This window comes from Micromonospora sp. ATLC16 (genome assembly GCF_057196645.1).
Map to the genome: position 1 here is coordinate 1 of NZ_JBXUOW010000047.1, position 41,086 is coordinate 41,086.

General features: G+C 66.6%; 26 protein-coding genes and 1 pseudogene. 23 read left to right on the forward strand and 4 right to left on the reverse strand.

The annotated features are described in order from the left end of the window. The 7 genes and pseudogenes from AC2CHE_RS19000 to AC2CHE_RS19030 all read left to right on the forward strand — a co-directional run. Positions 1-165 (forward strand): annotated as a pseudogene (locus AC2CHE_RS19000) (IS5/IS1182 family transposase); the annotation flags it as partial. Between the two features lie 51 nt (positions 166-216). Beyond that, positions 217-474, forward strand: a complete 258-nt coding sequence (locus AC2CHE_RS19005; protein WP_484506265.1) for a group II intron maturase-specific domain-containing protein — start codon at positions 217-219, stop codon at positions 472-474. A gap of 231 nt (positions 475-705) precedes the next feature. Continuing rightward, complete coding sequence (locus AC2CHE_RS19010; RefSeq protein WP_484506240.1) at positions 706-1,530, forward strand: transposase family protein; 825 nt, start codon at positions 706-708, stop codon at positions 1,528-1,530. Positions 1,531-1,995: 465 nt separating this feature from the next. After that, positions 1,996-2,868, forward strand: coding sequence for a hypothetical protein (locus tag AC2CHE_RS19015; protein ID WP_484506241.1), 873 nt, complete (start codon positions 1,996-1,998; stop codon positions 2,866-2,868). Between the two features lie 191 nt (positions 2,869-3,059). After that, the gene (locus tag AC2CHE_RS19020) at positions 3,060-4,091 is read left to right on the forward strand and encodes an Inducer of phenazine A (protein WP_484506242.1); all 1,032 of its coding nucleotides are present in this window, start codon (positions 3,060-3,062) and stop codon (positions 4,089-4,091) included. 197 nt (positions 4,092-4,288) lie between these two features. Further along, positions 4,289-6,532 (forward strand): iron-containing redox enzyme family protein, encoded by a 2,244-nt coding sequence (locus tag AC2CHE_RS19025; RefSeq protein ID WP_484506243.1) that lies wholly within the window; start codon positions 4,289-4,291, stop codon positions 6,530-6,532. Continuing rightward, positions 6,525-8,363, forward strand: a complete 1,839-nt coding sequence (locus AC2CHE_RS19030) for a carbamoyltransferase family protein (protein WP_484506244.1) — start codon at positions 6,525-6,527, stop codon at positions 8,361-8,363. The genes AC2CHE_RS19025 and AC2CHE_RS19030 overlap by 8 nt, the downstream gene beginning before the upstream one ends. Positions 8,364-8,670: 307 nt before the next feature. Here the strand turns inward: AC2CHE_RS19030 and AC2CHE_RS19035 are convergent, their stop codons facing one another. Beyond that, positions 8,671-9,993, reverse strand: a complete 1,323-nt coding sequence (locus AC2CHE_RS19035) for an inositol-3-phosphate synthase (protein ID WP_484506245.1) — start codon at positions 9,991-9,993, stop codon at positions 8,671-8,673. Between the two features lie 912 nt (positions 9,994-10,905). On the opposite strand from AC2CHE_RS19035, the gene AC2CHE_RS19040 reads away from it, so the two are divergent. Then, complete coding sequence (locus tag AC2CHE_RS19040; protein ID WP_484506246.1) at positions 10,906-11,238, forward strand: hypothetical protein; 333 nt, start codon at positions 10,906-10,908, stop codon at positions 11,236-11,238. Between the two features lie 263 nt (positions 11,239-11,501). Here the strand turns inward: AC2CHE_RS19040 and AC2CHE_RS19045 are convergent, their stop codons facing one another. Next, on the reverse strand, positions 11,502-12,281 hold the full coding sequence (locus tag AC2CHE_RS19045) for a hypothetical protein (protein WP_484506247.1): 780 nt from the start codon (positions 12,279-12,281) through the stop codon (positions 11,502-11,504). 161 nt (positions 12,282-12,442) lie between these two features. On the opposite strand from AC2CHE_RS19045, the gene AC2CHE_RS19050 reads away from it, so the two are divergent. From AC2CHE_RS19050 to AC2CHE_RS19095, 10 genes are all read left to right on the forward strand, one after another. Next, positions 12,443-13,432, forward strand: coding sequence for a helix-turn-helix domain-containing protein (locus tag AC2CHE_RS19050; RefSeq protein ID WP_484506248.1), 990 nt, complete (start codon positions 12,443-12,445; stop codon positions 13,430-13,432). A gap of 205 nt (positions 13,433-13,637) precedes the next feature. Beyond that, positions 13,638-13,892, forward strand: coding sequence for a thiamine pyrophosphate-dependent enzyme (locus AC2CHE_RS19055; protein ID WP_484506249.1), 255 nt, complete (start codon positions 13,638-13,640; stop codon positions 13,890-13,892). Next, positions 13,889-15,412, forward strand: a complete 1,524-nt coding sequence (locus AC2CHE_RS19060; protein WP_484506250.1) for a class I adenylate-forming enzyme family protein — start codon at positions 13,889-13,891, stop codon at positions 15,410-15,412. The genes AC2CHE_RS19055 and AC2CHE_RS19060 overlap by 4 nt, the downstream gene beginning before the upstream one ends. Further along, positions 15,409-16,758, forward strand: coding sequence for an alanine racemase (locus AC2CHE_RS19065; protein ID WP_484506251.1), 1,350 nt, complete (start codon positions 15,409-15,411; stop codon positions 16,756-16,758). The genes AC2CHE_RS19060 and AC2CHE_RS19065 overlap by 4 nt, the downstream gene beginning before the upstream one ends. Next, the gene (locus tag AC2CHE_RS19070; RefSeq protein WP_484506252.1) at positions 16,758-17,936 is read left to right on the forward strand and encodes an acyl-CoA dehydrogenase family protein; all 1,179 of its coding nucleotides are present in this window, start codon (positions 16,758-16,760) and stop codon (positions 17,934-17,936) included. The genes AC2CHE_RS19065 and AC2CHE_RS19070 overlap by 1 nt, the downstream gene beginning before the upstream one ends. Before the next feature lie 34 nt (positions 17,937-17,970). Further along, on the forward strand, positions 17,971-18,234 hold the full coding sequence (locus tag AC2CHE_RS19075) for a phosphopantetheine-binding protein (RefSeq protein WP_484506253.1): 264 nt from the start codon (positions 17,971-17,973) through the stop codon (positions 18,232-18,234). Between the two features lie 312 nt (positions 18,235-18,546). Then, positions 18,547-20,409 carry an ABC transporter ATP-binding protein gene (locus tag AC2CHE_RS19080; RefSeq protein WP_484506254.1) on the forward strand — a complete coding sequence of 621 codons (1,863 nt, stop codon included), beginning with the start codon at positions 18,547-18,549 and terminating at the stop codon, positions 20,407-20,409. Then, positions 20,406-22,187 (forward strand): ABC transporter ATP-binding protein, encoded by a 1,782-nt coding sequence (locus tag AC2CHE_RS19085; RefSeq protein WP_484506255.1) that lies wholly within the window; start codon positions 20,406-20,408, stop codon positions 22,185-22,187. The genes AC2CHE_RS19080 and AC2CHE_RS19085 overlap by 4 nt, the downstream gene beginning before the upstream one ends. Before the next feature lie 177 nt (positions 22,188-22,364). Continuing rightward, positions 22,365-23,516 carry a nucleotidyltransferase family protein gene (locus tag AC2CHE_RS19090; protein WP_484506256.1) on the forward strand — a complete coding sequence of 384 codons (1,152 nt, stop codon included), beginning with the start codon at positions 22,365-22,367 and terminating at the stop codon, positions 23,514-23,516. 320 nt (positions 23,517-23,836) lie between these two features. Beyond that, positions 23,837-25,111, forward strand: a complete 1,275-nt coding sequence (locus AC2CHE_RS19095; RefSeq protein ID WP_484506257.1) for a condensation domain-containing protein — start codon at positions 23,837-23,839, stop codon at positions 25,109-25,111. A 37-nt stretch (positions 25,112-25,148) separates the two neighbouring features. On the opposite strand, the gene AC2CHE_RS19100 is transcribed toward AC2CHE_RS19095, so the two are convergent. Beyond that, complete coding sequence (locus tag AC2CHE_RS19100; RefSeq protein WP_484506258.1) at positions 25,149-25,364, reverse strand: MbtH family protein; 216 nt, start codon at positions 25,362-25,364, stop codon at positions 25,149-25,151. 771 nt (positions 25,365-26,135) lie between these two features. On the opposite strand from AC2CHE_RS19100, the gene AC2CHE_RS19105 reads away from it, so the two are divergent. From AC2CHE_RS19105 to AC2CHE_RS19125, 5 genes are all read left to right on the forward strand, one after another. Beyond that, on the forward strand, positions 26,136-27,905 hold the full coding sequence (locus AC2CHE_RS19105; protein ID WP_484506259.1) for a B12-binding domain-containing radical SAM protein: 1,770 nt from the start codon (positions 26,136-26,138) through the stop codon (positions 27,903-27,905). Beyond that, complete coding sequence (locus AC2CHE_RS19110) at positions 27,808-33,696, forward strand: amino acid adenylation domain-containing protein (protein WP_484506260.1); 5,889 nt, start codon at positions 27,808-27,810, stop codon at positions 33,694-33,696. Before AC2CHE_RS19105 ends, AC2CHE_RS19110 begins: the two co-directional genes overlap by 98 nt. Before the next feature lie 108 nt (positions 33,697-33,804). Then, positions 33,805-36,120 carry a non-ribosomal peptide synthetase gene (locus AC2CHE_RS19115; RefSeq protein WP_484506261.1) on the forward strand — a complete coding sequence of 772 codons (2,316 nt, stop codon included), beginning with the start codon at positions 33,805-33,807 and terminating at the stop codon, positions 36,118-36,120. Continuing rightward, on the forward strand, positions 36,117-37,379 hold the full coding sequence (locus AC2CHE_RS19120; RefSeq protein WP_484506262.1) for a condensation domain-containing protein: 1,263 nt from the start codon (positions 36,117-36,119) through the stop codon (positions 37,377-37,379). Before AC2CHE_RS19115 ends, AC2CHE_RS19120 begins: the two co-directional genes overlap by 4 nt. Then, complete coding sequence (locus AC2CHE_RS19125; protein ID WP_484506263.1) at positions 37,376-38,551, forward strand: MalY/PatB family protein; 1,176 nt, start codon at positions 37,376-37,378, stop codon at positions 38,549-38,551. The genes AC2CHE_RS19120 and AC2CHE_RS19125 overlap by 4 nt, the downstream gene beginning before the upstream one ends. A 597-nt stretch (positions 38,552-39,148) precedes the next feature. Here AC2CHE_RS19125 and AC2CHE_RS19130 read toward each other — a convergent pair. Next, entirely contained in the window at positions 39,149-40,801 is a 1,653-nt protein-coding gene (locus tag AC2CHE_RS19130) for a recombinase family protein (RefSeq protein ID WP_484506264.1), read from the reverse strand. Positions 40,802-41,086: the final 285 nt, after the last annotated feature.

Below are 41,086 nucleotides of genomic sequence, written 5' to 3' on the forward strand. Positions count from 1 at the left end.
AACCATGCCCACAACCGGCTCCGCGCGGTCGGCGAACGCGGCAACAGCCTACTCAAGATGACCTTCAAAGCCCTACGCAACGTCAGCCTCTGCCCCTGGAAAATCGGGAACATCGTCGCTGCGGCCCTGGTCATCCTCCACATCGAGCACGGCCGGACCACCTAAAAGCAGGCACTACACACAGTCGCGCACCGTTACTCGGAAAGGCTCACTGACATCTCCGATGCGGATCTCGCCGAGCGGATGAATCCCGTCGTGCGGGGTTGGATGAATTACTACGGCGCGTTCTACAGATCTGCGTTGTATCCCCTCCTGGCACGCGTCAACGCCTACTTGATGCGGTGGCTACGCAAGAAGTTCAAACGACTGCGCGGACGGAAGAAGGCTCAACAGGCATGGACCCGAGCCGTCACCACGAGGCCAAGGTTCTTCGCCCACTGGGCCTGGGTTTCAGGCGTCCCCGCTGTTTGGTGACCAGGACAACAAGAGCCGTATGAACCGAGAGGTTCACGTACGGATCTGTGAGAGCCGGAGGGTGAGATTCCCTCCGGCTACTCGCCAGCAACGCATAAGGGTTGATTGGTGCGACACGGGCGAAGGCGGCGAGTCGGGCGGCAGTGGAAACAGGCGTGGAGCCATCGATAGACACGTCCTTGCGACAGAAACACGTCTTCGAGAGGGCTCCACGTGATTGCCTATCGTGCCATGGTCGACGTCCCGAGGGAACTCGTGCAGCACCTCGCGCGTCTGTTGTACGCACAGCGTCGGGCCTGCGGTACCCGCCGTGGCACCCGGGCGTTGACCTGCTTTTACCAGGCTTTGATGGTGCTCGTCTGGTTCCGCAAGGCCGAGGACATGACCCTGCTCGCCGCCGGCTTCGGCATCTCCAGGGCGACCGCCTACCGCTACCGCGACGAGGGCATCGCCGTGCTCGCCGCTCAGGCCATCGACCTGCACACCGCTCTGCGTCGGGCCGCGGCCGACGGCTGGTCGCACGTGATCCTCGACGGCAAGCTGTTCGACTGCGACCGGCTCACCGAGACGACCTTGTCGGTCAAGGGCGAGGTGATCGATGCCTGGTTCTCCGGAAAGCACCGCGACTTCGGCGCGAACGTCCAAGCGATCATCCGACCCGACGGGCTGCCGATCTGGACATCGGCGGCGCTGCCCGGGCATCTACACGACACCAGTTGCGCCCGCGACCTGGGTGTCACCGCCGCCCTGAACTGGTCCGCCGCCGAACTCGACCTACCCACTCTGGCCGACTCCGGCTACGAAAGCACAGGTCACGGCATCAAAACCCCCGTCAAGCAACCCGCCGACGGCCACCGGCTCGCACCCGACAACCGCGCCTACAACCGACTGCTACGCGGTCTACGTTGGCAAGGAGAACGCGGCTTCGCGATCCTGATCGGACGCTGGAAGACGCTACGCCACACGACCGTCAGCCCACGCCGAACCGGCGACATCGTCGCCGCCGCCCTGCATTTGACCCACTTCGAGTACAAATACCTACCGCAAAGTCGCTGAGATCACTTCAGTAACCGTTACCCATCGGTCCGGTTGGCATCGTCGACTCCACAAAGGCTTCCCTTCTGAGCGCGACCGCCCGCTCGGCTGGCTGCGGACGGGTTCGCCGGCCGCCGGCATCCGGCTGGCTCGCCGCAGGCCCCTACGTGACCTGCCACGGCCGACCGCGTCCGGCCCGGCCCGGTGACACACCCTTCGGACCACCACCTGAACCCGGCCGTTCATCGACCACGACACGACGCTCATGTTCGGTGGCAGGCGTATCGACACCCCCGATTGTGGCTGCGCTCCGCTCCTGGCCATCCGGCGTGGGCTTGTCCTGCCGACGGGTGCCCGATACTTTGACCGGGTCCGTGCCGGGACCGGGTGGTCCGTGGATGCGGCGGGGCGTGCAGGAGAGATCTGCCGGCGGCAGGTCACCGAGCGGACGGGGGTCCGGCCGACATGAAAAGCCCATCGACCATCATGACCGACGCTCCTGACGCGGCTCGCGGCTCGTACGTCGCCCTGCTGGGACTGGACGGATCCGGTAAGTCCACCATTGCGCGCGGCCTGACCGAGAGACTGGCGGCCCGAGGACACCGGCCCAGGTTTCTGCGCTGGCGCGACATCGCCGACCAGGGCGACCGGTTCAATTTCCCGTACCTGTCGCTGCGGCAGCTGCTCATGGAGGCGTGGCGGGTGCGCTACGGCGGGGCGACGGACGCTGCGTCATTGCGCGTCCAGCACGGCCCGCTGGTGTTCGAGGAGTTCAAGCGCGCCGGACTCGACCGGGGCCCGGTGTCACCCACGGGCATCCACCGCTCCGGCGTGCTGGCGTCAGCCATCCTCGAGTTCACCGCGGAGTTGTTGATTCATGCGGAGATTCTCGGCGGATATCTGTCCAACGGCGAGACCGTCGTCACGGAGGGCTTCGGCTACAAGAACATCACGAAGGCGCTGCGGGTGGCCGAGCACATCCCGCACGGCGACGTCTCGCCGGAGTTCATCGCCAGGACGAGCGAGTTCATCACGGACGCGTACTCCAGTCGGTTCCTTCAGCCCGATGTCGGGGTGTTGCTGAAGGTCACGCCGGAGGAGTGCTATCGGCGGATCACGACCAGCCGCAGCGGTGTCGGATTGCTCGAGGACATGGGGTTCGCGGGTCGAGCGGGCCGGTCGTCGTTCATCGAGTTGCAGGGCAAGCTGCTGGCGGAGTACGAGCAGTTGGCCGCCGGCTGGGGTTGGTACCTCGTCGACCTCGCCGACGCCTCCGCCGCGGAAGCCGTCGACACCGTTGCCGAGCTGGTGATACCTGATCTCGGCTCCGGGCGTTCCACGGCCGACCTGCGGTCGTAGGAGCGAGCGTTGCCCGCGCGGCTGACATGCGCGCCTGCGTCTGGTTTCCGTGGTCTTGTCGGCAGGTAGGACGTATGGCAGATTTGAGTTGATTGAGGTAAATTCCACATTACCTGGGAGGTAATGCCGGGAACCACCCGTGGTGCTGCTTTTGCCGGACGTAAGCCGAGTAAGGGACGAGACGGGTAATCGTGAAGCTGCAACGGTACGAGCTGACTCAGCAAATGCGGGACTACGACGCGATGAAGGATCCCAGTGAGCGTCGGTACATCCCTTACCTCATGTACTTCCACCGGGCGAACTTCACCTCGCCATCGGTCAACACCGACCGGTGCGGCTTCCGGATCAGCACCGGGCCGGACGGTGTCAGTGCCTCGGCCGCCGGCCATGTACCGCCGGGCCCGGTCCGCATCCTCGCGGGGGGCTCGACTGCCCTCGGGGTCGGAGCCTCCAGCGACGCGAACACGCTGGCGTCGCTGCTGTGGAGCCGGTACGCGCCCTCGGCGCCGTGGCTGAACTTCGGCAGCTACTGCTTCAACCCGACGCAGGAGGTCCTGCTCCTCACCCTGTACCGACACCTGATGGGGGACATCGAGGAGATCGTCATCTTCTCGGGGATCAACGCCGTCATGGTGGCCCGACTGCCCGAATGGCAGCAGGGTGACCACGGAGCCTTCTTCTTCTGCGGCGAGTACTTCGAGAAGATGGCGGAGCTGCGCGAGCGGAGCCGCAAGGGCTCCAGGTTCTTCGGCCGACGGCCGGCGTCCGCAGCGGCTGTCTCCACTCTCGACGATGTTCGTACCGACGCCCCGACGCTGATCGCCTCGGCTGCCGAAGCGACGCTCCGTCAGCTCGACATCTGGCGACGCATAGCGGGGCCGGACACCCGCATCTCCTACGTCCTGCAGCCGATGGCGCGCTGGATGCGCTACGACCTCTGTCGGGAGGAGCGGATCCTCTTCGAGGAGAACGACCGGATGTCCGAGCTGGGGCCGTGGGAGGAGGCCTTCGCCAGCGTCGCGACAACGGACTTCGCGCAGGCATACGCCACGGCACTACGTGTCGGCTGCGAGAAGCAGAGTATCCGATTCGTCGACCTGAATCCCGTCGTCTCGGCGGCGGCCACCGAACGGGACTGGTGGTTCGTCGACCGTGTTCACTACAGTGACACAGGACACGATTTTGTGGCGAGGGTGACGGCCGAAGCCCTCGACCTCACCTAGATGTCCGTCCCGACCAACGCGCGACCCACTCGGTGACGAAGGCGGTACGCAGCATGTCTTTCATTCGCAGGATCATCGACAGGCTTCTCCGGTGCCGAAAGCGTGCCAGTCGGAAGAAGGACGCGTCGATCTACCCGATGTTCTGATCGCGCGACTCGACGGAGCACGTGTGCCAGGTCCACGAACGGGGAACCACTGTGCACGATGATGCGACAGCCGACAGCGGTGGTCCGACTTCGGGCGCCGTAGGAACGCGCCCTCAGGGCAGCATCGCCACCTCCACTTTCCGCCGGCTCTACGCGGCGGCCGCCGACCCGGAGGCGGTCGTCCGGGACGATGCCCTGCCCGCCGCGGTACGCGCGGAGCTGCGGCTGGCACCGCCCGCCGCCGCACAGTCGCTGAACAGCCTGATCGACGAGACGGCCGACTGGGCGTCGACCGAGGCGAGGCGGTTCCAGGCGTTGGGGGAGTCCCTCGACCCCGTGGGCCGTCAGCTCCTGGTCCGCAGGGTGGGCCTCGGCTGCGCCCCCCTCGGCCTGGCACTCGGTGCCTGGCTGCAATGGCTGACGAGCCCGGGCAGCGCAGACGATCCGCTCTATTTGGACATCCTGCGGCTCTATGCGTCCGATGTCGGCGCCGGCCATCCGGGTGCCGCCCGGGGCGGTGCCTATCTCGCGTTGTTGCGCCAGTTGCGGGTGTCGGAGAACGCGGTGCCGCTGGCGCGACTCGCCGGTGACCCGAGGATCGACGACACCGCCTTCCGCCTGCCCGCGCTGCTCCTCGTGATGAGCCGACGGCCCGACGACTTCTGCCCGGAACTCATCGGAGCCGACCTGTGCCTGCGAGCAGTGGGTCTGCTGCCTCCGCTCAGCCTAGCGCGGGGCGAACTGCCGGCCGACTGGGCGGCCATCGACTACTCCGCGCCCCGCAGCGGGGGGCCCGCGCCGCTCGAGCAGTGCCGCGAGATCGCCGATGGCCTGGCCCGGCAGGGCCCGGAGGTGGCGGCCAGGGTGCAGGCGGCCTTCGTCGGGACACTGGCCGTGCTGCGCGACCAGACCGAGGCGCTGTACGAACAGTCGCGCGCGTCGCTCGACCCCGGATTCGACATGGCGGAGCTGATGCGACTGCGGGCCCGGGAGGGCTCGGTCTACCATCACCAGGTGCTGCTCGAGGAGCGGCCGCTGGCGGCGTGGTTGACGGACTGCTGTGACGATCCGTGGCCCTTCCTCGAGGTGCTGGCCCGCAGCAGGCTGGTGAAGCCGGGCCGGTCGGCTGCCAGCCCGCTGGTCACCGGGCTGGTCAGTGAACGTGGCCCGATGTTCCGGATCTTCTCGCCCGACGACCTCACCATCATCAGCCGGTGGATCGACAGCCTTCCGGCTGGACCCGCTCCGAGGACGTCTGCCGCGGCCCGCCGGTCCATCGCTACCCCGGCTGAAGCCCGGCCCGCGCCGGGCGAAGCGGGTGTCGGACTGCCCGGCACGACGCGGACCGCGGTACCACCCGGGCGCGGCCCGAAGGACCTCCGCGAGGCGTACCACCAGCTGATGGGGCGCACCGTCAGCCCGGAGCTGCGCGACTGGAGCCTGCGCTACGTCCAGGGTTGGCTGGCCCGGGCCCGGTACCGGATGGAACCAGGGTCGGTGCCCCTTCCGCCGCGATGGCAGACCGAGGGACTGCGCCCCTGGCTCCAGACGCAGCACGATCGCCACGGTGTGGAGTTCGAGAAGAGCACGGACATCCCGCTGCCGTCGCGGGAGGCGGTGGTCGACGACGCCGTACAGACGGCGCTGCTGACCCTGATCGACGGCAGCTGGTTGCAGGGTTTCACCGACTACGAGCTGGCCTCGTCGGACATCGGTCACGCGCTCTTCGCGACCTACTTCGACGAACTCGGCAACGGCGAGGCGAAGCTCAACCATCCCCTGATCTATCGCCAGGTGCTAGAGGAGATGGAGGTGGTCCTGCCGCCCACCGCGTCGCCCGCGATGGCGAACTGGCCGGGGTTCCGCGACGAATCCTTTGAGCTGCCGGTCTACTGGCTCTGCATCGGGCGGTACCCGCGCACCTTCCTGCCCGAGATACTCGGCCTCAATCTGGCCATGGAGCTGTCCGGCGTCGGCGGCACCTACCGCAGGGCCAGCATGGCCCTGCGCCGGCACGGCTTCAGCACCCGCTTCGTGGACATCCACAACACCATCGACAACGTCGCCACGGGGCATTCCGCCTGGGCCGCGGACGCGATCGACACCCTGATGTCGGAGCTACCCGGGGTGCCGGGTCCGGGCAGCCGGCCTGCCGTGTGGGAAAGGGTACGAACCGGGTACCGCTCGCTTAACCCGCCCGACGGCATGCTGGCCAGGCGAGCCGCCCGGGTCGCCGGCGGCCGGCGAAGAGGGCGAGCAGTCCCGTCGACGGGGGAGGAGTGGCGCAGTGTCTGAGCTGATCCTCGGGATCTCGTCGTTCTACCACGACAGTGCCGCGGCGCTCGTGCGAGGCGGGGTGCCCGTCGCGGCCGTGCAGGAGGAACGGTTCAGCCGGAAGCGGCATGACCCGTCCTTCCCGGGCCAGGCGGTACGGCACTGCCTCGACACGCTGGGTGTTTCCCTGGAAGACGTCAGTGCCGTCGCCTATTACGAAGATCCCTGGCTGAAGTTCCGCCGGGTGCTGGCGACTCTGGCCGGGGCGGCTCCGGCGAGCTTCCCGGCCTTCGCCCGCACGGTCCCGAGCTGGTTGCGCACTGACGGCAAGCTCCGAGCGGTCGACGTCGTCCGGCGGGAACTCGGGGAGCTCGACGTGGGAGCCGTGCCGGACATCCAGACCCGTCGGCACCACGAGTCCCACGCCGCCTCGGCCTTCTTCCCCAGCCCGTACCGGTCGGCCGCCGTGCTCTGCGTGGACGGCGTGGGCGAGCGGGCCACCACGACCTTGTGGCATGGCCGGGGCACCGGACTACGACCGCTTGCGGAGATCCGGTTCCCGCACTCACTCGGCCTGTTTTACTCCGCCTTCACCTACTTCTGCGGGTTCAAAGTCGATTCCGGCGAGTATAAGCTGATGGGTCTGGCTCCCTACGGCAAGCCGCGCTACGCCGACCTGATCAGGCGGCACCTCATCGATGTCAAGCCGGACGGCTCCTTCCGGATGAACATGCGGTACTTCGCCTACCTGCGCGGGCAGGTGATGACCGGCCGGGCCTTCGAGAAGCTTTTCGGCGGTCCGCGGCGTACGCCCGAGGGCCCCCTGACGGAGCGCGAGTTCGATCTGGCGGCGTCCGTCCAACAGGTGACCGAGGACGTGATGCTCAGCCTGGCCCGTACCGCGCGGGAGCGGACCGGCGAGCGCACGCTCTGCCTGGCCGGGGGCGTGGCGTTGAACTGCGTCGCCAACGGCAAGATCGTGGAGAGCGGCATCTTCGACGAGGTGTGGATCCAGCCCGCTGCCGGCGACGCCGGGGGAGCGTTGGGAGCCGCGCTGGCAGTGGCCATGGAGCGCGGCGCGGCACGGGAGCATGTCGGCAGCGGGCGTGACGCGATGTCCGGCGCGCTGCTGGGCCCGGAGTTCAGCGAGGCGCAGATCGCCGACTACCTGCACAGCCGCGCGGTTCCGCACCGTCGGCTGGATCGCCGCGACCTGGTGGCGGCGGTCGCGGCGGCACTGGCCGAGGGCAAGGTCGTCGGGTGGTTCCAGGATCGGATGGAGTTCGGCCCGAGGGCCCTGGGGGCCCGCTCGATCCTGGGCGATCCGCGTGATCCGGGCATGCAGTCCGCGATGAACCTGAAGATCAAGTTTCGGGAGTCGTTCCGCCCGTTCGCGCCGTCCGTGCTGGCCGAGGAGGCCAAGGACTACTTCGATCTCCGGCAGGACAGCCCGTACATGCTGATCGTGGCGCAGGTCGCGGCAGCTCAGCAGATACCGGTGTCGGAAACCGGTGCGAACGGTATCGACCTGCTGCACGTCCGGCGCTCCACCATCCCGGCCGTCACCCATGTCGACGGTTCCGCCCGGGTGCAGACGGTCACCGCCGCCGGCAATCCCGCGTACCACGAGCTGCTGACTGCCTTCAAGGCCCGTACCGGCTGCCCGGTCCTGGTCAACACCTCGTTCAACGTCCGGGGTGAGCCGATCGTCAACTCGCCCCACGACGCCTACACCTGCTTCATGCGTACGAACATCGAGATGCTCGCGATGGGCAACTTCCTGCTCGACAAAAGCGAGCAGCCGCCGTGGTCCGAGGAGAGTGACTGGCGAGCGGACATCCCCCTGGATTGAGCACCCGGCAGACCGATGTAGCGAAGGCTGTGGAAGCGATGGTCTCGATCGTACTTTTCGTCATGTATGTCCTTGTGGTCGCGCCGGTCGGCCTGGTGAGTCGGCTCATCCACGACCCGTTGACTCGACGGCGCAGGCGACGGGCGAGGACCTACTGGGTCCCGTCGTCGGCGGACCGCGAGCTGCCGGAAGAGGCGCCGGTCCGGTGACCCGGCGCAGCACGTCGCGCGGGGTGGGCACCGGTTCGGGCAGCACGCGCCGGCGGCCACCAGCCTTCTGTCGGGCCGGTGGTCGCCGACGGGCCGGCTCAGTCCTCGTAGTACTCGATTCCCAAATGGGTGATCTGCTCCTCACCGATGAGCCAGCGGAGCGTGTTCTTGAGCTTGGTCTGCTGGATGAACAGATCGTGCTCCGGGTAGACGCTCGGCGCGTGCTGGGGGCTCTTGAAGTAGAAGGACAGCCATTCCTGCACGCCCTTGAGCCCGGCGCGGTGTGCCAGGTCCATGAAGAGCACCAGGTCGAGTGCCAGGGGTGCGGCCAGGATCGAGTCGCGGCACAGGAAGTTGACCTTGATCTGCATCTGGTAGCCGAGCCAACCGAAGATGTCGATGTTGTCCCAGCCCTCCTTGTTGTCGCCCCGGGGCGGGTAGTAGTTGATGCGCACCTTGTGATGGAAGTTGTCGTACAACTCGGGGTGGAGGTCCGGCTGCAGGATGTGCTCGAGCACGCCGAGCTTGGTGGCCTCCTTGCTGCGGAAGCTGTCGGGATCCTCCAGCACCTCGCCGTCCCGGTTGCCCAGGATGTTGGTCGAGTACCAGCCGTCGAGCCCCAGCATGCGCGCCTTCAGCATCGGGGCCAGCACGGTCTTCAGGAGGGTCTGTCCCGTCTTGAAGTCCTTGCCGCTGACGGGTACGCCGACCGCGCCGGCCAACTCGGTCATCGCCGGCACGTCGGTGGTGAGGTTCGGTGCGCCGTTGATGAACGGCACGCCCTCCTTGAGGGCCGCGTACGCGTAGATCATGGAGGGAGGGATGCTGTCGTCGTCCGCCTCCATGGCGGCTTCGAGCGCGGCCAGGCTCTGGTGGGCCGGGCCGGGCTCGATGAAGATCTCGGTCGAGGCGCACCAGATCACGACCAGCCGGTCGCAGGAGTGCTTCGCCTTGAAGGTACGGATGTCGTCGCGGACGGCTTCGGCCAGCTTCAGCTTGTTCGCCTTGGGCTTGACGTTGTTGCCGGCGATCCGTCGCACATAGTTCTGATCGAAGACGGCCGACATCGGCTCAATCTCCTTCAGCTCCGCGGCGACCGGCTCGATGTGGGTGTACCGGTCGAGCACCCCGCACCGCAGCGCGGCTTCGTACGCCGTGTCCGAGATCGGATCCCAGGCCCCGAAGACGAGCTGGTCGAGGTCGGCGAGCGGCACGACGTCGCGGATGAGCGGTGCGCGGTGCTCGGTCCGCTTGCCGAGCCGGATCGTGCCCATCTGGGTGAGCGATCCGATGGGCTGAGCGTGGCCGCGCCTGATCAGCTCGACGCCCGCGATCACTGTCGACGCCACGGCGCCCAGCCCGACCGTTAGGACGCCCAGCCTGCCTGCGGCGGGCTCGATGTGGTGCTCGGATGTCTCCACGATGTCTCCAGCCTCCAGAGGGTGGTGGCGCACCACTACGCCAGTGCGAATCGGGCCCGCCCCGGGCCGCGACGCGACGGTCACCCGCAGCTACAGCCGCGGCGGCAGCGACGCCACCTTGTTTGTGGCCACTGACGCGTCGAGGAGCGGCAGGCCAATGATGACCTATCAGCGCGATGTATCGTGCCGATACATCGCAACGTTATTGGTTCTCGTGCATATCGCGCAAGCCGTCGGCGGTGTGCGTACCGTCGGTCGGACCTCGGACCTCGGACCTCGGACCTCGGACCTCGGACCTCGGACCTCGGACCTCGGACCTCGGACCTCGGTCGCTCGCGTGGCATCCAGGAGGCCGCCACGGGTCCGTCGGTGCTCCCCACGGGCACCGCCGCCTCGGTCCGACTGACCGTGCTCCGGCCGCCATTGCTGCGTGAGGGTGCATGGCTGGGTGGCGACAACCAAGGCGATCTATGGCATAGTTGCCATTTCTTGATCGTGTGCTCGACCCCGGCCTTTCGTGCGGGAGACGGGCACCGTTCTCATCCGAATCCGGACACGGGGGCGTGACTGAAGTGCGCAGAGATCGTGAGTAGCGGGACGGTCCCCGTCGGACCGGGGAGGCGACCGCCTCCTCCCGGACCGGTACGGCCCGGACCTAGTCGACGTCACGTCGTCACCGGGCCGGACGATGTCGTGGGCGCAGGCCCGACGAGCATCGGCGAGTCGCATCACCCACACCCCGACGGGGTCGAGGGGCCGGCGGTCGACCGCTCCGGTGGATGACGTGGTCGCGGTGCGAGACCGGCGTGGCGCGACGCCGGACCGGCGCCCGCCTCGAGGATACGGTGCCGGTGCTGGTCCGCGCCGCCGGTGACGGCGGAGGGCGAGAAGGCCGACCATGAGGTGCTCTCGTTGACATCGACGAACGACGCCGGATCCGTCCCGGCCGGGGTCGGACCGGACGTGGTCGCCGCCGCCGGTCCACTCGGCCGGCCCCGGACGGGGATCGCCATGAGCCCCGTCGGATCCGGGTCTGCGGCGCACCGCCACCCGGAGGTCGCAGACGTCGAGGCAGACCTGGTCGATGTCCTGCGCAGCACCCATCCCGTCCGGATCGGTGCGGTCCTACGCCGGATAGAGGCGGAGGTCGAGGCCAGCTATCCGGCCGCCGAGGCGGCGCGGCTCCTGGGGAGGGTGGTCGTCGCCGCCGTCACCCCTCCTCGGCTTCGGCGGAGCCGCGGCTGACCGGGCAGGAACGGCGGGTTGGCGTGCTCCGGTGGGGGCTATCCCCGGCACGAATGTGGGTGAGAGCCGCCTTCTGTGGGTCCGCGTCGGGCTCATAGCGTCAGGCCGATGAAGGGCGGCCGAAGGCGCGGCCCTGGTTTCCGGAGGAGTTGCCCATGGTACGGAGATCCTGCACAGCCATATTCACCTCATTGATTGCCGGCTGTCTCACAGTAACGTCCGCGGCACCCTCGTCCGCCTCCCGCACCGCGTGCCCAAGCGGGTCAGACGCGCACCGATTGCGAGATGCGTCGACAGACCGCCAGCACGTCCTCGACCCACCGGCCAGGATTCTCCGGCGTGTAGTCGCGCATTGTCTCCAGCGTCCAGTACTCATCGAACGAGAGCACATCCTGCGGCGTATCGCGCAGTTGGCGCGCCGACCACTTGGGACTCTGGGCGAACTTACCATTCTCGGCGAGCAGCGCCTGGACCGCGCAACCGAGGGCGAGTCGCGCGGAAAGGACCGCGCTCTCCACGTCCCCGGAACGTAGTTGGCCGACCGCGTCCTCCAGGAAGAGGTGAGAGTTGTGGAGCGATCGGGACGTCAGAATGGAACGCAGCGCGGACCGCTGCATCTGCTTGCGACGCCGGAGCAACCAGTCCTCACCGGTCACCGCGACCGCGTAGCCGAGACCCTCCAGGAAATCCACCTCACGGGAGGTGAGGAGTGCGCCCGCCGACTCGTTCGTCTCGAACTCGGTCCAGCTGACCTTCTCCAGAACTTGGTCGACCTGACTATCCAACCAGTACTGCACGTCCCACTGCTCGCGGTTGACCCGGGTCTGCTCGATGGTGATCGTATCCGGGCGCAAGGCCACCGGGGCGACGCTGCTGCCCGGACCGGGCCACCGATCCTCAACGATTACGTAGAAATCGAGGTCGCTGCCGGCGTTGCCCCAACCGCGCACGCGCGAACCGGCGACATACACCGCGTGGACCGTGCCCGGCAACAGTCCGCGGCCCCGCAACTGCGACAGGTGGCGAGAGTAGGCCGTGTTCATCTCGATGCCACCACGCTCCGCTTCGGAAGACGGACGGCATCAGGATATCTGCCGGCTGGCCGGCCACCGACCCGGTGCGCGCCGGCACCGGCGGCTGCCGATCGGCGCGCGGGGCGGAGGGTTCACCGGAGATCCGCCGACACCGTCCGCAACGGCCCGTCATGATCAGTATCGAGGTCGCCACGGAGGCGCTCGGCCAGGTTCGTGTCGCCATCAGCCCGTTGTGGGAGGCGGTGGCCAGTTTGCAGTTGTTGGCCCCGGACCGCCCCGTGCCGTGGCCGTACAGCAGGTGGGCCGAGTCCGCGCGCCGCCGGCTGGCGGGGCGCCCCGGCGGCGAGCTGATTCGATGCTTCCGAGAGCTGGCGGGCCCCGTGCCGGCATTTCTCACCCCGCTGCCCACCGCACCGATGCGCACCATCGAGGAGGAGCTGGCGGAGCTGCGGCAGACGCCGATGGATCTCGTCCGCGCGCAGCTCGCCCGCCGCGTCGTCGTGGACCCTCCGGGCGGCGGGGGAACCGAGCCATGGCTGCGGTGGTGTGTCGACGCGTTCGACGACTACTGGCAGATCGCGCTGCGCCCGTACTGGGCGATGATTCGCTCCGCCCTGCGCGACGACGTCCTGCACCGGGGCCACACGCTGGCTACCCGAGGGCCGGCTGCGCTCCTGGACCAATTGGAGGGCCGCCTGCATTGGGAGCCCCCGCGACTGCTGCTCGCCGGATCGGCGCCGTCGGTCAGCGTCCGCTGCGACCGGAGTCTGGTGGTCGTTCCGCTACTGTTCGGTCGACGGACGTTGTGCTGCGTGAGTGACACCGGCAGTGTCGCCGTATCGTTCCAGGCGCGTGGCGCCGCGATGCTGGAGAGCAGGCACCCCGGTACGAACGAGCGCCTGGATCGGCCGGAGCGTGGGGATCGCCTGCGGATCCTCGTCGGCCGTGCCCGGGCGGCGGTGTTGCGCGGCCTCGCCACGCCAACCACGACCTCGGCGCTGGCCAGCTCGCTCGGCCTCTCTGCCAGCACCGTCTCGGAGCACCTGAGCGCGTTGGTCGCCGCCAACGTCGTGCGGCGGCGTCGGGTCGGTGGGCGTGTGCTCTACGAACTCGACCGCGCGGGCGACGCGCTGCTGGGATACCTCGACAACGGCGCGTGACTGACGTTCGCGCAACCGCGTGCGGCTTGGCCCAGCACGTGATCTAGCCATTTCCGAGCAACGGCAGGGCTGCCGAACTACGCGATTCGGCCAGCGCCGAATCCATCGCGTGACGTCTTCCGCTCGGCTAGCGTCGCCGCCATCGGGTTCGACGTTCTGACGCCGCCGTACAGCGACATCGTTGGTGATGCGGGGGAGGTGAACCATGTACGCGTCGCGCGACCTCTTTGCCAGCGGATACGCCGAGCAGCATTGCTATCCGCACGGATCCATGGGTCACGCCGCCGCGCTCGGCCTGGGGCCGGCGTCGGCGCGAAAGCCGGGGGATCCGGTCGTGGTTCCGGGCGGCGACGGCGCCGAGCTCCTGCACCTGGGCACGCTGTCCACGCTCCGGGGCGCGCGGCCGGTGCCGCTGGTGCACCTGGTGTTCGAGGCTCGGGCGCTTGAGGTCGGGGCGTGAGCGCCGTCGCGCCGCAGATAGCGGAACCGGCCAAGCTCGTCCCGGCGCTGCTGGATCGCGCCGCCGCCGCCCGGCCCGAGGTCATCGCGGTACGCGACCGCGACGGTGCGCTGACCTACGGTGAGTTGGCCCGGCTCTCTTGGGCCGCCCGTACCTGGTTCGCCGAGCAGGGCGTCGCCCCCGGCGACCGGGTCGCCATCCAGGCAACCGGGCGTGGCGTCATGGTCGCGGCGCTGTTCGGCTGCCTGCGGCTCGGCGCCGTCGCCGTGCCGTTCAGCCCCGAGCTGACCCCGTATCAGCTCTCCTATCTGCTCTCGGACACCAAGGCCGCCTTGCTGATCTGCGACGACCGTGACCGGGCGGCCCAGTGCGCGGTCGCGAGCGCGACCCTCGACGGCCTCGCCGCCGGGCTGGCAGCGGTCCGTCCGGCGGCCCTTGATGCCTCCGCGCCCGGACCGGCGTCCGGCGACCTGGCGCTGTTGCTCTACACGTCGGGCAGCACAGCCCAGCCCAAGGGCGTGGCGTGCACCCATGCGCAGATCTGCTTCGCCGCCGGCGCGATTGCCCAGCGGGTCGCCTACCGGCCGGACGACGTAGTGTTCTGCCGTCTGCCACTCTCCTTCGACTACGGCCTCTACCAGGTCTTCCTCTCGGCGATTGCCGGCTGCACGCTGGTGCTGGCCGAGGCCGGGCAGGACACCGACCTGATCGGGCAGCTGGCTCGGCACGGTGCCACCGTGGTGCCGCTGGTGCCGTCACTGGCCACCATGCTGCTCGCCCTCAGCGCCCGAAAGCCCGCTGCCAGCCAGAAGTTGCGGCTAAGGCTGTTCACCAACACGGGCGAGCATCTGCCGCCCGCCACGGCCGACGCGTTGCGAGCCCGGTTTCCGGGCTCGGGCGTGCAGATGATGTTCGGCACAACGGAATGCAAACGAATCACCGTGGCGGATGTCGACGCCTACCTGACCCGGCCCGGTTCCGTGGGTCGGGCACTGCCCGACACCGAGGTGCGGATCGTCGGCCCCACCGGCGACCCGCTGCCCCCGGGCGAGATCGGGGAGATCTGCGTCACCGGCCCGCACCTGATGGAGGGCTACTGGAAGGCCCCCGAACTCACGGCGCAGCGATACCGCCGGGACGTCAGGACCGGTGAACGAGTGCTGCACACCGGTGACTTCGGCCGGATGGACGCGGACGGGCAGCTGTACTTCGAGGGCCGCCGCGACCAGCTCTTCAAGCTGCGCGGCGTCCGGGTATCCACGACCGAGGTGGAGGCCGCGGCCGCCGCGCTGCCGGGGGTGCGCATCGTCGCGATGCTCCCACCGGCCGCGGGCCGCGAGGCGATCCTCTGCGTGGCCGGCGAGGTCACGGGCGACGACGTGCTGCGGCGGCTGCGGGAACGGCTCGGTCCGGCGAAGGCTCCGCCCCGGTGTCGGGTGCTGTCGGCCATTCCGCTGACTCGCAACGGCAAGGTCGACCGGATCCGGCTCGAGCAGATGGTGCAGGGGAGCGAGACGTGAGCGACACCATGGCACCGGATCAGGAGCGCTCGTCGGCGGGTGCCCGGCCCGCGGCGGCGAAGCTCGTCGCCGACTACGGCAGCCCGCTCTACGTCTACGAACTGCGGGAGGCGGAGCGAGCCGCGTCCGAACTGTCCCGCTGCCTACCCGAGCCCGCCACGCTGTACTACTCGCTCAAGGCCAACCCGCACCCGGTGCTCGCGGGCGCCCTGCACGCCGCAGGATGCGGAGCCGAGATCAGCTCGATCGGGGAGCTCGAGGCGGTCCGGCAAGCGGGGATCCCCGGCGACCGGTGCCTGTACACCGGTCCCGGCAAGAGCCGGCAGGAAATCTCCGCCGCCCTCGCCGCGGGCGTGCGCAGCTTCTCCGTCGAGTCCGCGGCCGACTACCGGAAGGTCGCCCGGGAGGCGTCGGCGCTCGGTACCGCGGCGCGCTGCCTGCTGCGGGTGAACTCCCAGCGCAGCCACGGCGGCAGCGGGTTGCGCATGACCGGGACCGCTACGCAGTTCGGGGTGGATGCGGCAGAAGTGCGTCGCGCTCCGGCGGCGTTCGCGCCGCTGCCCGGCGCGCGAATCGTCGGCCTGCACTTCTTTCCCCTTAGCAACGCCGAGGCGTGGCAGACAGTTGCCGACGAGATGACCGCGAGCATCGCCGAGGCCGCCCGCCTGCAGGCGGAGCTGGGAGTCGAGCTGCAGGTGGTGGACTTGGGTGGCGGGTTTGCCGCACCCTACGCCGTCGCCGGGCAGTCCCCGGACTACTCGCCCCTGCGACCGGTCCTCGAAGCGGCGCTGGACACGCACTTGGCCGGCTGGCGGTCCGGACGACCGGAGATCGCCTTCGAGTCCGGACGGTTCTTGGCGGGCCGCAGCGGCAGGCTGCTGTGCACCATTGAGGACGTCAAGGTCAGCGGGGACAGCACCTTCGTGGTGCTGGACGGCGGCATCAACCAGTTGGGCGGCCTGTCCGGTCTGGGCCGCCTGCTGCCGCTCAAGGCCGCGGTTCGACAGGTCGCGCGGCGTGAGGACGGCTCGGTCGGCTCGGACGAGGACCTGCAGGAGTGCCAGGGGGCGGCCACCGTGGTGGGGCCGTTGTGCACGCCCGCCGACCGGCTCGCCGCTGGCCAGGTGCTGGCGGGTGTCAGCCCCGGGGACCTGATCGAGATCCCCAACGTCGGTGCGTACGGCCTGACCGCCAGCCTCGTCGGCTTTCTCAGCCGGCCTGCGGCCGCGGAGGTGGTACTGCGCGACGGGACGCCGTGCGATGCGTCCCGGCTGACGCTGCGCCGCATCCCCTTCGTACCGTCCACCGGCCCTGCGCCGGACATTTTCGACCGCATGGGGGAGTGATGGAGGCGTCTCACCGCAACGAGGTGCTGGAGGCCGCAGCCAGCGTACGTACCATCCTGCGTCAGCATGCCGACACGACCGACGAGGAGGCGCGGGTCTGCGAACCCGGCATGGCCGAGCTGCGGCGCAGCGGCCTGATGGGGCTGCTGGTCCCGCAGGAGCACGGAGGCCTCGGCGGGGACCTGACGGACCTGGTCGAGATCGCGCAGCTGCTGGCCGACGGATGCATCTCCACCGCGATGATCTGGGCTATGCACTGCCAGCAGGTCGACACGCTTGTCCACTTCGCCGCCCCGGCGCTGCAAGACAGGCTGCTGCCTCGCATCGCGCGTGGGGAGCTGTATCTGGCGTCGGTAACCACCGGTCCGAGCACTGGCGGTCATCTGCTCTCCAGCGCCTCCCCGCTCACCGATACGGCACAGGGGCTGCAGGTGGACCGCGAGGCGCCCATCGTCACCGGAGGGGTGTACGCCGAAGGCTTCCTGATCACGATGCGCAGTTCACCGGACGCCCCGGAGAACGAGGTCTCGCTGGTCTACGCCGACCGCGACCAACTGGACGTCGTCGAACGCGGGGACTGGGACACGCTGGGCATGCGCGGCACGCACAGCCTTGGGCTCAAGCTCATGGGCGTGGTGCCCCGCTCGCAGGTGGTGGGCGGGGACGGCGGATTCCGTACGGTGGCCCTGGAGAGCATGGCCCCGGTAGGGCACCTGGCCTGGGCAGCCTGCTGGCTCGGCGCCGCCCGGAGCGCACTGGGCGAGCTTGTCGGACTGCTCCGCTCCGCCGAACGACCGCGCGGCATCGACGTCCGCTCCGAACTGGTGGCCGAGCGGCTTGCGCGGATCCGAATGGACCTGGAGCTGGTCGGCGCCTACCTCAACCGGGTAACCGACGAGGTCATCCGGTTACGCGCCGCCGGCACGAGCCTGGCCGGAACGGCGATGCAGATCCATTTGAACACGCTGAAGGTCACCGCCGCGGAACTGACCTTCCAGAGTGTCGACCGGATGGTTCAGCTCGCCGGCCTGTCCATCGGATATCGGCGCCGGTCCGCCGTGCCCCTCGAGCGTCACTTCCGCGACTTGCGCTCGGCCGCCCTGAACTACTCGAACGACCGCCTACTGACGGCTACGGGTGCATTGACCCTAATGGACCGCTCCGTAAACCTGGCGTGACTTAGCCGCCACGGCCTGGACAGGAGAGTGAACGATGACCGGTGCTGGCTGGCCCGATGACTTCGAGAAGGCAGTGAGGCAGTACCTGCCGCTACTCGGAGAGGGTGTGGAGCTCACCGCTGAGGTGTCCCTGCCCGCGCTGGGTCTGGACTCCCTGTCCACCGTCGGACTGCTCGTCGAGGTTGAGGAGGCTTTCGCCGTGCAGTTCCCCGACGAGGATTTGCGGGCCGAAACCTTCTCCACTCCGGCCGCCCTGTGGGCGGTGGTCGAACGGCTGCGCATGGAGGCCGGAAAATGACTGGCGACCATACGCCGAACCCGCTGGCCTTCGGGCAGATGCCGGTCTCGCGGGTCATGGGGAAGTATCCGCTGAAGCGCTGGTCGGGGACGTATTTGCGGAGTTGCGTTTCGGTGCCCGGCGGCACCACCACGGTCCGGGCCGTCCGGGTGGTCAGCACGCTCTGTCGCAGGTACGAGGCGCTGAGCGCGTCGTTCGTCGACTTTACGGCAAGCCCGCGCCCGCATGTCTGTCCCTTACACCTAAACGCATCGGTCCTCAAGGCACACCGACGCTGACCCCCGCGCACTAGTTCTAGAGGGATGAGGGCTTATGACCCAATGGCGAACTCTGGGGCGGCAACGCCTCCAGCTGCTGATGCTGCTTAGTGGGACAGGGCGCGGGACGCTGAGCGGGCTGCTGCTGGCGCACCTAGTGTCCGCCCTGGCACCAGCGGCCACCGCCGTGGCCACCGGACGGCTGCTCACGCGCGCCCTGGGGGCAGAATCAGTTGGTGAGATGCTGCCCCACCTGGCCCTTGTGGCAGTCGTGGTGCTGGTGGGCCAGTGCACGGAGCTTCTCCGCGAGCCGCTCGACATCCTCGCGGCCCGCCGGATCGACGGCCAGATGCGCTCCGAGGTACGCCGCCGGGTGGCTGAACCACGCGGCATCTCCCACCTCGACGACAGCAAGTACGGTGCGGACGTTGCCCGGGTGTCGGAGCTCGGCGGCTGGCGCACTCGTACTCCGGGAACCGGCGCCGTCGGCCAGTTGATTCTGCTGGGGCGGCTGACCGGGGCGGTGGGCTGCGCCGCGGTGCTGGCGTGGTATGAGCCCTTGCTGGGCCTTGCGCTGCTGACCGCGACCCTCGTGATGCGGTCCATCATCCGACGGCAATGGGTGCGCCTGGGCACCATCTGGGATGCCCGGGCCAGCGACCGGAACCGGATGGAGTACTGGTCGGATACGCTCACCGGTTCCGCCGCTGCCAAGGAGGTGCGGCTGTTCGGTTTGGAGAGCTGGCTGAATGCCCGGCATCGGATGCAGTCCGAGGATTGGCTCGGCGAGATCTGGCGGGAGCGGCGGGGCGTCCTGCGCCGACAGTGGATCACTTTCGCCCTGGCCGGGGGAGCAGGTTTCGCGGCGCTGTACGTCCCGGGTAGGGCATTGGCTGGCGGCGGTCTCACGTCCGGCGACCTGGTGACGATGGTCCTCGCCGCCTGGGGCGTCTTCGCCGCTGGCATCATGGGACACGAGGCGTTTGCCATCGAATACGCCACCGGAGCCCTGCAGGCCTTCGATCGAATGCGCTCGCATGAACTCGCCGTCGCGGTGCAGGAGACCGGAGTAAGGCCTGCCCCCGAATCGACCCCGCACATCAGCATCCAGGGTGTCGGCTTCTCCTATCCGGGGACGGACCGCAAGGTGCTCGACGGACTGGACCTGGAGATTCGGCCCGGCGAGGTGCTGGCCGTGGTCGGCCAGAACGGGGCCGGCAAGACCACCCTGCTCAAGATTCTCACCGGGCTGCAGCAGCCCAGCGAGGGGCGGGTGAAAGTCGACGGCCTCGACCTGGACCGGTTGGACATCACATCCTGGCGCCGCCGCATCTCCGCGGTCTTCCAGGACTTCGTGCACTATCCGCTCACCGTCCGGGAGAACATTGCCCTGGGCGCGCCGGAAGTCGAGGCGACCGATGAAAGCATCATGGCCGCGGTCCGGGCGGCGGGTGCCGTTGACCTCGTCGGACGGCTTCCGCAAGGGCTGGACACCCTGCTCACCCGCGAACACCGGGGCGGGGTCGACGTATCCGGCGGGCAGTGGCAGAAGATCGCCATCGCCCGGGCGATGTTCGCGGTGGCGCATGGTCGCAGACTGCTCATTCTCGACGAACCTACTGCGCACCTGGACGTTCGGGCGGAGATGGGCTTTCACGAGCAAGTGATCGCGGCCGTCTCGCACGTGAGTGTCGTGGTGATCTCACACCGACTGTCCACCGTGCGCAACGCCGACCGGATTGTGCTGCTGACCGGCGGTCGGGTCACGGAAGCAGGAAATCACCGCGAGCTGATGGATCTAAGCGGCCATTACGCCAGGCTCTACCGGCTCCAGGCAGACCGGTTCGGCGATGGCCCGGTGGCACCTGGTGCCCCCGAGGCCGTGGCTACGGCACGTCCGCAAGGAGCGAAGGCGTGAAGGCCGGGTCCAGCGTGTTGCTCGCGATGCTCCGCATCGCCCACCGAGCGGACGCCCGGGCCACCACCGTCGTTCTAGTGCTGGCCTTCCTCAACGCCGTGGCCGTGGCTGCTACCGGCCTCAGCGTGCGTGACCTGACCAACTCCGCCAGGCTCGGCGAATGGCACGGGATCCTGCTGGCGGCCTCGATTGGCGCCCTCGCCTACGCCATGATCGCCTCGGCCCAACGAGTACAACACAACCTTCAGGTCGACCTGACCGAGAGGGTCGACCTCGAACTGAGCCAGCGACTGAACGCGATGACTGCAGGTGCCCCGACCTTGGAGCATCTGGAACGCACGGAGTTCCTGGACCGGCTGAGTCAGATTCGGTCGGGCACGGAGACCCTCGCGGCCGCCTGCTGGGGGGCGGTCGGTGCCGCCTCGTCGCTGCTGAGCCTGGGGCTGAGCGCCTGGCTCCTGGCGGGTGTGCACCCGGTGCTCTCCGCGCTGGTGCTGCTGGCCGCTCCGCCGTTGTACTTCTCTCGCCGGGCATCGGAGCTGCTCGCCCGCGCCCGTGACCAGAGCGCCGAGGCCGAGCGTCGGGAGCTGCGATTGCACCGGCTGGGTACGTCACCGGAGGCGGCTAAAGAGCTGCGAATCAGTGGCAGCGACCGGGACGTGGACAGGCGCGCAGCCGAGTACTGGCAGAGCGCCACCCGGCTGATCGTGCGCGCACTACGCGTCGCGTCGCTCTGGCAGATCGCGGGCTGGGCCTGCTTCGCCGCAGGTTATCTGGCGGCCCTCGCCTTCGTGGCACATGAGGTGAGCCAGGGCCGGGGGACTCCGGGAGACCTGCTGATGGTGGCAAGCCTGTCGGCGTATCTGCGGACGCAGCTCACCACCACGGTGAACGGTCTCTCTCAGCTGGCCGAGGGGCGCCACACCATTCGCAGCTTCCGGTGGCTCCAGACGCACACCGAGCAGCAAGCGCACCGGGGGACCAAGCCGGTGCCGGCACAGCTCACCGACGGCATCCGACTGAGCGGGGTGACCTTCACCTATCCCGGCACAACTCAGCCCGTGCTGCGTGAGGTGAATCTGCATTTGCCGGCCGGCTCGGTGGTGGCGGTGGTCGGCATCAACGGCGCGGGGAAGAGCACCCTGGTCAAGTTGCTCACCGGGATGTACGAACCGGCGCAGGGCGACATCCTCGTCGACGGCGTTCCGCTGCGACAGCTCCGCTTGGATGACTGGCGTGCCCGGACGACCGCGGTCTTTCAGGACTTCTGCAAGCTGGAAGGCAAGGCACAGCACACCGTCGGGGTCGGCAGCGTGACGCAGGCCGACGACGCAGAGGCGATACAGGCGGCGGTGGAAGCGGCAAAGGCACGGGAGGTGACAGAGCGGCTACCGCACGGGCTCGACACCATGCTCGGTCGGAGGTTCGGTGGCACCGAACTCTCCCACGGCCAGTGGCAGAAGCTGGCGCTGAGCCGGGCGCTGATGCGCCGCAAGCCGTTGCTGGCGGTGCTTGACGAGCCGACCGCCGCCCTGGACCCGCAGGTGGAGCACGAGCTCTATGAGCGATTCACGGGCCCCGACCGTCCGGCGGACACCGGCGACGGCGGCATCACCCTGCTCATCTCGCACCGGTTCTCCACGGTCCGGGCGGCGGACCTCATTGTCGTGCTCGACCAGGGGCGGGTGGCGGAGCTTGGCACGCACGACGAACTCAGCCGCGGACAGGGGAAGTACGCCGAGCTGTACGCCGCACAGAGCCGGGCGTACGCGCCGTGATCCCGCTGTACCTGTGGACGGGATCTCCGCGCCATCCGCGACTGTCATCGCTTCTACGAGATGTGCGGCGCGCTGGCTCGCTATCCACGGCTGCCTATGCACGGGTTGTGGTCTGCAGCGCGGACCTGATCTGGACCTGCTATGAGGGCCGCAGTCGCTAGAAGAGGGAGATTCAACATGCACAAGGACCATGAGGAGCAGCGGAGAGCGTGGGAACTCCTGGAATCGGTTGCGGTCACCGACTTTTCCGATTCCTGGTTCGAGCGGGCGGTTGAGCTGGCAAAAGGGATTGAGAACCCGGATTTGCTGATTGCCTTGGCGGTCAGGCACAAGATGACGCCGGCGCTGGCGCAGTTCTACCGGAGTGCTGCGCTGACGTCGACCCTGCCGATAGGAATGCGCGATCTGCTGGCCGGTTCGCTGGCCTGGAACCAGTACAAGGTCGGGAAACTGCGGGACGAAAGCATTAAGATCGCAGGCCGGTTCGCGGAGCTGGGGATACCGGTCGTGTTCAACAAGGGAGTGGCGCTACAATACTCTCTTTATGGCGGCCGCGGTGTCCGTAGCTTTGGCGATATCGACCTCATGCTGCATCCCGATGATACTTCCGCAGCCCGTGAGGCGTTGCAGACCCTCGGCTACAAACCGGATCAGACGTACGACGCGGATCTCGGCCAGCTGGTTCAGCTGCCCCGGCGGACCGCCCTTATGTATGGCCTCTACCCGGATCATCTCCCTCATTTCCATCGGATCGATCCGGAATCCGGCGTTCCCGTCTTCATAGTCGATGTGGCGCTGAGTCTCACTTGGCATGGTAGTGCCTGGCAACTTGCTATGGACGAGGTGATGGGGAGCGCCCGGGAGACCCGGGTCGGACCGCAGGCTCGGCACGTGCTGCCCACACTGGGGGACGGGTACGCATTCCTCTTTGTCGTGCTGCACCTCTTCCGTGACAGTTGGTTCGAACGCGCCATAGCCGAAGGCGGACTTCGGCTATCCCAGTTCGCCGATGTTTGGCGGTACTGGCAGTACTGGGGCAGGGAGCATGCGGAGCAGGTACGCACCCTCATCGGAAATAACGGGCTGGAGCCGGCCGTCGCCTGGGTCACCCACTATGTCGATGCCCTGTATGGCAGCACCATGACCGCCGACCTCGGCCTGCACTCCTTCTGCGAGCCGGATTGGCTTCGCAGCGCGGGCGGCACCGATGGCGGCTATCGCTCCTGGGATGGGGACATGCGCGGCCGGCTGGTCTGTAGGACGCCGGTCGCCCTGGCGCCCGCCGACGAGCCACCCTATGGAGCGCTGGCACGCAGTCGCGTCTCCTGATCGGAGTGGGCCTGCTGGCCTCCGCGAGGATTGAAGCCATATACGCACGAAAGGACTTATTCGTGTCGACCACCTCCGACACCGTAGCTGCACGCGTCCGCCAGCCATCTCGTGCCAGGCGGACACGTCATCGCGTTCGGCGAGAGTGTTCGCCGCTCATTCGGTCTAGGCCCAGTCCCTCGCCTACTAGGATCGCGCTTTCGGCACGCATCTGCCGCAGCTGGGTGGAAACTGCACATCATCACTTGCGAGATGTCCTTCCGGATCCGGCGCCCCCACCGACCACTGGTGGGGCAGCGACTACCAGCAGACGGGATTTGGTGTTGGAGACCCATCCGTTGACCTTCGGCCAGCTGTCGGTGTGGCGTAATCTCATGACGCTGCCGCGGCGCACTTGGACCAATACGATTCTCTCCGGGTTGACAGAATTGCCCGGCCGTACCGGCAGCGATGTGAAGACCGCCCTCGGGTCCCTGTGCCAGCGGCACGAGGGCCTGCGCACGTCGTTCGTGGAGACAGCCGGCGCCGTCGAGCAGGTGGTTCATCCGAGCGCTGACGGCGCGGTGGAGATCGTCGCCGTCGACGGATACGACGACGTAGAGCGACTTGCGGGTGAGCTTCGTGCGGTTCCATTCACGCTGACCGATGACCTCGGCTGGCGCGGACGTGTCATACGGATGGCGGGAGATCGCACCTACGTCGCACTGGCGATGCAGCACATCATCGTGGACAGATGGGCAATGCAAATCCTGTTGGAGGAACTCCGGGACGAACTGGCCAGTCCGTCTCCCGGGCTGCGTCCGGCCCTGTCCCCGGGCGGGCTTGCCCGACAGCAGCGCTCCGCAGAGTGGACCCGTCAGCGCGCGCAGGTGATGTCGTACTGGCAGCGGCTCGCCGACGAGTTCGGCGGGACCACCACCATCGGCCGGTACGGTGACCGGCGAGTGCGCGGATCGATCGACCTGCCACTGGCGCCTGCCGTTGTGTCAGTGGTGAGTAGCGTATGTGGTGCGTCGGCGCAGTCGGTGATGCTCGCCCTGGTCGCCGTCGGCATCTATGCGTCCGACGGCCGGAATCAGTTCGTCATCCACCTCATCGCGGCAAACCGATACCGGCCCGCTTGGCGAGTTCTCGTTACCTCCATGGCACAGTCGATCCCGATCGGCGTCACGATCGACCCCGACAGCACGTTCGTCGATCTCGCCCGTACCATGAGTCTCCGAAGCCTGCAGGGGCTACGCAACGGTTGCTACGACGTTGACGAGGTGGCCGAACTGGCCGCCTGCGTCTCCGGCGGCCGCCGGTGGGAATATGTGTATAACCACCTGGCCGAGCCCTGGTCCGACACGACCGGCCCAGAGGTGCCGAACGTGATCCGTGCTGGTCCGGTGATCGGCCCGTCAAGTCGGCCCTCGATTGCGGACATGTACTGCGTCGTGCCGCGATCCCAAGTCCCGGCATTGGAGTTCCACGTCGATGCCGCCCGGTACTCCGACGAGCGGCTCGGACGGATGCTGGCAGGCAGTAGCCAGGTGCTCCGAGTACTGGCGAAGAACCCTTCGGTGCGTGTGGGTGAGCTGTCCGGTCTGTACTGATCCTCTGCAGGCGTGGTGGTGCGAGCCGGTGTGGCTGTCAGGCGTTGTCGGCCTGCTCGGCCATACGACGGCGCAGGCTGGCCGGGCGTGTGTCAGTCCACACCGCGTCGATGTGCGCCACGCACTCGTCCTGGCTGCCGATGAAGCCCTCGACGGTCCAGCCCACTGGCGGATCACGATCGATCCACCAGATCGAGTATTGCTCCTCGTCGTTCAGCACCACACGGTGGGTGGCAGGGGTCTGTTCGGACATGTCAGCTCCTTGTCGATGGATCGCGGGATAACGAGAAAGTAGGTCAGTCCGTCGTCGTAAGGAGGTGGCCAGTGCAGGTGTACGACTCCCGGCCGGGCGCCGGCAGTTATCGAACACCATGACGTTGCTTGCCCGTTTTTGTCAATCCTCGCAAGTCGAAAGGCTCGCCAATGGCGCTGTCCAGCGCGGAACGGCCCGCCTCGACCACGGCAGCACGGGTCGGGCGAGAGACGCACTTAAGCGCACGCTATTTGCGGCGCGGCTATGTCCGTCAAGCCTCGGTCAGAGAGCCGATCGCCCGCCAGCCCGAAGCTTTCACGGTCGATGTAGCGTACGCGTCGCTCGTCTCGCACGTAGAGCGCTCCGTGCAAGGGGTGACTTCGGCCTTCTTGGTAATGTCTCTTGACAAGGCATGTACTATTGTCGCATATGGATCTCTGCTTAACGGGGGGCGGTAAATCTCGCGATGCAAACCTTCGTTGAAGGCGTGGCTTTTTTCTGTCGGTTTCGGCCTTTTGTAGTGGCAAGGGACCTGAATATTCAGAACTCTTTGAGTGGGTTGCCTGACCACGGTTACAGTCTGCCGAAGAGTGCGCGATGACGGATCCCCGTGTCAAAGTTGTCGACTGCGGTGACTCGATTTTCTCCAATGGGGGTGGCGGTCATGCGCTCGAGGATCTCCTGGCAAGTCGCCGATCCCAGTATCGGGACCGTGGGAGGCTACCGGGGCAGCGGGTTCCGTCGGGAGCTGTCGGAATCCCGGTCCTTGCCGTGCTCGCGCCCGTCGTAACCGACTTCGAGGGTGTGATCGAGTATCCAGGCGACCCGATGTGCCTGTACGCGGCGTTGCGTGACAACGTTCTCGAATCCACGCGAGCCCTGTTCAGCCATTGGGACGAGCGGCACCCGCTTCGTGACGTCGTGTTGGATTGGGGGGCTCTGCCCGACAGCGTCTATCGCGCATCGGTGTCAGATGAGGGCATCCGAACCCCAACCGACCGCATGCCGCGGGTGTCCGACGAGCTCGTTTTCGACCCGCGAGTCTGGAATCACGCGACCAAGAGTTCATTTGATGCAATTCTAGAGCATCTGCGCCCTCGGGTACTTCTTATCAGCAGCGTTTCCGCGGCCCACCGCTACGCCTTGGAGATGGCGGAACAAGCCAGGGCTATACTGCCGGAGATATACATTATTCTCGGTGGTCGACATGCCGATGAGACGATCTCCTGGTCGTCGCCGCAGCGAAAGCTGAAACTCGACTACAGCAGCACTGTCCGGGTTCTCTCCGATGGCCGACGTCGGGTCGAAATCGACGCTGTCGTTTCCGGTGACGGAAGTCCTCTACTCGATCTGCTCTCCACGGCGGTGCTCCTGGTGATGGGTGCCGAGCCGGCCGGCCGGCCGAGCGTGGCCGCAGTAACCGCGCGGCTACGGGATCTGCTCGGATGGGGCTGGCGGCCACGCGGACAGGGTGTGATCGTGCTGATGGGCGACATTCGACAGTTAACGGCCGTGCCCATCACCCAGGCTATTCAGCCTTCCTTGGAGCCGGCGGCTGGCACCTTCTACGACGCTTTCGCAATTAGGTCCCGCTTCACTGTCTTCTCGATGCCCGACGGGAGGGCGCGCCGCACGGCACACTTTCTCACCACCCGCAGCTGCCCATTCCGCTGTACGTTCTGCTCGGAAAGCTCGGCGGTGACCGGACCCGGCGTCCTGCTGCGTTCAAGTGAAACCGCCCAAGCCCTCGACAAGATGGCGAGGCTGGTTTCTTTCGGGGCTGAAGCCGTTTTCTTCGACGACCCCGTGTTCTGGTCGGGTCGCTGGAACACGATCGAAGAGTTCGCCGATGCGACCATCGCCTCCCGCCAAATGGACGACGACGGGCTGCAGCACAGGCACGTGGACCTTACCGACCCCGGTAGCAGGCGCCGGTGGCGAGACCTGGTATGGGGCGCACAACTCACCGTCGACGTACTGCTGCAGAAGAAGCGGGCGAACATCCCGGGTGTCCTGGCGAAACTGCACCAGGCGGGCTGTCGGTATATCTACATTGGCATCGAGAGCATGTCGGACGCGGTTATGGCCCGGGTGAAGAAGAATCTTCTTCATCGGGACGACCGTCCATGGCCGACCAAGGTTCGCGAGGCGCTGGAGATGTTGAAGGCCGCCGGAATTCCCGTTGGCACCTCTGTGTTGTTCGGGCTCGACGGTGAGGACGCAGGAACCATCGACGAGACCATCGAACGCATCGGCGAGCTCGTCGACGAGTCCCTGATCATGCTGGCGAGTCCGAACATTCTGACGTATCACCCGGGCACCGCCATAGCTCAGGAACACGGCCAGCATGAACTCGATTATCATGGCCCGATGCGGTCGAGACCCCCGTACACCTTTTTTGAGGAGGCATACGAGGGGGTAACCACGCAGTATCTAAGCACCGATGACATCTGGCGGATCCACCTGGCGACCCAAAAGCGGTGGGGACGGATACGCAACAGCGTCGATCTGGCCGGTAGCGAGCAGTACTTCTCAGCCTAGGGAGCCACGTTTGTCTGACGTGTGTGTTCATCATTTGGTGGAGCGGCGCGCCGCGGCGCAGCCGGGTGCGGTGGCGGTGTCAAGCCGCGCTGGTGCTCTCACGTACAGACAATTGAATGACCAGGCCGATCGACTTGCTCGCCTGTTGCGTCGATCGGGTGTAGGCCCGGAGGTGCGGGTAGGAGTATGTCTGCGGCCGGGGCCGGGCATGGTGGTTGGATTACTGGCTGTCCTCAAGGCGGGCGGCGCGTACGTGCCGCTTGACCCGGATTATCCGGCCCAACGCCTGGCGTGGGTCGTCGCCGATGCGCGGGCAGATGTCATGATCACCGATTCCCATTCTGACGCCGCGTTGCCGACGGACGACAGCGTGCAGCGGATCTGCCTGGATCGGCTCGATGGTGCGGATTTCGAGGCGCAATACGACCACCAGGGACCTGTTGCGCAGATCGCCCCGGATAACCTCGCGTACATTATGTATACCTCGGGTTCGAGCGGGACTCCGAAGGGCGTTGAGGTAACGCACCGGAATCTGTCCAACTACCTTCGTTGGGCCGATCAGGAATATCCCACTGGCGGGCGTAACGTTGCTGTTCTGCATTCTTCGATCTCGTTCGACTTGACGGTCACGGCATTGTATCTTCCGTTGATCAGAGGGATGTTGATCGAGATACCCGACAATGACGGGCCAGCCAGTGGAGCGTCGAGCCTCGAATCCCACCTGCTCGCCCGCCCGAAGGGCATTGGTCTGCTCAAGGCAACCCCGGCGCACGTCGAGATGCTGTGCCGCGCCCTTGAAAATGCGGGTATCACCCTGGACGTGGGATCCATCGTCATCGGCGGGGAGGCGTTCAGTTGGGATTTGGCTGACCTGGTGCGCAGGACGTGCGGCAGCGCCACGGTGATCGTCAACGAGTACGGGCCGACGGAGACGACCGTCGGTTGCACCACGTACAAGGTGACTGACGCCGTGTCGAGCGATCACGGGCCTACCGTCCCCATCGGTCGTCCGATTGCGAATATGGAAGTGTTCGTGGTGGATGAGGTTGGTGGGTTGGTTCCGGTTGGCGTGCCGGGTGAGGTGTTGATTGGTGGTGCGGGGGTTGCTCGTGGTTATGGGAATCGGCCGGGGTTGACGGCGCTGCGTTTTGTTCCGCACCCGTTCTCAGATGTTCCGGGGGCGCGGTTGTATCGCAGCGGTGATGTGGCGCGTTGGCGGGCCGATGGCGAGTTGGAGTTTTTGGGGCGTCTTGATGACCAGGTCAAGATACGGGGCTTTCGTATCGAGCCGGGTGAGATCGAGGCGGTGTTGCGTCAGCTTCCTGGTATCGGGGAAGCAGTGGTGGTGGCGCGGCAGGACCGGCCTGGTGACAAGCGTCTGGTGGCGTACCTGAACGCGGATGGTCCGAGGCCGAGTGTGACGGCAGTGCGTGGATGGTTGCGGCAGCGGTTGTCCGAGTACATGATCCCTGCGGCGTTTGTGTTCCTGGATGCGCTGCCGTTGAACCACAATGGCAAGGTTGATCGGGGCGCTTTGCCGGTGCCGGAGTCTGGTCGTCCTGATCTGGAGGCGGGTTACGTCCCGCCGGAGACACCGACCGAGTGGGCCATCGCGGCTATCTGGGCCGAGGTGCTGGGTGTGGACCCGATCGGCCGCCACGACAACTTCTTCGAACTCGGGGGCCATTCGCTGCTGGCCATTCAAGCTGTGTCTCGGCTGAGTCAGGAGCGCGGGGAAGATATCTCCGTCCGGCTCATGTTCACCGCACCCACTGTCGAGCGGCTGGGTCGGGACCTCGATGCCATGCGGAGCCCGGCAACCCCGCCGGTCGTGCTGGCACGGCGAGCTGGCGACCGCGCTCCCTTGTCCTTCGCGCAGCAGCGAATGTGGTTCCTGGATCAACTCCAGCCAGGTGGCATCGAGTACCTGGTCCCCATGCTGCTGTGCCTGCGCGGTGTCCTGGACGTGCCCGCCCTGAGGAGTGCCTGGGCCGCACTCTGCACCCGGCACGAGGTACTACGTACGGTCATCGAGCACGTCGACGGCAAACCGGTCCAGGTGGTCCGGCCCGTCTCTATCGTCGACCTGCGGATACTGGACGCTGCGGTGCGTTCTGGCGAGTCCGTGCTCGAAATGGCGAAGCGTGAGGCCATCCGACCGATCGACCTGACCCTTGCACCGGTCCGGGCCGTGCTGGTAAGGACCAACGACCAGGACGAGCACCTCCTGGTGCTGACTGTGCACCACATCGCCTTCGATGGCTGGTCGGCGGAGGTTTTGATGCGGGACCTGAGCGAGTCCTATGCCGCTGCAGTAGAGGAGCGTCCGGCCAGCCTGCCTGAATTGCGTATACAGTACGCAGACTTCGCCGAGTTTCAGCGCGACCGGATTCGGGGCGATCTGCTGGACCGGCAGCTCGACTACTGGAGGCAAGCGCTCGATGGCCTGTCGGCTCTGGAACTGCCAGTGGATCGGATGCGATCCGCGGTGCGTTCAGCTGAGGGGCGCATCCACCGGATCACGGCGCCGCCGGATGTGACGGCGGCGCTTCGGCAAACCGCGCGACGCCACGACGTGACGTCGTTCGTGGTGTTGCTGGCCGTGTTCCAGACGATGCTCTGTCGGCTCAGCGGGCAGACGGATATAGCCGTAGGCACACCGATCGCGGGTCGGGACCGACCGGAGACCGAGGATCTGCTCGGGCTCTTCGTTAATACCCTGGTGATGCGGGCCGACCTGTCGGGGGACCCGACGTTCGAGCAGGTGCTGGCTCAGGTGCGCCAGTCCACGCTGGACGCGTTTGAACACCGGGATGTCCCGTTCGAGCGGCTGGTCGAGGTTCTGGCTCCGGTACGGGACCTCGCTCGAACGCCACTGGTTCAGACGATGTTCGTACTGCAGAGCGGGCGTGGTGAGGCGTGGAAGCTACCAGGTGTGGAAGTCGAGGTGGTGGCGCTCGACTACGCACCCGCAAAGTTCGATCTCACGATGACAGTGAGCGAAGCGGACACATGCCTCAACATCGAGCTGTGCTTCGCGGTGGACCTGTTCGAAGACACGACCGTCCAGCGCATCGGGGAACACTTCCTCACGCTGCTGGCCGCCGTCACGGAAGATCCGACGGTGCACGTCAAGCGGGTGTCGCTGCTCAGTGACGATGAACGGCATCACATCGCGGCGCGGAACGACACTGTCACGGACTACCCGCAAGACGTGGGCGTGCATCAGCTGGTCGAGCACTGGGCTGCTGTACGGCCGGAGTCGGTCGCGGTGGTCTACGGCACCGAGACCCTGACCTACGGACAGCTGAACCAGCGCGCCAACAAGCTCGCCCACCACCTACGTGAGCTGGGCGTCGGCCCCGGAGTACACGTAGGGGTGAACTCAAGACCCAGCTCGGACATGATCGTTGCGCTGCTCGGTGTGCTGAAGGCCGGTGGTACGTATGTCCCGCTCGACCCCGATTACCCCGACGACCGTCTCGCTATGATCATCGCTGACACTGGTCTCCGTGTAGTGGTCACCGAAGGTGCGCCAGCAGCGGCACTGCCCGCTGGCCTCGGTGTGCGGCAGGTGCGCCTGGACCCATTCGAGTCCGCGTCACGGCCCGCCACCAACCCCGTACCGCTGGGATCGGGTGACCAGCTCGCCTATGTCATCTATACGTCGGGCTCGACCGGAGCGCCGAAGGGTGTACAGATCACCCATCAGAATCTAGTCAATCTCATCTGGACAAGCCGGCAGGAGTTCCAGTTCGACCCCGACGACGCCTGGGTCCTCTTCCACTCCTTCGCGTTCGACTTCTCCGTCTGGGAGATCTGGGGCAGTCTGTGTCACGGCGGCCGACTGATCGTCCTCGACCGCGCTACGACCCGGGACCCGCTCGCCCTGCTCGATGTGCTGATCGAGCAGAAAGTCACGGTACTCAACCAGACGCCGTCGGCATTCGAGACGTTTCAGCGAGTCGCTGTCCGCTCCCCGGCGGCCGGTGCGCTCAGCCTCCGGCTTGTCATCTTCGGCGGGGAGGCCCTCGACCCGTCAGCACTGGCTGAGTGGCGCGGCGCGGCCCACCTTCCGCAGCCGCGTCTGGTGAACATGTACGGCATCACCGAAACCACCGTTCATGTCACCGTGCGCGACCTGACCATCGACGACATCACTGCAGGCGGCGGCAAGTCTCCCATCGGTCGTCCGATTGCGAATATGGAAGTGTTCGTGGTGGATGAGGTTGGTGGGTTGGTTCCGGTTGGCGTGCCGGGTGAGGTGTTGATTGGTGGTGCGGGGGTTGCTCGTGGTTATGGGAATCGGCCGGGGTTGACGGCGCTGCGTTTTGTTCCGCACCCGTTCTCAGATGTTCCGGGGGCGCGGTTGTATCGCAGCGGTGATGTGGCGCGTTGGCGGGCCGATGGCGAGTTGGAGTTTTTGGGGCGTCTTGATGACCAGGTCAAGATACGGGGCTTTCGTATCGAGCCGGGTGAGATCGAGGCGGTGTTGCGTCAGCTTCCTGGTATCGGGGAAGCAGTGGTGGTGGCGCGGCAGGACCGGCCTGGTGACAAGCGTCTGGTGGCGTACCTGAACGCGGATGGTCCGAGGCCGAGTGTGACGGCAGTGCGTGGATGGTTGCGGCAGCGGTTGTCCGAGTACATGATCCCTGCGGCGTTTGTGTTCCTGGATGCGCTGCCGTTGAACCACAATGGCAAGGTTGATCGGGGCGCTTTGCCGGTGCCGGAGTCTGGTCGTCCTGATCTGGAGGCGGGTTACGTCCCGCCGGAGACACCGACCGAGTGGGCCATCGCGGCTATCTGGGCCGAGGTGCTGGGTGTGGACCCGATCGGCCGCCACGACAACTTTTTCGAACTCGGCGGGGACTCGCTGCTGAGCCTTCAAGTGATTGCCAAAGCCAGAGAAGCCGGTATTCAGCTGACTCCACGGATGCTGTTCCAGCACCAGACTCTCGCTACTGTGGCAGAGGGACAGCACTCGGAAAAGGGACAGCCGCGTGACAGTGGGCCAGGACTGGTGGAGCTTAATCGCAGCGGTGCCTCCCGAACGATGTTCTGGCACCACGAAATTGGTGGCGCTGTCACCGGCTACCTCACCCTGGCCCGAGCACTCAGCAACGACACACGAATGGTCGGCGTGGAATCGGCGGCGCTGCCAACGGCGGGCAGCGACCTGACCGCGATGGCATACGAATATGCCGATGCCATGCGTTGTCTCGACCCGCAGGGACCCTATCTCCTCGGCGGCTGGTCGATCGGCGGCGTGATCGCGTTCGAGGTAGCACGGGCACTGCAAGGAATGGGAGCACGAGTAGCAGCGCTCTTTCTGCTCGATTCTGCGCTCCCGATCGGTGAGCCAGCCCAGAAGTACCTTGCCAACGAGTCGATGCTGTCGACACTCATTGCGAGGATCACCTCCGGCGACTGGGAGACGACTTCCCGATCACCGGAATTCATCCGTGCCATGGCAGAGCTCGCCCTCCCGGACGAACTCCGACTGCTTGGTGCCGCCGAGATGCACCGCAGGCTGGAAGTCATGCGAGCCCACTGCCGCGCGGTCGTCAACTACAGGCCCAGCCGGATCGATTGTGAGGCCGTGTTGTACAGGGCTCGCGAGTCGGCCTGGCAAGGTGCGGCGGAGGACACCTGGGCACCCTTTGTCGAACGACTCACTGTCCGTACGGTGCCCGGTGATCATCACAGCATCCTGCGTCATCCCGATGTCGAAATTCTCGCGGATCTCATCATGGCGGACGTGGCCCGATTGCTGCCGAACGCCGAGGTGTGACCGCGACTGGTGGAGGAGACGCCCAACCTTGGGAGAGACATGGCAGCAGGTACGAGCCCTCTACTGACGACCTTCCTGGTTCACCCGACCTCCGACGACGGTGGCCGCGTGGCCGCACGGCAGTCCTTCGACGGACTGATGGAAGAGCTTCAGGTGAGCCGGCTGCAGGATCGCGCCGCGCAACTCCACACCGACCTGGACCGTGTCCTGCGTGTGGGCCTGGCCACCCTCCTGCACCGATATACAGGGCAAGAGGTCGTTCACATCGCCGCGGGTGGGAGCAGCCTCGGTTCATCCCTCACCTACCGGCCCGACAGCACGCTTCGAACACTCCTCGAGTCGATGCGCGAGTCAGACCGCCCATCGCCGATCCTTTTCGGTGTGAATATGAGCGCTCATACCCTGAAGGACCGACCGGAGCATGCCCTCATGGTTGGCCTGACCGAAGAGGAGGACCGCCTCAGATGGCACCTCCGCTTCGACCCGGCTCACCTGGACGCCGAGCTACTCCAGCGAGCCATGACCCACTATGCGGTCCTTCTCGACTCACTCACCACCGCACCTGACGCGGCAGTAAGCCACCTTGGTCTCCTTTCGGAGGCTGAACGGGAGACGATGCTGACGCGTTGGAACGACACCACCGTGCCGGTGGAGGAGCGGTGCATACACGAGCACTTCCAACTGGCGGCAGCGGCTGCGCCCGACGCGCCCGCACTCATTCAGGATGACCTGCTCCACACCTTTGGTATGGTCAACGCGGAAGCTAACAGACTCGCCCACTTCCTTGCCGGCTATGGTGTCGCTCCGGGGATACAGGTCGGAATCTGCCTGGAGCGAAGCCCGGAGCTTCTCGTCGCCATGCTTGGTGTCATGAAGGCGGGTGCGGCTTACGTGCCGATCGATCCCGAGCAGCCGACCCAGCGCATGAGAGAGATGGTCACAGCGGCCGACTGCCTGTTGACGCTCACCCGGGGCCACCTCATGAGCCCGGCGGACTTCGCTGAAACGCAGGTACTCGTCTGGGACGAAGTGCGTGATCAGATTGCCACGCAGCCCACTCGCAATCCGACCGCTCCCGTTTCGCCCACCGACCTGTGTTACGTGATCTTCACGTCGGGTTCGTCCGGTAACCCGAAACCCATCGCGATCCGCCACCGAGGCGTATACAACAACCTGCTCGATCTCAACGATCTGCTGGCTATCGGCGAGCATGATCGCATCGTCAATGTCTCCTCGCAAGGCTTCGACATGTCGGTCTACGAGCTGCTCGGCCTCTGCCTCAACGGCGGGGCGGTCGTGCTGCCTTCCGTTGGCCGGCAACGCGACCTGGCACACTTGGTGGACCTCCTGCGTCGACATGCGGTGACTGTCTGGAGTTCGACACCGTCGCTGCTGGGGGCGATCCTCAATGACCTGGACTACCGCGGCGACAACGGCACGTTGCCGATACGCTTCTTCATGATCGCGGGCGACTGGATACCGACAGACCTGCCAGACCGGGCCCTACGCCGAGCACCCGGTGCAGCCTTCGTCGCGCTCGGCGGTGCCACTGAGGCGTCGGTCTACTCAACCTACTTCCAGGTCGGCGCCGTCGATCCCGCATGGACCAGCATTCCCTACGGCGTACCGATGAGAAATCAGCGCGCGTACATTCTGGATAAAAACGACCAGCCTGTGCCGTGCGGTGTCGCCGGCGAGCTCCACCTTGCCGGCATGGGCCTCGCCCAGGGCTACTTCCGCAGGCCCGACCTCACCGCCGAACGGTTCATTGACTGGTCATTCGGATCGACAGCCGAGCGGCTGTACCGTACCGGAGATCTCGCCCGATACCGTTCGGACGGGGGCATCGAACTCCTCGGAAGGCTTGACTTTCAGGTCAAGATCAACGGCATCCGTGTCGAGCTTGGCGAGGTGGAGAAGGCACTGCGTGGGCTCACCGGAGTCAGGGAGGCGGTGGTTGTCGTCCGGCAGGCCGGCGCCACAGCTCGGCTGGTGGGTTACGTCGTGCCGGAAGCGGACGCAGTAGTGGATCCGGACGTTCTGCGTGCCGACCTGATGCGAGTTCTGCCGCGCTACATGGTGCCGGGGGCGATCACCATCCTGCCTGAATTGCCGCTCAACATGCACGGCAAGCTCGATCGAAATCTCCTTCCCGTGCCTGAAGCTGAGCGGTCCGAGTTCGCGGCGTCGATGGATGAGACTGAGCAGCGAATCGCGACGGTCTTCGAGGAGCTCCTCGACGTTGAGTCCCTTGCCCGGGACGTCAGCCTGATCGAGCTTGGCGCTGATTCGATGATCATGCTGCAGGCCATGTCGCGAATTGACTCGCATCTGGACTGGCAGGACATGCTCGAGTCGCCCACGATCGCCGAACTCGCTGAGCGACTGCGTACCGGACCGGTGAGCCGAGGGGTATCGCGATGATGCGGTTGGCCTCCGCCGTTGAACAGCAGTTCTGGTTCGCCGAGCAGATCACACCTGGCACCCTCGCCAATGTCACCATGCAATCGATACGCCTGGAGGGACCCCTCGACTATGCCGTGCTAGCCGAGGCGTTTCGGGTGGTCGTACGGCGACACGAAGCACTCCGTACCGGCTTCATGTATGACGGCGGACGTGTTCTGGTGCGCACGGGAGCCCGAAACATGGCACCGCCTTCCCCCGTCCTGTTGCCGTCCGGGGCGCCGAACGATGTCGCGGTCAGTCAGTTGCTGACGCGGAAGTTCGACCTGCAGACCGGTGATCTCATCCGTCTCGGTGTGGTGCCTACCGACTACGGTGCGTTGCTGCATGTCGCGGCACATCACATCGCCTACGACGGACTCTCTCATGAGATCTTCACCCGTGACCTGGCGCTAGCCTACGGCGCGGGGCTGAACAAGAGCGTCGCCGAGTTGCCGCTGCGACCGCGCATGCCGGCCATGCTCATCGATGAAGAGCGACGAGCTGCGCAGTTGGCCTACTGGCGGGCGACACTCAGCGGCCACGCGGACCTTCCCGTGCTGGGAGCCGCGCCGTCGCAGTGGGAACTGGCCGAAGCCAGACTGGTAAAGCACCAGGTGACGTGCGATGCGGCGCTGGTCCGGAGGTTGCGACTGGCGGCTGGCCGGCGGAAGGTCATGCCGTTTACCCTGCTGTTGACAGCATACGGACAGGCCATCGCCGACATCGCGGGTGGCGCGGACTTCTGCGTGGCGGTCGCGGTGGCACTGCGTGGCGGTGAACGCATATACGAGGTGGGCTGCGAGATCAACACCGTGCCCGTTCGGGTGCGTGAGCCGCTCGCTGAGGGAGCGGCTGATCGCGTCTGGGAAGCCCAGTCCGGCGCTTTCTCCCACTCGGACGTGCCGTTCGCCGACATTGTCACGGCCACCCGGACGGCCGGCCGTAGCCGACTCGCGCTCGCCCAGACCTCCCTCATTTACCAGGGCTGGAAGCGGGCGGCTTACCCGGCAGGTCCGGCCACCATGCGTACGGTGATGTCAGATCCACTCGGTGCGCAGTTCGAGGTCCAAATGCTCCTCTGCCTGACGGAGGACGGACAACTGGCACTCCTTGCTCAGGCGCCGTTGCCCAGTGGCTGGACGGATCACCTCGTTGATCTCACCCGCGCCATGATGCTGCGCCTGCGCGACTTGACCGAATCGGCAACGACTCAACCATCGACTGGACGGATCCCGTGACACCGCATGCACCTTCGCCCTTCGGGATCCTGACCGAGGAGCAGCTACGGCAGCGGCGCAGCCTCAAGTGGCGCGGCCTGGAGCCAGACATGCTGCCACTCTGGGTGGCGGAGATGGACGCGCCGCTCGCGGCACCGGTGGAGCGAGCCCTGATCGAGGCTGTTCTGCGCGGCGACACCGGCTACGCCGATGCCGGCGGCCTGCCGGAGGCGTTCGCGGGCTTCGCGGAGCGCCGCTTCGGCTGGACCGTCGATGCCGGTTCCCTAATGTTGATCGCAGACATCATCACGGGTGTTGAGGTCGCTCTGCAGACGGTGACGGTGCCGGGTGACTCGGTCGTGATTTCCACTCCCGTTTACGGCCCCTATTTCCATCACATCGAGTTGCTCGGCCGGAAGGTCATCTCGAGCCCGCTCAGTTACGACTCCGGCGCCTACCGTCTCGACCTCGACCGACTGGCGCAGGATTTCGCCCGAGGTGCCAGGGCCTATGTGCTGTGCAACCCGCACAACCCGACCGGTCTGGTGTTCTCACGTGACCAACTTCAACAGATCGGCAGGCTGGCCGACGAGTTCGGGGTCGCCGTTATCGCCGACGAGGTTTTCGCGCCACTGACCGCCCCCGGGGTCGTTCACGTTCCCTTCGCGACCATCGACGCGGAGGCGGCGGCACGCGGCTTCAGTGTGCAGGGCGCCTCGAAGGCATGGAACCTTGCCGGGCTGAAGGCAGCACTGTTGTGCCCTGGGCCGCAGGCGGACCGGTCGCGAATGCGCCAGGAACTGACTGTCGGTGCCAGCATGCTCGGAGTGCTGGCAAGCGAGGCCGCCTTCAACGACGGCGAGGAATGGCTCGATCAGGTACGAGCGGGCATCGCCGAACGAAGTAATCTTCTCTCCTGCTTGCTCGCCAGGTCACTGCCCACCGTGCGGTATCAGCCTCCGGCAGGGACCTATCTGGCATGGCTGAATCTGCGGGCCTGTGGCGTGGGCGACGACCCGGCCGCCGTGCTGCAGGAGCGCGGAAGGGTCGCCCTCTACAGCGGGCTCTACTTCGGTGCGGAGGGTCGGGGATTCGCCCGTCTGAACCTGGCCACCTCCCGTGCAATCCTGACGGAGGCTGTGGCGCGCATGTCCCGAGTGCTCGTCGTCCAGGGGTCTTCAAGCCAGTGGTGATGACCACCCCCGGTTGCACCCGGGCCGGAGCCGCGCTGGGCTGATGCCCGGGACTGTTGCCAAGTGCTGGGAGCGGCGCAGGTCATCGCCGTGCCGGTCTCAGGTAAGGCCGTCTCGGGCTGCACCGACGTTGTGACGGGAGCGGATCTGGCGGAAGCGAGCAGTAGACGATCTGCACCCCCCCGACCCGACGCGGTCTTCACGGTGCGCACGTAGGAAGATACCAGCCCACCCTACGACCGGAATTAGTGCGCAGTTCCGCCCACCACGAACCGAGGAAACCCCTGGTCAACACTACAAACCCCACACGCCCCATGATCGTGAGCCAAGGCAGGCCTTGTGAGCACGCCTGTGATCAAAATCGATCTTCATCTGCTAGTTGTCGATGGCTGTGGCGGGCTGGCTTGTGGGCGACGCGGGAGCGGACGGGGTGGCATCCGGCCACCCACATTTTCTGTGCTCACACGCATGCTCACACCTCAAGATCAAGTAGTCATCATCGGCCGATACTCGATGACATCGGACGTGATCTGTGGATCTGAATATTGCCTGTTCAGCGCATGTGCCGACACTGGCTGGGATGGCGTGACAGAATCGTTACCATACTGGCAGTGTGGGGGTCAGGGGTTCGAGTCCCCTCGGCTCCACCGACCGCACCATTGTGCGAACCGGTGGTTCTTCTGAGGTGCCCTCGTCCGTTTCGGGCGGGGGCATTGTCGTGTCGGTGGGGATCTTGAACACGGGTATGACTCCTTGGTCGGTGAGTTGGACTTCGGCGATGAGGGTCTCGATGGCGGCTTTGCGTTCGGTGGTGGTGCCGCTGGTCATGATGGTGCTGAGGTGGTCGCGGATGCGGGCAACGGTGCCAGGTGGCGGGGGCTCGGGCTGGACCGTCAGGTCGGCGTCGAGTTCGGTGTGCCGGGCTTGGAGTTGGGCGAGTCGTTGGCGGATGCGGGGTCCGGCGGTGGCGTCGTCCATGGTGCCGTTCTCGAACGCCGTGTGATAGCGGTCGATCGCGTTCTCGGTGGTGGTGATCTGGTGGGCGGTGGCGGTGAGTTCGGCGCGTCGGTCGTCGGTGGTGGTGTCGTGTTGGGTGTGGGCGCGTTGGATCATGGCGGTGAGGACGGGTTCGGCGGTGGTGTAGAAGTCGTGCAGGGCTTTGAGGATCATGTGGTCGAGGTCGTCGGCGGGGAGGCGGGGTGCGGTGCAGGTGGCGTGTTTGCCGTAGCGGGTGCGGGTGAAGCAGGTGTAGTAGCGGTAGCGGCGGGTGCGGCCTTTGGCGGACGTGCCGATGTAGCGCTGTCCGCAGCGTGGACATGTCAGTAGGCCGGTGAGGTAGTAGTCCGAGTCGGACATGGCCCGCTGTGTTTGGGCGTCGCCTCGGGCGTTGGCGATGTCCTGGGCGCGGCGGAAGGTGTCTCGGTCGATGAGCGGCTCGTGGGCGTCGGGGACGTAGACGTCGCGGTAGGCGATGTCCCCGAGGTAGGCGGGGTTGTCCAGGATCCGGTTGATGGTGTGTCCGGACCACTTCTTGCCGGTCCGGTTGGGGACACCGCGGGCGTTGAGGTCGGTGGCGATGGCGCGGGTGCCGAGTCGGTCGCGGGTGTAGAGGCGGAAGATGTCGCGCAGGATGGGTGCTTCGTCGGGGTGGGGGACGAGGCGTTGGGTGTCGGGGTTGACGAGGTAGCCGTAGGGGCGGGTGCCGCCGGCCCATTGGCCTTTGCTGGCTTTCGCGGCCATGCCACTTTTCACTCGGTCGATGATCATGTTGCGTTCGTATTCGGCGAAGACGGCGAGGAATTGCAGCATCATGCGGCCGACTGCGCCGCCGGTGTCGACGGGTTCGGTGGCGGAGGCGACGCGGACGTTGGCGGTGTCGAGGGTGGCGGCGAGGTCGACGAAGTGGGCGAGGCTGCGGCTGAATCGGTCGACTCGGTAGACGAGTAGGACGTCGTAGAGGCCGGCTTTCGCCGCGTCGAGTGCTTTCTTGAGGCCGGGGCGTTCGGTGGTGGCGCCGGAGGCGTCGTCTTCGAATTCGCAGACGATGACCCAGCCGGGGTTGTTGTCGACGTAGCGTCGCAGGGCGGTGTGTTGGGCGAGGAGGCTGAAGGGTTGGTGTTCGTCGTCGGTGGAGCGTCGGATGTAGATGCACACCCGGCACGGGCCGGTCGAGCCGTGCGGCTGGGTGGTGGTGGGGGCGCGTCGGCCGCGCCGCTTCGGTGGGCTGGTGGGGGTGGGCTTGCCTGCCATGAGGTGGTTCCTCCGTGCGGGTTCGGCGGGGGTTGGCCGGCGGGCGGCCCACGCGCGAGTGGGCCGCCGCCGACGTTGGGCGAGGGAGTTCAGGCGGCGAGGTCGGGGTGCTCGCGCCAGAAGTGGTTGAGGAGAACGGCGAGGGCTTCGGCGGCGTTGTCGAGGTCTTCGGCGGTACGTATTCAGCTTGGGGCAGTCGGCTGAGGTAACCACGGCCCGGTGGTGAATAGCTGTGTGAGCACGTCGAGGGCGTCCTGGCCGTGTTTGGCGGCGGTGGACAGGTAG

What these genes read in the sequence shown, in the direction of transcription:
- AC2CHE_RS19075 (WP_484506253.1), top strand. Translation starts at nt 17,971, where the DNA reads ATGACCGGTGCTGGCTGGCCCGATGACTTCGAGAAGGCAGTGAGGCAG.
- AC2CHE_RS19120 (WP_484506262.1), top strand. Translation starts at nt 36,117, where the DNA reads ATGATGCGGTTGGCCTCCGCCGTTGAACAGCAGTTCTGGTTCGCCGAG.
- AC2CHE_RS19130 (WP_484506264.1), bottom strand. Translation starts at nt 40,801, where the DNA reads ATGGCAGGCAAGCCCACCCCCACCAGCCCACCGAAGCGGCGCGGCCGA.
- AC2CHE_RS19090 (WP_484506256.1), top strand. Translation starts at nt 22,365, where the DNA reads ATGCACAAGGACCATGAGGAGCAGCGGAGAGCGTGGGAACTCCTGGAA.
- AC2CHE_RS19010 (WP_484506240.1), top strand. Translation starts at nt 706, where the DNA reads ATGGTCGACGTCCCGAGGGAACTCGTGCAGCACCTCGCGCGTCTGTTG.
- AC2CHE_RS19055 (WP_484506249.1), top strand. Translation starts at nt 13,638, where the DNA reads ATGTACGCGTCGCGCGACCTCTTTGCCAGCGGATACGCCGAGCAGCAT.
- AC2CHE_RS19050 (WP_484506248.1), top strand. Translation starts at nt 12,443, where the DNA reads ATGATCAGTATCGAGGTCGCCACGGAGGCGCTCGGCCAGGTTCGTGTC.
- AC2CHE_RS19070 (WP_484506252.1), top strand. Translation starts at nt 16,758, where the DNA reads ATGGAGGCGTCTCACCGCAACGAGGTGCTGGAGGCCGCAGCCAGCGTA.
- AC2CHE_RS19045 (WP_484506247.1), bottom strand. Translation starts at nt 12,281, where the DNA reads ATGAACACGGCCTACTCTCGCCACCTGTCGCAGTTGCGGGGCCGCGGA.
- AC2CHE_RS19080 (WP_484506254.1), top strand. Translation starts at nt 18,547, where the DNA reads ATGACCCAATGGCGAACTCTGGGGCGGCAACGCCTCCAGCTGCTGATG.
- AC2CHE_RS19110 (WP_484506260.1), top strand. Translation starts at nt 27,808, where the DNA reads ATGACATCTGGCGGATCCACCTGGCGACCCAAAAGCGGTGGGGACGGA.
- AC2CHE_RS19100 (WP_484506258.1), bottom strand. Translation starts at nt 25,364, where the DNA reads ATGTCCGAACAGACCCCTGCCACCCACCGTGTGGTGCTGAACGACGAG.
- AC2CHE_RS19015 (WP_484506241.1), top strand. Translation starts at nt 1,996, where the DNA reads ATGACCGACGCTCCTGACGCGGCTCGCGGCTCGTACGTCGCCCTGCTG.